Origin of the sequence: Bradyrhizobium sp. GCM10028915 (genome assembly GCF_042666195.1) — a bacterium.
GTDB lineage: Bacteria > Pseudomonadota > Alphaproteobacteria > Rhizobiales > Xanthobacteraceae > Bradyrhizobium > Bradyrhizobium canariense_D.
This window is the reverse complement of record NZ_JBHTFN010000024.1, coordinates 220,446-273,249: the sequence shown is the minus strand read 5'-3', so window position 1 is coordinate 273,249 and position 52,804 is coordinate 220,446. Positions and strand designations below refer to the sequence as shown.

The following is a 52,804-nucleotide window of genomic DNA, read 5'->3' as shown; positions in this document are numbered from 1 at the left end:
GCTCTGAAACGTCTGGGTGTTCAGTCATGCTTCTGTCGTCCTTGCCTTTCGAGCCGGGACAACTGTATTCCAGTCACGATCGTTCCTGTACCGCTTCGCGCGTCGACGCACGGCAGTCGCGGATTTTGCAACCGAGGACGATCCCGGCCAAAGAAGCGCCGACCGCGTTTGCGGCGATGATGACCCAATCGCCGCGCATCGCCCCATAGACGACCCACAAAGCCAACCCCGTGGTCAGCGCTACCAACATTCCCATGGAGAGATCGGCGGTAGATCCGCGGGGCCACGCCTTTCGGACCTGTGGGACGTAGGAGAGCGAAGCAAGGAAGGCAGCAAGTCCGCCCAGATAGGTGGTGAGATCGTGTGACATCTGGTTACCTCTCCGGTGCACCGGCTGAACGGACCTCCGCTGGAAGGGTTCCGGCGCCAAGGAGGGTTAAGCAGCTGAGGTGCGCAGGACGTCAGGGCAAAGGAGTGGTGCTGCGCTTCGCTCTAGCGCGCTTACGCCCCGGCGGTGCTGGATGACCGCGTATCTTTACGAGCTTGCGATACACAGACGTTTACCGCCTGCCGGAGCGAGGTGACGTAGTAATCGGCGCCGATCACAGTCTGAACCTGTCGGTCTCTCAGAACGTCATCTTCGGCTGGCCACAATCCGACGGACGGGTACGCCTGGAGCTCTTCGCTTCAATCGCTGCAGAAGGTAGCGCAGGTGCGAAGGGCTGCCCCGAATATCGAGGTAGGAGATGCAGATCATGACGGTACCTGTCACCTCCAGCGCGTTGATGGCTTCGCGCGAGGCGGCGTCATACCTCGTGACCCGCGCGCCCAGACCATGCTTCCCGAGAAGTTGCGCCAACATCGCAGACGCTGCTTCATCGAGCGGTCCCTTGCCGGCAAGGCATAGAACGGGGGCTGCTCCTTGCCATGGGGCCGAAAGCGCGGATCTGTGCGGGCAATCTTCGGGCGCCGCATTGCTGGGGATGCCCCGTTGATCTCTAGGCGTGCCGGCAGGCTGCGTGTCCAGCGAAGAAGGATCCTGGTCCTCGTGCTCGGCCAGTTCGCGGATGAGCCCCTCTATCGTATTCCGCACACGTTCCAGATGCCTTTGCCCGATCACGCCACGTTCGGCATCGTTGGCAGCCAGCTGCAGGCCTTTTAGAGCGACTTCATCGTAATAGGAAGACAGCGATCGTTCCTTCAGCGGCAGCTCGGCGTGATCCTGGGCCTCGTCCGCGTCTCCCGCCAGGAATCGCTGATAGAAACTCTCGACGGGCGTGAGCGGCGGTCGGTCTCCAAGCAGGATGTCCAGGAACTCTAGCCGATCAACATATCGGCCGAGCACAACCAGGCACAGCGTAAGGGGCATCGAAAGCACCAAGCCAATCGAGCCCCAAAGCCAGCTCCAGAAGATCGCAGATACCACAACCGCTAATGGCGAAAGGCCGGTGCTGTGGCCATAAGTATCGGTTCGATGCCCTGGCTTACTCCAAGTTCGACCACGATATAGAGGATCTCTGTCAGATCGCCATCGACCATCCCGGATCGACGGCTGTCGCGAGCGTGATGGGCAAGCCTGCTGATATGAACGAGCCGATGTAAGGCACGAAGCGCAGCAGCCCGGAAAGAATGCCCCACAGCACAGGATTGGGCACGCCGATGAAGAACAATCCCGCGCCGATGATTACACCGAACGCCGAATTCAATCCGAGTTGAGCCAGAAAGTATCGGCTCAGCCGCTGAGCGGCGTCGTCCAGCGCCACCGTCGTCCGATGGAGGTCCGTGGCACCGAACAACCGGATCATCCGATCGCGCAGATCTTCCTTCTGCAGCAGCACGAAGATCGAGATCACGAGGACAATTCCCAGCGTTGCGAACGGCGACAGGATAGGGGACAGATACTTTTGAAGTAGCTCGAGCGGGCTCGACGTCGCTGGTTTTGAGCCGGGCTGGTCACCCTTGACCGAGGTCTCGGCTCCAGCCGAGCCTTGCGGGACCGTCTGCAGCGGCGTTGCATCGTAACCGATGCGCTCAAGTAGGCCAGAAGCCTTCTCAGCCATGTAGGTGCGGGCGGCCTCGATCTTCCTTTCGATCGTGCCTGCATATTCAGGTGCGCGGGGCGCCAATTGTGCGACCTGCGATCCGATCACCGTCCCAATCGCACCGATGATGGCAATCGCAACAAAAACAGCAATCAGTACAGAAGGTACTCGTCCCAGTCGCCACCTTCGGAGTAGATCGACGAGTGGGGCCAGCACGAACGAAAGAAGTATTGCGGCCGTGATCGGCACAAGCACTTCGCGCGCCAAATAGAGCGTCGCTATTACGACGATCCCGATTTGAAACGACAGAAGTGAGGTGATGGCTGGCGCGTCCGCGGCCGGAACGCTTTCCTGCAATAGATCGTCGGAACTCTCGGACTCTGCCACGAAGCACCTTAACCGCTGACGCGGCACCAGCTTGAAGGTAGTCGGCGAACAGTTCGGCGCACAAATTGTTCCCGGAGCGGCGGACCGCGTCCGGCCCCTCCACCACCGCTTGCGGGAGTCGGCCATGAGCCGCAAACGCCATGAATGACGGACCCTAGTGGGATGTTCGCGATTGCCGCCTAACAGCATCCCGGCATGGAGGCACTCCCGCAGTCGAGCCCACTGCGGTGATCGCTTCGCTGAGGTGAGGAAAGTGCAAACCGGAATGCCTGAAAATTAATTCCCCCACAGCCGTAGCGTGTACAAATGCCAGACCAGGGTTTGTTCTGAATGAGCGCGCTCCCTTCAATAACGAGCGCGGCGCTATGTCTCCCTAGACCCCTCTCTTCAGGCCCGACTTCAGCTTCCGACTCCAGTCAATGCGTCGCGGTTGCTTCTTGCGCGGCTCCTTGACGATCGGCTGACGCTCCTCGGAACCATCGTCGAACGTCTTCACGAGAAAGCGCTCGGTCCCCTCCTCAATGACTTCTATTCCTACCTGCTTCTTTGCCATTCCCGGAAACGTGAGAGAGGGGCCGCAGTTCCACCCGAACCTCTCCGCTTAACGCAGGTTATTCTCGCTCAGCACGAGGAGAGTGGAACATGGATAAAGATCGCGTAGAAGGCGCCGCAACAAACATCAAGGGCAAGATCAAGGAAGGCGTCGGCAAGATGACCGGCGATGCTAAGACAGAAACCGAAGGTCAAGCGGACCAGGTGAAGGGCAAGGCCCAGAACGCCGTCGGCGGAGTGAAAGACAAAGCCCGCGAAGTATTGAACGGCGAGTAGTCTTAACCTCAAGAGCCCTCGCGAAAGCGGGGGCTTTTTGTTGTCTACCAGTAATCTTATGCTCGCTGCCTCGCTGCTCGAGATCTTGGACCTCGACTTACCAACGACTGGCGCGCCCGCGCTCGCCGTCCTGCTCGAGAGCGCACGAAAGAAGACCGGAGTCCTTAGTCAGGCCGCTCCTCGTCTTCCTCGCGCAGCCTGTGGTACGCGGCCTTCAATTTGCCTCGATACGGCCAGCGTTGTTCACGTCGGCCGCCGCCATGATTTCGTTGATCACGCAGTTCTAACGGACAGCTTGAATGTCGACGGCGTGCTGGCAATTGCGCTGGGGTACATCAATTCGATGTGCGTGATGACGGACGGCTTCTCCGACGTCCTTTGCGACCTGTTTGACCAATTCGCGACTCCAACTGAGCTACGCGATCGATTCCCGACGCACCTGAGGCGGGAAGCAGTCAAACAGGTCAGGACGGGGTTGAGCGCCTAATTCGTCGCGCGACGGCTCGGCGTCAGCGCAAAGGCAGTCACCGAATGGGTCGCCTACTTCATCGAGCACGGGGACGTGCCCGCCGCGAGCAAGCTCGAGGGCCATGAGGACTACATCCGCTCAGCGATCGAAGCCAATCCATCGATCAGAGTGCATGCATTCTGGCAGACGTTCAACAAGGAGCGGGCGAAGGTCGGCTATGGCATCATGTCCAAGTTCATCGCGGATCTCGGATACGAACGGGAGGCTGCGGGTCGCCTGACCGCAAAGGCACCGCCCGGAAGCTCCGCTGAGCGGGGCGGAACTGAAAACTAGAGAGTCCGCGGCCGGGGCAACCACGCGCGGGCTCAGGCGACCGAGTTGAGCCTGATCTCGTCGGTGGCGTCGATCCAGCCGAACAGGGCGCGCAGCTCGTCGGCCTTCACCTTGCCCAGCGCTTCGTCTGCTTGGCGGGGATCCCAGGCTTTTCCGAACGTCTCCTCGCCGTAACCGGGATCCGGTTCAGCCCAATTTCGCCGGTGTCGTGATCGAAAGCCGCACCCCCCGGCTGTACGAACTCCTGCATGCCTACGGCGCCGCCAAGTTCAAAGACGGCAGGCATCCGAAGCGTTCGTCGGCTTCGGCAGGTCGCCTGCCTCTGGCGTATGGCGTCCTGCTGGACGAGGATGCCGATTTCTTCGTCTCCGAGATGAGATTTCGCCTAACCAGCTCGTCGATCTCGTCCGGCAGCCGGGTTATAGATTCTCCCCCCAAGGCGACGCTGTGCGACGGCCCGAGGTGGCGGATCGCATGCCGCAGGCGGGTGCCGGGCCCGGGCACCCGCCATGACGACGTCGCCTTGGACCGCGCCCGTGATCGGATGGACGAGTGCGAGCTTGAACCAGCGGCGGGTGCCGGCCGACCTCGCTGTCGCGCCGCTCCGCCCCGAAGTGAGGGGGCACCGATGTCTTCGAGGCACGGTCGGCGAACTCCGCCTGCTCCGGCGTCGTGATCTCGACCCATTCCGGATCATCGTGCTTCCCCGTGATCAGTCGAAATTCAGCCAGTTGAATTCCTGGATGCGCAGCAACGTCGTGGCGTCCATGGCAATCTCCTCTTTGGGAGTCCCCCTAGAAGGCCGTCCAGCAAGCCGGAATGCCCGACGCTGCTGACAGAGGACCCCTGGAGCCGCCGGGGCAAGGAGGCGGATCGGCCGGCTCGGTTCGGGCCAAAAGCCGCCCTACGAAAAGTGCGGGTAAACGAGACGCTTACTAGCCTCGACCCGGTCTTAGCCTTTCGTATCAATCGCCCCGTTCTTATTGTGCCAACCGATCCATTCTTCCGGAACACGGTCGTGCGAAATCAAGTACTTAGTCGACGCGGTCTTGTGGTGCGGGCATATTTGAACGCAAGGTGCGCCTTTTCGCGCCGTGATCAGCATTTTGCCTGTCGCTTGCAACCGCGCGTTTCGGCGCGCGGGCGCAATCGCGAAAAATGAATCGCAATCAATGAGCTAGACTTAACTCCTCCGAGCTCACGTGAGTTCGGATGAGAAACAGCCTTCACTTCAGGTGCGGCAGGTTTTGCGAGTCGCGTCAAGGACATCGACTCGAATGCTGAGGCGCTGATCCAGCAGCTTCACACATTGCTGCAATCAGGCCTGTTGCGACGCTACAAGGCGTGCATCCCCATAAAGCCCGGACCAGCTCAATATTTCCTTAAACGCCGGCGCCGCCCGTGAGGCTTGCCATGATGTGGACGATCAGCGTCCGCAGCTCATCCAGCCTGGGCTGGCATGACGTGCTGCCGCGCGGCGCCCTGCGCTTGTCACGCCCCGGCGGGGATGCTGAAGTGCCGCCCTCGATTGTGGTGTGTAGGAGCCGGCGCCGATGGACAGAATTCTCGCAGCCGCAAAGGCGATCGCGCTGGCGCGCCGCAACCATGCGCCGCTCGCGGCGCTCGAAGTTCCTCCGGCCGATGAAGCCGAGGGCTATCAGGTCCAGCGGGCGCTGCACGATCTGCTGCTGCCGCATGCCGGCCCGCTGGTCGGTTACAAGATCGGCTGCACCAGCCAGGTGATGCAGGATTACATCGGGATTCCACACCCATGCGGCGGCGGCGTGTTCCAGAAAGGCGTGCACGACAGCGGCGTGCAGCTCGCGGCTGCCGACTATGTCCGCGTCGGCGTCGAATGCGAGATCGCGGTGCGGCTGAAGCGCAATCTCGCCGCCGGCGAGGCGCCGTTCACGGCCGAATGGGTCGGCGAAGCCGTCGAGGCCTATCATCCCGCGATGGAGATCGTCGACGACCGCTATGTGAAGTGGGAAACGATGGGCGCGCCGACCTTGATCGCCGACGATTTCTTCGCCGCCGGCTGCGTGCTGGGCGAGATCGTGCCGCGCTCGTCGGTGCCGGACCTGAAGGCCGTCAAAGGCCGCGCCATCGTCAACGGTGAAGAGGTCAGCCACGGCACCGGCGCCGACGTGCTCGGCCATCCCCACAATGCACTCGCCTGGCTCGCCAACCATCTCGCCGCCGAGGGCAAGGGCCTGCACGCGGGACAGCTCGTGCTGACGGGGAGCCTGGTGAAGACGCTGTGGCTGAAGGCCGGCGACAAGGTGCGGATGGAGCTGGACGGCCTGGGGACGGTGGAGGCGGAGTTTACGTAGGCGCCGCGGGCACTGCGTCGTCATTCCCCGCGAAGGCGGAGAATCCAGTACGCCGCGGCTTCTCCGTTCATCGCTGACGTCTCGAAATACTGGATCGCCCGCCTTCGCGGGTGATGACAGTCGAGGGGGCGGAGAGAGGGATAGCGGCGTCGCTACAATCGCGCGTCGCTGAGCGCTGTATGCAGCCATCGCCAAAATACATGCGGCCCTCGCCAGGGGAGCTAGCGAGGGCCGCGTCGTACATCGTCGTCCGCCTAGGTTCGCGAACACGATGTGGGAGCTCGGGAGAAGCTAGAAGGGCAGCAGCACGTCCATGACTTGCTGGCCGTAGCGCGGTTGCTGCACGTCCATGATCTGGCCGCGGCCGCCGTAGGCGATGCGGGCCTGCGCGATCTTGGTGGAATCGATGGTGTTGTCGCTCTGGATGTCTTCGGGACGGACGATGCCGGCGACGATGAGCTCGCGGATTTCGTAGTTGACGCGGATCTCCTGCTTGCCTTCGACCACGAGGTTGCCGTTGGGCAGGACCTGGGTGACGACCGCCGCGACGTTGGTCTGCAACGCTTCCTTGCGGTCCACGCTTCCTTTGCCCTCGCTGGACGCGGTCGAGTCGGCGGTGAGGATACGGCCGGGCAACACTTTCTGCGCTTGGGCCCCCAATGTCTTGGCGCCGATGAAGTCGGTGATCCCGGAATCTTCCTTGTTGGTGCGGCTGCGCTGGGTGTCGTTTTCGATATTGGCCTTGTCGGTGATGTTCACGGCCACCGTCAGGATGTCGCCGACCTGATGGGCACGCTGGTCCTTGAAGAAGGCCCGGCTGCCGCTGCGCCACAGCGAGTTCGGATTGTAGGAGGCGACCTCGGGCTTCGGCATCGGCATCTGCACCGGCTTGTAACCGGGCTGCGTCGTCGGATTGTCGATCGCCGACAATTTCGGCTGCTCGCCGATCTGCGACAGACGGTCGATCGAGGAGCAGCCGCTCGCCAGCGCGCACGTCGCCAGCAGCAGGGCAGAGATCGCGATGCGGCGGGGACGAAAAGCCGAACTGAACGTGGACATGACTTACTCTGACTTGGCTGGAGCTTGCGAGACGCGGACTTGCGGGATCTGGGCTTGTGCGATCTGGGCCGGGGATGCCGGGGTCTGGACCAGGTTCCGGACGAGGGCTGCGGTATCGACGGGGGCGGGCGCCTCGTCGCGCTTGAGCGAGGAGGTCTGCTCGACCGCGGCCGGCATCGGCGCGGCCTGGCTGGCGCCCTGGACCGTCACCTGGCCGCGGCCGGTGACGACGCCGCTCAGCGTGCGCTTGGTCTGCAGGTTGAGCACGCTGATGGTATCGCCCTCGGCGCCGCTCTCGATCGCCTTGCCGCGCGTGGTGAGATAGATTCCGGGAACTTGGTAGATGACGGTGACGTTCTGGTCGCGCTGCACGAAGTCGGGCTTGACGATGTCGGCGACGCGGATCGGCGTCCCCGCCCGCATCGGCCGGCGCAACTGCATGCCGAGCGTGCGATCGCGCGAGGCGGCCTCACCGGTGACCTCGGCCTTCGGCCGCCGCTCCATGGCGACATCGGACGCCTTCAGGAGATCGACGCGGTCGATGTCGCGCGTCAGCACGGCCACTTCCACCGTTTCGGTCGCGGTGCCGGTGAAACGCAGCTTGGTCGGTGCCGGATTGTTGTCGTTGTTGATCTCGAAGGCGATGTCGAAACGACCGCTGCGGGCGTCGTAGCGGGTTGCCACCGGCTGCAGCACGCCGGTGTTGGAGGCATCCAGCCGCATGTCGGCAATGCCGCGGTCGAACGTGACGGTGATGTTGGCGGCATCGCCAAGTCCAAAGCGGCGCTCGAGCGCCGAGGCGACCGCGGTCTCGAGGTCCTTGTTCACGAGCGTGCGGGCGAGACGGGTGACCTGGACCTCCTTGATGTCGCCGGTCATCACGCCGATCACCTGCTTTGCGCGCAACACCGCCAGCACGTGGGCGACCGGCAGCGCACCGGTGGTGCCGAGATCGGGCGAGCGGTAGACCGGGATCAGCGCGGCCGAGCCGGCATTGTCGATGAGATCGCCGACCCGCACCACGTCCGAGGTCACGGTGATGCTCGCGCGCAGCGTCGGCGTCGCGATGAAGTCGTCGGCGGCCCGTGCGGGCAGCGCCAGCACGAGGAGAGCGGAGATCGTGGCGAGGGTGGTGCGGATCATCGTCATCACCTCAGCGGAACAACGCCGTGGTCGACTGCATCATCTGGTCGGCGGCGCTGATCACCTTGGCGTTCATCTCGTAGGCGCGCTGGGCGGCGATCAGGTCGCTCATCTCCGAGACGACGTCGACATTGGCCTGCTCGAGGCTGCTCTGGGTGATGTTGCCGAAGCCCTCGGAGCTCGCGGTACCGTCCTGCGGCGGGCCGGAGGAGGGCGTCTCGGTGAACTGATTGTTGCCGACCGGCTGGAGGCCCGCCTTGTTGATGAATCGGGTCAGGCCGATCTGGCCCTGGACGGCCGAGGTCGACGAACCCGGCAGCGTCACCGAGACCTGGCCCTGCACGTTGATGGTGAGGCCCGAGGCGTTGTTCGGGATCGTAATCGTCGGTTGCACCGGGTTGCCCTGCGCCGTGACGATGCGCCCCTGATTGTCCATCTGGAAGGTGCCGTCGCGGGTGTACTGGTAGCTGCCGTCGGGCATCAGGATCTTGAAGAAACCTTCGCCCGTGATGGCCATGTCGAGGTCGTTGCCGGTCTGCGACAGCGTGCCCTGGGTCATGCTGCGCGGCGTGCCGACGGTCTTGACGCCGCCGCCGATGTCGACGCCGACCGGCAGGATGGTGCCCTGGTCGGACGACTGGGCGCCGACCCGGCGGACGTGTTCGTAGATCAGGTCCTGGAACGCCGCGGTCTGCTTTTTGAAGCCGGTGGTGCGCAGGTTGGCGATGTTGTTGGAGATCACCTGAACGTTGAGTTCCTGTGCCGCCATTCCGGTTGCTGCGGTGTGAAGCGCCTGCATGTCAGTTCTCCCTCAATCAGGCCGGAACGTCGGCGAGCTTCTCGATCGCCGACTTGTGCATGTCACTCTGCTGCTGGAGCAGGTTGGCGATGGCGGTGTAGCTGCGCATGACTTCGACCATGCGGCTCATCTCACCGACCGAGTTCACATTCGACTTCTCGACATAGCCCTGCTGCACGGTCGACTTGGTGTCGGCCTGCGGGACCGCGGAGCCGATGTCATAAAGGTTGGCGCCAAGCTTGGTCAGCTTGGCCGGATCGTCGAACGAGGCCATGCGGATCTTGCCGCGGATCGAATCGTTTTTGGCCGTGCCCTCGAGCACCGTGACGGTGCCGTCCGGCGCGACGTTGATGTCGTGGTCGGTCGGCTGGAAGGTGATCGGGCCGCTGGTGCCCAGCACGAGGTCGCCGTCGGAGGTGACGAGCTGGCCGGTGCTGTTGAGCGAGAATTTTCCGTCGCGGGTGTAGCGCTCGGCGCCATTGGCCTGAACCGCGAAATAGGCGTTGCCGCTGATCGCCATGTCGAGCGGATTCTTGGTCGGCTCCATCGGCCCCTGGCCGACGTCGCGGAAGGTGCCGCGGTCCTGCACATAGGAGACCCGGCGGTCGGAGCCGACGAAATTGTCCTCACGCGCGTTCGAGTTGAGGTACTCCTCGAACAGCGAATGATCGGCCTTGAAGCCGTTGGTGTTGGCGTTGGCGACGTTGTTGGCGATGACATCCATCTGCCGTTCCAACGTCATCTGTCGTGACAAGCCGATCAGAAGCGCGTTCTGCATCGGAAATCTCCCCTGAGTGAGATCTGCCAGCTCGCTCTCCCAAGCGCATTGGCCGATCCCGTGAACGAGACCTCGGGTTCTCCCAAACCCTGGGTCTCGGTCCTTTCTCAGCGAAACTCGTGCCAAGCTGGAAAATTGTGTAATTTCAGGATCTTGATTGTTTTTCGAGGGCGCGGAGAGGCGGCAGAAAGGGTCTGTTAGCCATGTTTGCCCGGCAGATTTTTCCTAGCGAAGGCCCAATCGAAAGGTTCCGTTAACCATTATTACCGTAGCGTTTGCGCGTAAGAGGAGCACTGCGCTGGGGCATTTGTATCGCGTCACTGTCTGCCAGGAGCTTCGCTCTTTCGACCCCTTTGAGAGATGAGCGAGCGCGGCGATCATGGCAGAGAATGAAGCGGAAGGCGGCGCAGCCGCCGACGGCGCGGAAGCCGCTCCGCCCAAGAACAAGTTCAAGCTGATGATCATGGTGGTGGGCCTGCTCGCCGTTCTCGGCGGCGGCGCCGCGACCTGGTTCTTCTTTTTCCGTCACGGCGACGACGAGCATCACGCCGAGGCGGCGCCTCCGCCGAAGCCGCCGTCTTTCGTCGAGGTTCCCGACATCATGGTCAACCTCGCCGGCGCGCCGGGCGAGCGCGTGCAATATCTGAAGCTCAAGATCGTGCTGGAGCTGAAGGAAGAGAAGCAGGTCGAGGCGATCAAGCCGACGATGCCGCGCATCACCGACATCTTCCAGACCTATGCGCGCGAGCTGCGCTCCTCCGACCTCAACGGTTCCGCCGGCATCTTCCGCCTCAAGGAAGAGCTGACCAAGCGCGTCAACGCCGCGGTTGCTCCGGTCCAGGTCAGCGCGGTGCTGTTCAAGGAAGTTGTGATCCAGTGAGCATGACGGGCTAGGGATCATGGCAGGCACCGACCAACCAGACCAGGATGCAATTGCCGCCCAATGGGAGGCCTCGCTCGATTCCGAGGATCCCGCTGAGGCCGCGAAGGCTGCTGCGGAAAACGAACTATCCGAGACCATGGCCCTGCAATGGGCGGCCATGGTCGAGGATGGCAGCCGCGATCTCGGCGCCGGCAAGAATTCCGGCGAACGCGTGCTGTCGCAGGACGAGATCGATAACCTCCTCGGCTTCGCGGTCGGCGACGTCACGCTCGACGATCATTCCGGCATTCGCGCCATCATCGATTCGGCGATGGTCTCCTACGAGCGTCTGCCGATGCTCGAAATCGTCTTCGACCGCCTGGTGCGGTTGCTGACGACGTCCTTACGCAATTTCACCTCCGACAACGTCGAAGTCTCGCTCGACCGCATCACCTCGGTGCGCTTCGGCGACTACATGAACTCGATCCCGCTGCCCGCCGTCCTCACCGTCTTCAAGGCCGAAGAGTGGGACAATTTCGGCATGGCCGTGGTCGACTCCAGCCTGATCTACTCGATGATCGACGTGCTGCTCGGCGGCCGTCGCGGCTCGAGCCAGCTGCGCATCGAGGGACGGCCCTACACCACGATCGAGACAGAGTTGGTCAAGCGATTGGTCGAAGTCGTCATGGCCGATGCCGAACAGGCGTTCCGGCCGCTGTCGCCGGTGACCTTCACCATCGACCGCCTCGAGACCAACCCACGTTTCGCCGCGATCAGCCGTCCTGCCAACGCCGCGATCCTGGTGCGCCTGCGCATCGACATGGAAGATCGCGGCGGCAACATCGAGCTCTTGCTGCCTTACGCGACCATCGAGCCGATCCGGGGCGTCCTGCTCCAGATGTTCATGGGCGAAAAGTTCGGCCGCGACCAGATCTGGGAAGGCCATTTCGCCACCGAGATCGTCCAGGCCGAGATCTCCGTCGACGCCGTGCTCTACGAAGCCGACATTCCGCTCAAGCAGCTGATGCGGTTAAAGGTCGGCGACACGCTGCCGCTGGACATGCGCGCGGATGCCAGCGTCACCGTTCGCTGCGGCGACGTCACCATCACCGAAGGACGCATGGGCCGGGTCGGCGACCGCGTCGCGATACGGGTGACGAAACCCTTGCGCAAGCCAAGTACGACACTTGCGATGTTCGAAAAGGTCGACGAGCAGAACAAGATGATGGAGGCCCCATGAACCACTCCCTGGGAATGGCGATCGAGACGCTGGTGGCTATCCTGCTGATGCTGACCATCGTCTACTGCGTCACGCTCAACAAGCGACTGACGCGGCTGAAGGCGGACGAGCATTCGCTGAAGGCGGTCATCGGCGAGCTGATCACCGCAACCGAGATCGCCGAGCGCGCGATCGGCGGGCTGAAGCTCGCCGTGCGCGACGTCAACGAGAACCTCGGCAGCCAGCTTGCGTCGGCGACCCAGATGTCCGAGCAGCTCTACAAGCAGCTCGGCGAAGCCGACAACGTGGTGCGGCGCCTGTCCAAGATCGCGATCGCCGCGCGCCCCGTGACGAACCCGGAAACGGTCGCCGCGCCCGCAGCCAAGCCTTCGTCGGCGAAGGCGGTGGCGGCTGCGGCCGAAGCCTTCTCCGAACGCCGACGATCCAACGGTCTTGCCGCATAAAGTCAGGGTATGAAGTCTTTTCGCAACATCCGCGTCATTCCGATCGTGCTGGTTGCCGTCGCTGGCCTGGCCACGCTGAAGGTCACGGGTCTTGTGATCAATGGCGGCTATGTCTTCGACTACAAGCCGAGCCAGACCAAGAAGTCGTGGGCGCAGGAGAATCTGAACTTCCCGGCCAGCCGCGAGGATCCCGATATCACGGGCTCGACCCATGGCGCGCCGAAGGAGGCGCCGAAGCCGGCCGCACCGGACACCAAGTCCGAAGGCGCCGCGGTCAAGGAGGAAGCCCAGCCGCAGATCTCCGCCTCGGAGCGCGCGATCCTCGAACGCCTGCAGTCGCGTCGCCAGGAGATCGAGGCCCGCCAGCGCGAAATCGACATCCGGGAGAGCCTGTTGAAATCCGCCGAGAAGCGCATCGAAAACAAGGTCGAGGAGATGAAGGCGGTAGAAACCCGTATCTCCGCGACGCAGGCCGAGCAGAAGGCCGCCGAAGCCCAGCGCATGAAGGGCCTCGTGACCATGTATGAGGGCATGAAGCCCAAGGACGCCGCGCGGGTCTTTGACCGGCTCGAGATGGGCGTGCTGATTGAGATCGCCTCGCAGATCGCGCCGCGAAAAATGTCGGACATCATGGGATTGATGTCCCCGGAGGCCGCCGAGCGGCTGACGGTCGAGATGGCCCGCAGGGCCAATGGCGGCGGCGATCAGTCCGCCTCGGCCGGCGAGCTGCCCAAGATCGACGGCAAGCCGACGCAAAAGCCGAATTGAGGGCTCATACTTAAGAAGTCCTTAATTGCCAAAATCTACAGTCTGGGGCAGGGGCCGGCAGCAATGCCGGCGTGGACCGTCGAACCGGAAGTAATGCCGCCAATGGCGCGAGACGCTGCCGCTGGATTTGTGTCGCGAGCCCGCGCCCTGGCGCGGAGGCTGTCGCGTCATGTCCGCGCGGCGCCGCTGCTGGCAGCCAGCCTGCTGATCGGCTTCACGGCGCCTGTCCGGGCGGCCGACGCGATCAGGGGCGAGGCGACTTTCTCGGCCAGCGGCGGCTTTGCCCGTCTCGTGATCAAGCTCGGGGAGGACGTCCCCTCCGAGGTTACGACGGCCGGCTCCATTCTCGTCATCCGTTTCGACCGGGCGGTCGACGTTCCCGTCGATCGCGTCCCGGAAGGCGCGCCCGACTACGTCAACTCCGCCCGCCGCGATCCCGATGGCGGCGCCATCCGCCTGTCGCTGGCGCGGCGCGTCACCGTGAACACCATGAATGCCGGCGAACGTACCTTCATCGACCTCTTGCCGGAGGGTTGGAAGGGGCCGCCGCCGAGCTTGCCGATGGACGTGGTCAAGGAACTCGCCGAGCGCGCGCGCGTCGCCGAACGCGCGCTGCGCGCCCAGCGCGCCGCGGCGGAGAGTAAGAAACGGCCGCAGATCCGCGTGCGCGCGTCGGTGCAGCCGACCTTCGTCCGCTTCGTGTTCGAGATGCCGGACGGCGTCGGTGTATCCTCCGTGCTCAATGAACAGAAGCTCACGCTCGCCTTCAACGCCAACCTGAATTTCGATCTGGCGGACGCGGTCGTCGCAGCGCCGCCGAACGTCGCCTCGATCAAGCAGAAGGCCGACATCGACCAGACCAGTGTCGAGATCGCGCTGATCGGCGATTCCGACGTGCATTCGTTCCGCGACGAGAAGAACTACGTCGTCGACATCTCCTTCCAGCCGGACAAGGGCAAGATGGCCACGTCGGCGGAAGCTGCGATCGCGCAGGCCAAGCCCGCCGCTCATGGACCGGCGCCTGCGCCTGAAAAGCCGGCGGCCGAGAAGCCGAAGGACGCGCATCGCGAGATCGCGCCGCCGACGTCCGAGACGATCGCGCGCGAAGCCAGGATCGATGCCAAGCCCGAGGTGAAGCCGGAAGCGCCCACCGCGATGCCGCCCGCTGAAGCGCCGAAATCGGTGCCGGCTCCTGCATCCGAAGCCGCGCCCGCCGCGCAAGCGCCCAAGGAAGCGCCCAAGGAAGTTTCGAAGTCTGTCGCGCCAGTTGCAGAAGCTGCGGTCGCGCCTGCCAAGCCGGTCATGGCCGAAGCGCCTCAAGAGGTGGTGAAGGATGCTGCCAAAGAGCCGGTCAAGGAGCCCGTCAAGGCCGCGCCAGCAGAGGCGCCCGCTGCGCCGCAGCCGACTGGTGCCAGCGTCGATGTCCGCCGCGACAGCGACGGCCTGCGCGTAACTTTCCCGCTTCAGGTCGCAACGCCTGCGGCGGCGTTCCGCCGTGGCGACACCGTCTGGCTGGTATTCGATACGGCAAAGCCGATCGACGTCGAGGCGATCCGCACAAAGGGCGGCGCGATGATCGGCGAGGTCGGCCGCGTCCCGCTCGAGAAGGGACAGGCGGTGCGCATCCGTCTCACCCGGCCGCTGGTCTATTCGCTGTCGAGCGACGAGGTCGGCAAGCAGACCAACTGGCTCTTGACCCTCGCCGACAAGATCCAGGCGACGCCGCTGCCGCTGATGATCTCGCGCAACATCACCGACCCGGCGCTCGCCAACATCGCGATCCCCTTCGCCAATCCGGGGCTGCTGCACAAGCTCACCGATCCCGATGCCGGCGACACGCTCTATGTCATCACCGCGCAGCGGCCGGTGCGCGGCTTCATCAAGCGGCAGGACCTCGTCGATCTCGCGCTGCTGGAATCCGCGCATGGCATCGCGATCCGGCCGAATTCCGACGAGGTCGGCGTCGAGGTCGGGGCCGACAAGGTCATCCTCGGCAAAAAGGGCGGGCTGACGCTGTCGCCGGTCGACATCTCGGCCGAGCGCGCGCCGACTGCAGTGCGGCCGGTCTTCAGCCCCGAAGGTTGGCGCAAGGGCCAGTCAGAAAATTTCATAGCGCGCCAGAACGAGCTGATCACGGCGATCTCCAACGTCGAGCCGGCGATGCGTTCGCTGCCGCGGCTCGACCTCGCGCAATTCTACATGTCGCGCGCGATGTATCACGAGGCGAAGGCCGTCACCGAATTGATGCTCGCCGATCCTCTCAACAAGGAGGAGAGCGGTGCGCTGATCATGCATGCGATCGCGAGCATCCTGATCGGCCGGCCGGCGCAGGGCCTAAAGGACCTCGCTAACCCCGTGATCGGCAACAGCCACGATTCCCAGCTCTGGAAAGCGCTCGCCTATGCGCGCCAAGGCAAATGGGCGGACGCGCGCGAGAAGTTCAAGAACGTCGAATTCGCCATCGCCTCGCTGCCGCTCGACATCCAGCGCATCGTGACGATGGAGGCGATGCGCGCTTCGCTCGAGGTGAAGGACTATGCGGGCGCCTCCAAGCGCCGCAGCGAGCTCGAGGTGGTCGGCGTCTCGCCCGAGGCCGCGCCCGGCTTTGCCGTGCTGCGCGGCCGGCTTGCCGAGGCGCTCGGCCACGACAGGGACGCGCTCGACGACTACAAGTTCGCGGTCGGCTCGTCCGACCGGCCGGCCGCGGCCGAGGCCAAGCAGCTCGAGGTCGCGCTGCGGCAGAAGCGCGACGAGATCAGCAAGGAAGACGCGTTGCGCGAGCTCGAAACGCTCTCGATGACCTGGCGCGGCGACTCGATCGAAGTCAAGACGCTGCAGATGCTGTCGCAGATGTTTGCCGAGAATGGGCGCTACCGGGACGCGCTCACCGCGGCGCGTACCGCGACAAAGTTGCAGCCGAACGCGGAAGCCTCGCGCCAGGCGCAGGACCTCGCCTCCGACCTGTTCACGCAGCTCTTCCTGGGACCCAAGGGCGACGAGCTGCCGCCGATCGAATCGCTCGGGATGTTCTACGAGTTCCGTGAGCTGACGCCGATCGGCCGCCGCGGCGACGAACTGATCCGACGCCTCGCCGACCGCCTCGCCTCGATCGATCTGCTCGACCAGGCCGCCGAGCTCCTGCAATACCAGGTCGACCATCGCCTCGAAGGCGCGGCGCGTGCACAGGTCGCCGCGCGCCTGTCCATGATCTATCTCGCCAATCGCAGACCCGACATGGCGATCACGGCGTTGCGCGCGAGCCGTATCAGCGACCTCTCGGGCGAGCTCAGGCAGCAACGCCTGCTGCTGGAGGCGCGTGCGCAGAGCGACGTCGGCCGCCACGATCTCGCGCTCGACATCGTCTCCAACGTTACAGGGCGCGAAGTGCTGCGCTTACGCTCCGACATCTTCTGGGCGGCGCGGCGCTGGCGTGAATCCGCCGAGCAGATCGAGCTTTATTACGGCGAGCGCTTCCGCGACTTCAAGCCGCTCAACGCGGTGGAGAAAAGCGACATCATCCGCGCCGCCGTCGGTTATGCGCTCGCCGACGACTCGATCGGCATGTCGCGCTTCCGCGAGAAATATGCGCCGCTGATGAGCGAGAGCGCCGATCGGCTCGCCTTCGACATCGCGAGCAAACCGACCGGCGCCTCCAGCGCCGAATTTGCCGATATCGCCAAGCTGGCTGCCAGCGTCGACACGCTCGATGGCTTCCTGCGCGAGATGAAGCAGCGCTTCCCCGATGCCACCGCCCGCGCGCCGGCCTCGCCGCAGGCCAAGGACGAGTCCGACCACACCGGCTCGCTGCCCACGATCCCTGTGGTGCGCCAGATCAAGATGAACCGGTAGGATCGCTGCTCCTTCTGGGCCTCGCGAGAGGTGTCCGTGAGCAAGCTCCTCGAAGCGACGGGCAGGGGCCGAAGACGATCGCCCAGGGGGCGCGTACTCATCAACCTGATCAGCCCGCGCGGAGAAACAGCGAAGCAGCTAAGGCCAGCAAGCGACGTTAACGGGCCTGATTGAGCTTTGCCCGGACCTGATAAATTGCCGAGCCCAAGGTCGACGCAAGCACCAGCACAAGACCAAGCCCGATCATGGGGTTCCTTGCAATCACCGCCGCAAGCGATACGCCCAGCGCCGCGGCCAACATCTGCCAGAAACCCAACAGGGCCGAGGCAGCACCGGCGCGATCGCCGAATGGCGAAAGAGCTTGCGCGCTGCAGAGCGGATTGACCATGCCCATGCCCAGCAGGAATACACATGCGCCGACAAGAAATGGCAAAAAGCGCCCGTCGAAAAGCGCGAATAGCAACACCATGCCGCCGCCGACACAGGCCAGCGCGAGACCGATGCAAATCGATCGGTCGAGACCAAGGTGCGGAACAATTCTGGTGGCGATAATGCCAGCACTAAAGACGATCATGACAGTGCCTGCGAAGAACAGGCCGAGTTGCATGGGTGTGAAGTCGAGGCCTTCTATCAAGACACGCGGCAACGCCGAAAACATTGCAAACAGCGCACCTAAGATGAGGCTAACAGTTGCGGCAGGAACCAGGAAACGGCGGTCAGTCGATAGCGACCAGTAATTCTTGGAGATCGTCGAGAAATCGAACTCGGCGCGTGGCGCGTGGTGCGTTTCTCCGAAAGCCGCAAGAAATGCTAAAGCGGCGACGACGGCGAAGATTCCGACGAACACAAAGGCTGAACGCCAGCCAAAAAAATGATCCAGCGCGCCACCGACCAGGGGCGAGAATCCGGGCGCCGCTGCCATCGCAACCATAACAAAGGTGAGCACGCGCGCTAGCTTTTCGCCCTGAAAAAGATCTCTTGCGATAGCTCGCGAAAGGACAGACGTGGCACATGCGCCACCGGCCTGCACAACGCGACCAATCAATAGTGCCGCCAAATCATTGGCTAACGCGCACCATATGCTACCTGCGAAAAATACAGCAAACCCGATCATCACGGGTATGCGCCGGCCGAAACGATCCGACAACGGACCGACAACGAGTTGTCCGACCGCGAACATGGCGAGGAATATGGTGATAGTTGACGTTACCTGAGCGCTGGTGACGCCTACCGCGACGGCGATACTCGGTAGCGAAGGCAACAGAATGTTGGTGGCCAACGTGCCACTCGCAGACAACGCAGCAAGAACGGCGACCTGAAGACCAAGCGGCACGACCCGAGCGAGCAGATGGTTTTCGACGTTGCTGGTCATAAGCCGCTTCGGATCTAGGGATGATGACCATCATATCAATGACCCATTGAATGCGCAACCTGAGCATATTCCGATATGTCACGAGCCGCCGAACGCGCTGACGATGGCAGGCTTCCGCCTTGCGCTGGTAAGCTCAAGTGCACGCCTACAAGCATCGGGCTAGAGAGGATAGGGTCGCTGACCGCTGCCCAGGACCGCTACCCCCCGTAACTCTGCACCAGACTGCCTGCCACCAGCGACCAGCCGTCGACCAGCACGAAGAAGATCAACTTGAACGGCAGCGAGATCGTTGCCGGCGGCAGCATCATCATGCCCATCGACATCAGCACGGACGCGACGACGAGGTCGATGATCAGGAAGGGGAGGAACAGCAGAAAGCCGATCTCGAAGGCACGCTTCAGCTCCGAGATCATGAAGGCGGGGACGAGGATGCGTAAGCCGAGCTCGTCGGGGGTTGCCGGCGGCGGCTCGCCGGAGAGGTCCAGGAACAGCTTGAGGTCCTTCTCGCGCACGTTCTTCTGCATGAAGCCGCGCAGGGGGACGGAGGCGCGCTGAAGCGCGTCCTCGACGCCGAGCTGATTTGCGACGAGCGGACGGATGCCTTCGTCGTAGGATTTTTGCAGGACGGGTCCCATCACGAAGAAGGTGAGGAACATCGCCAGGGCGATGATCACCGAGTTCGGCGGGGCGGTCGCTGTGCCCATCGCGGTGCGCAGCAGCGACAGCACGACCACGATGCGCGTGAACGACGTCATCATGATCAGGATCGACGGTGCGATCGACAGCACCGTCAGCAGCGCGATCAGCTGGATCGCGCGCTCGGTGACGCCGCCACCGCCAGCGCCGCCGCCGCCGAGATTGATGCTGATGTCCTGCGCATGCGCCGGCATCGCGAGCGAAGCCGCGCCGATCAGGACAGAAAGAAGAAAAACTCTACGCGGGAGGGCCGGCAGCCTCACGAAGACGGCTTCGGACGGCCGAGCAACGAGGCCATCTCGTCTTCGAGATTTTCAAAGCTGGTCTTTTCCGGAGCCGGCTTTGCGGCAGGGGCCGGTGGTGCCGGCGGCTCGCTGCGGGCCACACGCGGAGGAGCGGCCGGGGGCTCCGGGGCGACCGGAGGGGCAAGCGTCTCGCCAGCGGGGCGGCGCAGCGCTGCTTCGAGCCGCTGCGCCATCTCGGCGAGATTCTGCTCGGCGCTCGATGGTGCCCCAGGAGCGGGCGCCGGGGGCGGAACGGGCGGACCCTGCGGCACAGGCGGAGGTGGCGCGGTTACGCGCTCGGCGCGCACTTGAGGCGCCTTCGCGGGCTCGCTGTGGCGCGGCGGACGCGGCATCAGTGGGGGTTCGTTGCGCGCAACGCGCGGCGGAATAGGATCGGGACGCAGCTCGCGCTCGGGGCGCGGCGCGATCGGCTCGGAGGTGAAGCCGGCCAGTGGCGGCTCGTTGCGGCGCTCGGCCAGCCCGGGAGCGGGCCGGCGCACTTCGTCGGCGAAGGAGGGGCGCGCGGGCCGCGGTGGCGGCTCGGGCATTTGCGGCTCGGGATGATCGAGCAGCTCGGGCCGCGGTGCTTCGTCGGCCCAGCTGCTGGTATCATGCATCGGCGCAAGACGCGGCGGCTCGGCGGCATTGGAACGCTGCGGGAGCTGGTCGCGGCCGGGTGCTGCGCGCACGATGTTGGGTTCGACGACGATGTCGGTGGGGCCGCCGATCATCAGAAGATGCTCGACATTGTCACGCCGGACCAGCACCAGACGGCGGCGGCCGTCGACCGCGGCGGCATCGATCACGGCGAGCCGGGGCATCCGGCCGCGCTGGGTGTTTGCGCCAAGCCGGCTGGTGGCGAATCGGCGAACCAGCCATGCAGCGACGCCGATCAACGCCAGAACGACGATGAACGCGACGATGAAGGTGATAGGGCTGCCTTGCATACTTGTCCCCGACAAATGGCGGCTTGTCTCGGGCCAGTGGTCAGATGCGCCAACCACCGGCTTACGTTGCCCAAACTGCGATTTCTTAACGTCCCACGGCAAGTTTTGCCGTCCCCAACTCTTAATAACCCATGAATCGCTCGATCCAAAACGACTTCTTGGCCTGTGCATGCCCCGCCAAGCGGTTGGGTTAATGCCGCTTTTGGAGGCGTAGAATCACGGGGCACGCGCAGTGGTGTCCCGCCGGGGGACAACTGCCTGCGACCTCCTTAACCGGCTGTTAACCATACAGGCGGCAAATTCTGCCTAGCTTCGGACCTGGTCCGAGAGGCGGAAGGAGCCGCAACGATGTCCATCAACGATCTTCCGGTGCTATCGGCGCTTCGCACCAAGATGCAATGGCACCAGGAGCGCCAGCGCGTCCTGTCCGAGAACGTCTCCAATTCCGACACGCCCAAATTCCGACCGCGCGACCTGGTCGAGCCGAAGCTGGACAAGAGCGGCGCCGTGACGGGTTCGATGGGTCCCTTGGCGCTCACCCGCACCAGCGGTTCCCACATGGCGCCGTCAGGCGCGGCCTCCGGATTCGACCAGAACAAGAATGCGGGTTTTGAGACCCGCCCCGCGGGCAACGCGGTCAATCTCGAAGAGGAGATGATGAAGGCCGCCAGCAACCAGATGGATTATGCGGCGGCGACCTCGCTCTATTCGAAGAGCCTGCATCTGCTCAAGACCGCGATCGGCAAAGGCTAGAGCTAGAGGAAGCGCATCATGGCGAATGACAGCAGCGACTTTGCCCGTTCGATGGCGATCGCGACCTCCGGTCTGCGGGCGCAGGCCGGGCGCATGCGGGTGATCTCGGAGAATATCGCAAATGCGGATTCGACCTCGCAGACCGCCGGCGGCGATCCTTACCGGCGCAAGGTGCCGACCTTCTCCTCCGCGCTCGACCGTACACTCGACGCGCAGGTCGTCACCCTCGGCAGGATCAAGCCCGACCAGTCCAATTTCCGCACCAAATACGAGCCGAACAATCCGGCGGCGGATGCGACCGGTAACGTCAAATATCCCAACGTGAACTCGGTGGTCGAGATGACCGACATGCGCGACGCGCAGCGGTCGTACGAGGCCAACCTCAACATCATCAGCGCGACGCGCCGGATGATCCAGCGCACCCTCGACATCCTCAAGAGCTGAACAGGACATTTGAATCATGGCAACACCGACAATTGCCGCCAATGCCTATGCAAACCTCGCCCGCGTGCTGGAGAACAGCGGTGCCGGCAAGGGCAGCGAGCCGAGCGGGCAGTCCTTCGCCTCTCTTCTGAAAGACACTGTCGGCAGCGTCCTGGAGTCCGGCCGCAAATCCGATGCGCAGACGGTGGCGATGGCCGCCGGCAAGGCCAACGTGATGGACGTGGTGACGGCGGTCGCAGACACCGACGTCGCCGTGTCCACGCTGGTCTCGGTCCGCGACCGCGTGATCGCGGCCTATGAAGACATCATGAAAATGCCGATCTGATTTTTCTGGTTCGTGTGGTCCTCATCAAGCGGTGGGGATGAGAGTTGAATAAAGGAACTGCGAAATGACCGGACCGGAAACCCTCGACGTCGCGCGTGATGCGATCTGGACGATCGTGATCGTGTCGTCGCCCCTGATGGTGGTCGGCCTCGTGGTCGGCGTCGTCGTGTCGCTGTTCCAAGCGCTGACGCAGATCCAGGAGCAGACGCTGATCTACGTGCCGAAAATCCTGGCCATCTTTGCCACAATGCTGTTGGCCTTGCCATTCATGGCAGACGCACTGCATTCCCACATGCTGCGGATATCGTCGCGAATCATCGGCGGTTGAGGCACTATGCGCCTATCATGCGCATCGACGTCTCGCTGCTGCCGGCGCTTGCCGCCTCCTTCATGCTCGCCTTTGCCCGGGTCGGCGCGATGGTGATGCTGTTGCCGGGCCTGGGCGAGACCAATATCCCGACACGGATCAAATTGTCGATCGCGCTGCTGCTCACGCTGATCATCCTGCCGCTGCATCGCAATGCCTATCAGGTCGACATGGGCTCGATCGCGCCGCTGCTGGTCCTGATGCTGCATGAGATCGTGATCGGCATCGTGCTGGGAGCGACCGCGCGGGTGACGTTGTCGGCGCTGCAGGTTGCCGGTGCCGTGATCGCGCAGCAGATGGGGCTCGGCTTCGTCACTTCGGTCGATCCGACTCAGGGACAGCAGGGCGTGCTGGTCGGCAACTTCCTGACGATACTGGGGGTGACATTGCTGTTCGCCACCGACAGCCATCATCTGGTGATCGCGGCGCTGAACGACAGCTACACGATCTTCGCGCCGGGCGAGACCGTGTCGAGCGGCGATGTCGCCGCACTGGCGACGCGCGCCTTTGCCGCCGCGTTCCGCCTGGGCTTGCAACTTTCCGGACCGTTCCTGGTGTTCGGCCTCGTCTTCAACATCGGGCTCGGCGTGCTGGCGCGGCTGATGCCGCAGATGCAGGTCTATTTCGTCGGCGTGCCGCTGTCGATCTTCGCCGGCTTCCTGGTGCTTGCCGTCGTGCTCACGGCGATGATGGGCACCTTTCTCGACTACTTCATCGGTGTCATGCACCAGATGATGCCTCTCAAGTGACCGGGTGATCGATGGCGGAAGACAACGATCCAGAGAGTCAAACAGAAGACCCGACGCAAAAACGTCTCGAAGAGGCGCTCGAACGCGGTGACGTCGCCAAGAGCCAGGAGATCAACACCTGGTTCATGATCGCGGGCGCCACGCTCGTCGTCTCGAGCTTCTCGGGATCGGTTGGCAGCGGACTGCTGGCGCCGATGCGCAACCTGCTCGCCAATTCCTGGATGATCAAGACCGACGGCAGGGCTCTGCTCGCCCTGATGCAGCAGATCGAAGTCGCGGTGCTGGCGGCGGTGGGCGTGCCGCTACTGATGCTGGTGCTGGCGGCAATTGCCGGCAACGTGCTGCAGCACCGCCTGGTCTGGTCGGCCGAATCCCTCAAGCCCAAGTTCAGCAAGCTGTCGCCTGCCGAAGGCCTCAAGCGCATCTTCGGCAAGCAAGCGGCGGCGAACTTCCTCAAGGGTCTCGGCAAGCTGATCGTGCTCGGCGCGGTCATGACCGTGATCCTGTGGCCGGAGCGGCATCGCATGGAGGCGATGGTCAGGCTCGATCCGGCCTCCCTGCTCGGCGCCTCCACCAGCCTGACCATTCATCTGCTCGCCGCGGTGGTCGCGGCGCTCGCGATCATCGCCATCGGCGACTATTTCTTCCAGTATCGCAGCTGGTTCCAGCGGCAGAAGATGTCGCTCCAGGAGATCAAGGAAGAGTACAAGCAGTCCGAAGGCGACCCGCACATCAAGGGCAAGCTCAGGCAACTGCGCCAGCAGCGCTCCAAGAAGCGCATGATGGCGGCGGTTCCCAAGGCCTCGGTGATCATCACCAACCCGACCCACTATTCGATCGCGTTGTCCTACGAGCGCGGCATGTCGGCGCCGATCTGCGTCGCCAAGGGCGTCGACAACCTCGCTTTCAAGATCCGGGAGATCGCGCGCGAGCACGACATCCCGATCGTCGAGAACGTGCCGCTCGCCCGCGCGCTCTACGCCACCGTCGAGATCGACGAGGAAATCCCGACCGAGCACTACCATGCGGTCGCCGAAGTCATCGGCTACGTCATGCGTCTAAAGAGCGGATTCGGTGCCACCCGGCAATAAAACCCCTGAAAAGTACTGGAAATGGCCGTAATCTGGGAATCAGCGTACCTTTCGCCCCTGCTGCCCTTGCGCCTGCGGGTCCGATTCAGGCAGGGAGGACCCTGCGCGCCCTGTAGCGCGTTGATTCTCTGCCGACAGGCTTGTGCCAGCTTGAGATGACTGCCGAGACCGACCACGACCTCACACGCGAGCCCGTTGCGGCGCACGAGCCGTCGCCGCGCTCGGGCAGCATTGCGCTGGTGCTGCTGGTGGCCGCCGGCCTCGTCGCCGTTGCCGTCGGGTTGATGACGCTCGGGCGCGCGCAGGCCCAGCCCTATATCCTCGGTATCCTCGCCGTGCTGGCGATGGTCGGCCTGTTCAACCTGTTCGCCTTCGCCGCCGGCATCATCCGCTTCGTCGACCGCAATCTCGACGATCCCGTGATGGGGCGCATCGCCGACCACGCCTTCGATGGCCTCGCCGTGACCGACCCGCGCGGCCATGTGGTCTATTCCAATGCGGCCTATCTGACGCTGACCGGCGCCGCCGGGCCACAGGACGTGCGCCCCGTGGAACGCGTTTTCATCGGCAACCCCGACGTCTCCGAAGCGGTGTTCCGCCTGTTGAAAGCCGCGCGCGAAGGCAAGCGGCAGCAGGAAGAGGTGCGCATCTCCGGCCATGACGGCAGCCAGGGCCGCTGGCTGCGCATGCGGGTGCGGCCCCTCGGCACCGGCAAGCGCGAGACGAGATACGCGGTGTGGTCGATCGCCGACATTACCCGCGATCGCGAGCGCCAGGAGGACGTGTTCCAGGAACTCCAGCACGCGATCGAATATCTCGATCACGCGCCCTGCGGTTTCTTCTCGGTCAATCCGGCCGGCGAACTCGCTTACGTCAACGCGACGCTGGCGAATTGGCTCGACTACGACCTCGCCGAGATCGGCTCGGGCGGGCTGAAGCTCACCGACATCGTCTCCGGCGATGGTGCTTCGCTGCTCACCGCGATCGTGGCGGTGCCGGGCGAGGTCAAGACGGAAGTCTTTGATATCGACCTGCGCATGCGCACCGGCAAGACCATGCCGGTGCGGCTCTATCACAAGCTCGCCTTCGGCGCCGACGGCGCGCCGGGGCCGTCGCGCACGCTGGTGATCAGCCGTGCTCGCGACGAGCGCAGCGATCCGGACCGCGCCGCCGAAGTGCGGTTCATGCGCTTCTTCGATCATACCCCGATGGCGATCGCGACGGTAGACCGTGGCGGCAATGTCGTGCGCGCCAATGCGCGCTACGCCAAGCTCGGGCAGGCGCTGGGGCTCGACAGCGCCAGCAAGTCGATCTTCCGCGCGGTCAATTCGCGCGACCGGCATCTCTTGATCGCGGCTATCAACCAGGCCGCGGAGGGCCAGGCCGACGTCGCGCCGGTCGAAGTGGCGCTCGAAGGAACCAAAGAGCGCTGGGGCCAGTTCTTCGTCACGCCGGTGGACGCGGCCGAGAACGACGCGGAAGCCGCCATCGTGCACATGCTCGAGACCACCGAGCGGCGCGCGCTGGAGAACCAGATCAACCAGTCGCAGAAGATGGAGACTGTCGGCCAGCTCGCCGGCGGCATCGCCCACGACTTCAACAACGTGCTCTCCGCCATCATGATGGCGAACGACTTCCTGCTGAACGCGCACAAGCCGACCGACCCGTCGTTCCAGGACATCATGCAGATCAAGCAGAATGCGACGCGGGCAGCCACGCTGGTGCGGCAATTGCTGGCGTTCTCGCGCCGGCAGACGCTGCGGCCGCAGGTGCTCGACCTCGGCGATGCGCTCTCCGATCTCGCCATGCTGCTGCGCCGCCTGATCGGCGAGAAGGTCAAGCACGAGACCATCCACGGCCGCGATCTCTGGCCGGTCAAGGTCGACGTCTCCCAGTTCGAGCAGGTCATCGTCAACCTCGCGGTCAACGCGCGCGACGCCATGCCCGACGGCGGCAAGCTGATCATCCGCACCGCCAACGTCACCACCGAAGAAGCGGCCAGGCTGGCCTACAAAGGCATGCCGGCAGCGGACTACGTGCGGATCGAGGTCGCCGACACCGGTACCGGCATCCCCGCCGATATCCGCGACAAGATCTTCGAGCCGTTTTTCTCGACCAAGGAAGTCGGCAAGGGCACCGGCCTCGGGCTCTCCACCGTCTACGGCATCGTAAAGCAGACCGGTGGCTTCATTTACGTGGACTCCGAGCCGGGGCAGGGCACCTCGTTCCAGATATTCCTGCCGCGCCATCATGCCGAGGCGGAGGTGCAGGTCGAGCAGCAGGCGCCGGTCGTGGGCGCCAGCAATGGTGCCGCGAAGGACGCCGGGTCCGCGGCGGACGCCAAGCCCCGCACCGATCTCACCGGACAAGGCACCATCCTCCTGGTCGAGGACGAGGAGGGTCTGCGCGCGCTCAACGCACGCGGCCTGCGCTCGCGCGGCTACACCGTGGTCGAGGCCGAGAACGGCGTCGAGGCGCTGGAGGTGCTGGAAGAGCAGAGTGGCGGAATCGATCTCGTCGTGTCCGACGTCGTGATGCCGGAGATGGACGGCCCGACGCTGCTCAAGGCGATGCGCGAGAAGAACCCCGACATCAAGTTCATCTTCGTCTCCGGCTACGCGGAAGACGCATTCGAGAAGAGCCTGCCCGAAGGTCAGCAGTTCGACTTCCTGCCCAAGCCGTTCACGCTGAGCCAGCTCGTGGCGGCCGTGAAGGAGACGATGGCGAAGGCGGGGTGAGGGCCTCAACGCAATGACGACGGAAAAGCGGAATTCCCGTCGCAAAAGCCACCGGTAACCCGCGACCGCGGCGCCTTCGCATACCCGGCCAAGCTGCCGCCAAAGATGGGCTTTTGCCACATCCCCGCGACTGAGGGCCGCAGTCACAAGTTCCGATAGTGGCTTCCTTTTTACGGAAGGCCGCCCATCTTAGGGGCACGTCCCCATGCCGGGGATCTGGGAAACCAACATGAATTTCTCGCAACGCTCCCGCAGTCTCTTCAAGACGATTGCCGTCGTGCTGGCGCTTGCGCTGCCGACTGCGCTGGCGATCTCGTCCGCCGACGCGCGCGTCGGTGGCGGCATGTCGTCGGGTTCGCGCGGTTCGCGCACCTATTCGGCCCCGCCGTCAACCACGACCGCGCCAGGCTCGACCTCGCAGTTCAACCGCACCTACACCCAGCCGGGTGCAGGCATGAATTCGGCCGCAGCTGCGCCCGCGCGCGGCGGCCTGTTCGGCCGGGCCGGCGGCTTCATGGGCGGCCTTGCGGCCGGCTTCCTCGGCGCGGGCCTGCTCGGCATGCTGTTCGGCGGTGGCCTGTTCGGCGGCCTCGGCGGCCTGTCGTCGATCATCGGCCTGATCATCCAGATCGTGCTCGTGGTGGTCGTGGTTCGGCTGGCGATGTCCTGGTGGCAGCGCCGCCACAGCCCGCAGGCGGCCTATGCCAATGCTGACGCCAGTGCCGGTCCGGGACCGCAGGCGAACAACCGTAGTGGTCTTGGTGGTGGTCTTGGCGGCGGCTTCGGCTTCGGCGCCAACAACAACGCGCCGCTCGAGATCAAGCCGGACGACTATGAGGCGTTCGAGCGCCTGCTCGGCGACGTCCAGTCCGCCTGGTCCAACGAGGACGTGGCCAAGCTGCACACGCTCGCGACGCCGGAAATGGTCTCCTATTTCGAGCAGGACCTCGGCCAGAACCGCGCACGCAACGTCGTCAACAAGGTCAGCGACGTCACGCTGTTGCAGGGCGACCTCGCGGAATCCTGGCGCGAAGGCGAGACCGATTACGCGACGGTGGCGCTGCGCTTCGCGCTGACTGACAAGACGCTCGACCGCAATACCGGCGCAATTGTCGCCGGCAGCGAGCAGCCGGGCGAGGCCACCGAAGTCTGGACCTTTGCCCGACGGCCGGGCGGCGCCTGGGAACTGTCGGCGATCCAGCAGACCAACTGACCGCAGACGACATGAGAACAAGGCGTCGTGCTTCTTGCACGGCGCCTTTTTCTTTTGGGCGTCTCGCATCGCGGCATCGGAATAAGCGGGCCTGCGTCGGGTTGAAATCTGGCGGCCAACGACACCACAAAATGGAGGACAGGATGATCCGCATTGAGAGATCCGTGACGATTTTAGGCCTCGCGCTCGCTGCGGCCTTGCTTGCGGCGCCATCGGCGCAGGCGCAGTCGGCCGACATGACGTTCTTCGTGACTTCCAACGGTCCTGGCAAAGGCGCCGATCTCGGCGGCCTGGAGGGCGCCGATGCGCAGTGCCAGAAGCTAGCCCAGGCCGGCGGCGCCGGCAGTAAGACCTGGCGCGCTTATCTCTCCACGCAGGCCGCCGACGGCAAGCCGGCCGTCAACGCGCGCGACCGCATCGGCAAGGGACCGTGGCAGAACGCCAAGGGCGTGGAAATCGCCAAGGACGTGGCCGATTTGCACAGCGCCAACAAGATCAGCAAGGAGACAGCGCTGACCGAGAAGGGCGAGATTGTAAACGGCTATGGCGACCAGCCTAACCGGCACGACATTCTCACGGGATCGCAGTCCGACGGCACCGCGTTTGCGGGTCCCGACGACCGCACCTGCAAAAACTGGACGTCGAGTACGCAAGGCGCGGCGATGCTCGGCCACTCCGACATCAACGGCCCTGCGACCAACCCGACGGTCAAATCCTGGAACACCGCACACCCCTCGCGCGGACCCGACGGCGGCTGCTCGCAGGCCGATCTGAAGAGCACCGGCGGCGACGGCCTGCTGTATTGCTTCGCGTCGAATTGAGGCTTCCGTCATTGCGAGGAGCGCAGCGACGAAGCAATCCAGAGTCCCTCCAGGGTGACAGTCTGGATTGCTTCGCTGCGCTCGCAATGACGGAGCGTGTGGTGCCGCCCTTCCGCCCGATCCTGACGGAACCTTGTCGCGCGTGATAGATTGGTCCTGTCGCTTCCACGCTCACGGACCCTTCCATGAAATACGAGCTCTATTATTGGCCCGAGATCCAGGGCCGCGGTGAATATGTGCGGCTCGCGCTCGAGGAGGCTGGCGCGGCTTACATCGACGTGGCGCGTGGCCCACGCGGTACAGCTGCGATGATGAAGATGATGGACGCACACAAGGGCACGCCGCCCTTTGCGCCGCCGTTCCTCAAAGCCGGCAAGCTCGTCATCGGCCAGACCGCGAACATCCTGCTCTATCTCGGCGCCCGCCACGCCCTCGCCCCGAAGTCGGAAGCGGGTCAACTCTGGGTGCATCAGCTCCAGCTGACGATCACCGATTTCGTGGTCGAGATTCACGACACCCATCACCCGCTCGGGCCCTCGCTCTACTACGAAGATCAGAAACCGCCGGCAAAGAAGCGCACCGCCGACTTCTGGGGCGAGCGCGTGCCGAAATATCTCGGCTATTTCGAGCACCTCCTTCAGGACAATGGCGGCGCCTATGTCACCGGCCGCAAGCTGACCTATGTCGATCTCTCGCTGTTCCAGCTCGTCGCGGGACTACGCTATGCGTTTCCGAAGCGGATGAAGGCGTTCGAGACAGATATCCCGGCCCTCGTCGGCATGCACGACCGCGTGTCGGCGCGCCCGAACATCAAGGCTTATCTCGAAAGCGAGCGCCGTATTCCCTTCAACGAGCAGGGCATCTTCCGCCGCTACCGCGAATTGGATGGCTAGAGCGCCTGCGAACGCTTCGGCCGACGTCAGTCGATCGGAGGGAACACTTTTCTGCGATTTACAGAGTGATGCGCGCGCTCACCAGACGCCAGGCAGCAGGCGATAGCGCACGCGCGTCACATAGTCGGCATAGCCCGGCAGGCCCTCGCGCAGCGTGCGCTCCTCGATGCGAATGCGGACCGCAAACAAGACGAGGAACAAGGGCGCCATCAGAAGTCCCCACCATGAGCCCAGAAGCAGCGGCACGCCGGCGAAGAACAGCATCATGCCGCTGTACATGGGATGGCGTACATGGGCATAAGGCCCCGTCGAGATCACGCGCTGCGCGCGCTCGGCTTGCAGCTTCACCACGGGCGCCGCGAACGAGTTCTCGCGGAAAACCCAGAGGATGAACAGCGTCGAAAGCAGGAACAGGGCGAGGCCGAGCATCTGCAGCGCCATCGGCATGTCGGAGGACAGCGTACGCCGGTCAAGCCCCATCGCCGCCAGCCAGACCAGCATCGCGACGACGAAGACGGCCATGAACGCCTTGTCGGCAGCGGGCTGGTCCTTTTGCAGGACCGGCCGCAGGCGTTCGGCGAGCAGTGCGGGGTCGACCCGGTAAAGCCACCAGCCGCAGAGCGGGCCGAGCAGGGCGGAGGTCGCGAGGAACACCCAAGCCGACGGCCAGTGCAGGGTTCCGGCGCACGCGAACAGCAGCGCGCCCATGGCGGCGGTGGTGATCGTGCTCTGCAACAGCAGTCTTGCGATCATGCGCAGGTCTCAGGGTAGCCGCGCACGATATTGGTCCCGCTATCCGGCGAAGATGCGGCCGGACACGCGAAAAGCCCGATCGACCGGATCGGGCATTTCATCTTCGACGCGGCTGATCAGGCGAGCTGATCGATCCGCGTACCCTGACCCGGCGGCAGCGGCGCAGGCGGCGGCGGCTTGTAGGTCGGGTCGTTGTCCTTGGTCTTGGTCTGATCGTCCTGCTGCTTGGTCGTGTCGTAGCTCGGCACCACGATCGCGATCGGCGGCGGCGAAACGGTAGAAACGCTCATCCACAAATCCTCACGTATGGAACAATTGACCCTGCGCCGCGAGACGCGAAATTTCCTTCAAGCCAATCGTTAAAATGCGAGGGATCTGGTGCGGCAAAGGAGGCCGCTTTCGTGCCGCCACAAGCGCTGTTTCCGCGAGAGGACAGACCTCTCCTCGTCATTGCGAGCGCAGCGAAGCAATCCAGTCTGTCTCCGCGGAGGGATTCTGGATTGCTTCGCTACGCTCGCAATGACGGAGTCCGAAATGGGCGGTGTGCTGTCAGACGCACACCGCGCGGGAGCCGCCTATTCGTCCTTGCCGCGCGTGATCGCGATCGACGCATCCGTCTTGGTGCGGGTGCATTCCATGTTGAGACGCCGGTAGCGCATGCTGATCTTGTCGCCGCGCAAGAGCCCCATCCGCTTCAGGCAGCGTGTCGCGCCCGTCGTCGTATCGTCCTTGGTCACGGTGAAGACGATCGCGGCCATCGACCCCACCAGCGCAAAGAACTCCGGCTTGGGCTTGCGATCGCCCTTGGCATAGAGCTCGATCGAATATTTGTCGCCACGGCAAGCCACGGACAATTCCTTGGCCGCGGGATGAGTCAAGTAGACCACATTGGCGGCGCGGAAATTCACCTTGAGGCGATCGACCTGGTTCGCCAGCTCCTTGGCGCTGTCATCGCAGCGGTCCGCGCGGGCGGGCGAGGCGATGGTCACAAGGCCGGTGATGGCGGCGGCGACCAGGATCGCGCCGCGGACGTGTAAGTTCAATGTCATGATGAAAGCCCCTTAGCGGGCGCATTCAACCGTCGTCTCGCGCGTAGCGCAAGGGGTGCACCCAGGGTCTTCACTGGCGTCATGAGGGCCTGGTGTCCGCCGACAGCCGCCGAAAATAGGTCGCCGTGTCGCCGAATCGGGATGCCCCGACCGCACCAGAGCGCCTTCCCTTTGCAGCAAAAAAGCTTAGAACGCTTCTATGAACGGGGCCCATGCGAGGGCTCCAAAACCCCGAGATTCCCGCCCATGAACGCTCCTACCGCCTTTCCCGATCCCGCAAAGCCCGTTCCGCCCTACAAGCACACGCCGCTGTTTCCGCTGGGCAAGGACGAGACGCCCTACAAGAAGGTCTCGTCCGAGGGCGTCAGGGTCGAGAAGGTTTTGGGGAAGGACATGCTGGTGGTGTCCCGCGACGCGCTGCGGGCCCTGTCGGAAGCGGCCTTTGGCGACATCAACCACTATCTGCGACCGGGTCATCTGAAGCAGCTCCGCGCGATCCTGGAGGATGGCGAGGCGAGCCCGAACGACAAGTTCGTCGCGCTGGACTTCCTCAAGAACGCCAACATCGCTGCAGGCGGCGTGCTGCCGATGTGCCAGGACACCGGCACCGCGATCATCATGGGCAAGAAGGGTTGCAACGTCATCACCGATGGTGACGACGAGGCGGCACTGTCGGAAGGCGCGCGCGATGCTTACCTGCGCCGCAATCTGCGCTACTCGCAGGTCGCGCCGCTGTCGATGTACGAGGAGAAGAACACCGCCAACAACATGCCGGCGCAGTGCGAGATCTACGCGGAAGGCGATGACGCCTACAAGTTTATGTTCATGGCGAAGGGCGGTGGCTCCGCCAACAAGAGCTTCCTGTTCCAGGCGACGCCCTCGGTGCTGACCAAGGACCGGCTGCTCGCCTTCCTGAAGGAGAAGGTGTTGACGCTGGGCACCGCGGCGTGCCCGCCCTATCACCTCGCGATCGTCATCGGCGGCACCTCGGCCGAGCTCTGCATGAAGACGGTGAAGCTGGCGTCGGCTCGCTATCTCGACGCGCTGCCGACCCACGGCTCGCCCGACGGCAACGCGTTTCGCGATCTCGAGATGGAGCAGGAAATTCTGAAGATGACGCAGTCGCTCGGCGTCGGCGCGCAGTTCGGTGGAAAATATTTCTGCCACGACGTCCGCGTGATCCGCATGCCGCGTCATGGCGCCTCGCTCCCGATCGGGCTCGGCGTGTCCTGCTCGGCCGATCGCCAGGTGCTCGGCAAGATCACCAGGGAGGGCGTCTATCTCGAGGAGCTCGAGCACAACCCGGCGCAGTATCTGCCTGAGGTCGAGCAGTCGCTCGGCGGCGAGGTCGTCAAGATCGACCTCAACCAGCCGATGAAGGATATCCTTGCCACGTTCTCGAAGTACCCGACCAAGACGCGGGTATCGATGACCGGCACCATGATCGTCGCGCGCGATTCCGCGCATGCCAAGCTGCGCGAGCTTCTCGACAAGGGCGAGCCGCTGCCGGACTATTTCAAGAACCATCCGGTCTATTACGCGGGCCCCGCCAAGACGCCCGAGGGCTATGCCTCCGGTGCGTTCGGCCCGACCACTGCGGGCCGTATGGATTCTTTTGTCGATCAGTTCCAGGCCGCCGGCGGCTCGATGGTGATGGTCGCCAAGGGCAACCGCGCGCCGGCCGTGCGTGAGGCCTGCAAGAAGTATGGCGGCTTCTATCTCGGCTCGATCGGCGGTGCCGCGGCGAATCTTGCCGAGCACTGCATCAAGAAGGTCGAGGTGCTCGAATATCCCGAGCTCGGCATGGAAGCGATTTGGCGCATCGAGGTCGTCGACTTCCCGGCGTTCATCATCATCGACGACAAGGGGAACGACTTCTTCAAGGAGTTGAATCTGGGCTGAGGCCGCGTTCGCCGGACGCTGCGCAGCATGAAATGATGCGCTGCTGATCCGGGGTCCCCATGGCGGGCTGGGTCCCGGCTCTGCGATGCACCGCTTCGCGCTGCGTCGCGTCCGGGACACGAGACTTACTCGCTCAACTACAATTTGTGACCTGGTTGGAGCACAGCCCGCGCCACCAGCCGCGGACGCCGTCCTGGCTCTCGACCAAGCCCCAGAGGCCGCTGCAGGCAAAGATGTGCTTCGGTCCGCCGTCGGTGTCGATCGGACCGCCGAGCTCGCGCTGGGCGGGCATCCATTTCGCATCGACGAAGGGTGCTTGGAACAGGCCGCCCATGCGTGTCGCGCCATTGGCGTAGGACGCGCCGACCTTGTTGGAGGCGACCCAGCCGCGTCCGGCATAGGGCTTTGGCGCGCTGCGCGGATATTTCTTGTCGTCCTCGTAGTCCTTGCCCGGCGGCTTGGCGCCTTCGATCAGAAACCAGCCGTTCTTGAAACCGATGATGCGGAATTCGGTAAGCCAGCCGCCATCCGGCGTGTTCTCGCTGCCGCCGAGCTTGAGCCGGTAGGGCGGCGGAAGCGTGCCGAGCACACGCGCCTTGATCGATGGTTCGGCACGCACGTTGAGGCCATCAGGATCCTTGTCGACGGACCATGCGCCGAAATCGCAGGGCTCGGTACCGTCGGGAAGCGTTGAGCGCCTGGCGGCGAGATCGGCATGCAGCTTTGCGAAGTCGGTGTCGTCGTTGTCAGAATCGGGCCCGCTACGCGGCTTCAATTCGGCTGAGATTGCGCGCGTCGCATCCGGCGTCAGCGCGACCACGAGAGCCTGGCGCGTGGCGAACACGCTTGCAGGTGACTTCGGATCGTTCGACGAGATCGGATAGACGGCGAGGTAGCCCGTCAACCCTTCGGTTCGATAGGCCGTGCCGGCGACATAGCCTGCCGGTAGCATGGCGAGCGCGCTTGCCCGCCACGCCGGTTCGGCGTCGTCCGCGCTAGCCGCTTGTGTCGCGACACACAGGATCGTCGCCGCGATGAGACCGAGCGCGCGCACCGTTGCCGCGCCGCTTAGGCGCGCGTGCCGGTGAACGGGAAGCTGCCCATCGGGCCGATGCCCATCTCACCGCTCATGCTGTCGCCGGAGACGGTTCCGATGAATTCGAGCGTCAAGGGCATCGGATTGGTGATCGAGACCTTCCAGTTGACGGCATCGCCGCTGACGGTGCCATCGAAAATCTCGGCTGTATCGCCTTCCGCGCCCTGCGTCCCCGTGAGCGTGCCGCCGGCAGCCGTCAGGCTCAGCGTCGCCTTGCGCTCGCCCATGGGGGTCGTCAGGGTCAGAGTCCAGTTGCCGTCGACGGCCATTCGCGTCTCCCAAGATCCCGGCGGACCGCGACGATCCGCGGGCCAGTCCCGGCCGAGCGTATAGCGCAACTCGCCGCTCGCGCCTAACGCTCCGTTGGAGGCATTTAGGCGCGGGCGGCGGCGCGTCGTCGGCTGGTGACGATGAGGCGAAGCACGACGTATTGCACGGCGAAGGCGAGGATCTTGGCGCCGCCCGCGACCACCGTGATGTAGAACGCCCACAGCTTCAGATCGCCTGTGGAGGCGACGGCGATCATGCCGGCGCCGATTACGAACATCAGCGCGGCCCAGGCATAACCTGCAGCCGTCACATATTCCGGAACGGTCTCGACGACGATCGGCGGCATGTAGCGCAGCATCCAGCCCCGCTTGAGCATGATGGCGCCGATCGCGAAATGCGCGATCGAGGGCTTTGCGAGCATGAAGCGGGGATCGTTGGTCAGCAGCGTGACCGTGCCGAGCACGACGACGAGCGCGACGCTCGCATAGGTCATGTAATTGAGCTGCTGCCCCTTGACGCGCGCGTAGATCACCTGCGCGATCGCTCCGGCAATCGCCACCGACGTTGCCAGGACGACGTTGTCGGTGATGATGTAGATGACCAGGAAGACGATGGCAGAGAAGAGGTCGGAGGCGAGGCGGGCGAATACGTCCTTCATCGTCGATCCTGTTCAGCGGGAGTTGGACATTGGGCTGGCCGGCGCACCGTACTTGATCTGCCGATATTCGGGATACCATTTTGTGAAATAGATCGCGCTGTTGCGGGCGGCGAAGGCGACCGCAAGGCTCGACCAGAGCGGCAGGCCGGGGACATAGAGCAGCACGAGATTGGCGGCCGCCATCAGCAGCGCAGCCGCGGTCCAAGCGCCCGTGATGACGTAATTGGCATAGAGAAAGCCGGGCATTGCCGCGGTCTCGGCCGGCACGGATTCGACCGCGTATTGCAGCGTGAAGGGACGCCGGACCAGCATCGAGCCGAGCGAGATGACGAAGATGCCGATGTCGACCGACAGCTTGACACCGAGCGTGCCAAGCGCCGGGTCGAACAGCGCGAGGTGGAGGCCGATTGCGGCGAATAGCAGCGCCGAGCCCATAGCCAGGATCTTCAGCGAGCGACCGCGCACGACATCGATCGCCACGGTGGCCAGACAGGTTGCCGAGGCTACGAATACGCTGATCGTGGCAGACGTCATCAGCATCAGGAAAGTGAAGGCGCCGTAGGGCGCGAGGATCAGGAAAATCGCCATGGTTCGCCTCGGTCCGGCTTTATCTTTACGGTGTAAAGATCAATATGTCAGCAGCGAGGCGTGGTCAAGTCAAATCTTTACAGTGTCAAAATGACGTAAGCGACTTCCAAAAATTGGATTGCTGCAACGGCTTGGTCGGCCATCTCATCAATGAAGCCGGCCCAGGACAGGTGCGGCAGCACAGGTAACGCGCAGGCGATCGAGAGGACGAAGGCGAGCAAGATACCGCCGTTGAAGATGGTTTGGCCGCTCCGCCGCGGCCGGATCATCGGGAGCGTGATCCCGGCGCAGATCAGGAACAGGATCAGGACAGCGAGGCGGTCCGCGGTGATCGAGGGCATATGCATGAGAGACCTTATTGGTGACATCAGCGATGTCGAGAGGAGAGCTACCGCGCGCCGACCCAATTGCCGTGAAAACCGTCGGGCACGCGATGGCCGAGCTGCACCAGCGCGACGGGGCCGGCCTCGACATCCTTGGCATTGAACACGGCGAGGTCGCTGCGGTTTTCCCGCGCGCGCCAGACCACCGCCAGCAGCCAGCCGTCGCCTTCCGCCGCATCTTTCGACCGCTCGACGAAGACCGGCTCGGAGATGGTGTCGCCGGCCGGCAGCAGATAATGGCCGAGGCGCGTTCCATTGCCATCGACATGGACGACGCCGGACAGCGCGCCGAACATCGGCAGCTTCGGATTGGCGCAGGCGTACCAGCCGTGACGGCTCTTCAATCCGGCGCGGCGGTCGTCGATGCGCGGGAATTCGCCGGTGAGATCGTCGAGATAGGTCTGCTGGAAGCGGTCGGTCTTCCCGGCAAGATTGAAGGTCCAGCGGCAGTGGCGAGCGAAGGATTTCTCGGGATTGGTGGGCGTGCCGTCGGGATGCGTAAATAGTGGTGCTTCCTCGAACTGCATGACGTCCGCGATGATGCGGTCACCGTCCTCCCAAGCATTCATGACGTGGAAGACGTAGCAGGCTTCAGCACGAAACCAGACGATGTCCTTCGCGCTGCCCTTGCGCTTGATCACGCCGACATAGGCGCCCTTGTCCGGCTCCCAGGCATAGGGCGGCCGCCCGCTGATCGCGCGCTCCATGCTGCCGGTGATGGGCAGGATCGGAAACAGCACGTGGTTCTCGGTAACGATGAAGTCGTGCACCATGCTGGGATAGGGCGCCTCGAATCGTTCGAAGCGCGTCGCCTTGCCGGACGCGTCGATCGAGCCGTAGGAGAGGGCAGGCGTCAGCGGTCCCGCGGCGTTGTAGCCGAAGAACACCAGCTCGCCGGTGAGGGGATCGATCTTCGGGTGCGCGGTGAAGCTGCCGGCGACACGGCCCTGATAATTGTGATAGCCGCGGGTTGCGAGCGTGCCCGGCTCGATCTCGGTCGGCAGATGGGCTTCTTCCAGCGCAAGCAGCTTGCCGGCATGGAAGATGATGTTGGTGTTGGCGACGCCGCCGTCGGTGAGCTCTTGCGGCGCATCCGGCAGCTTGCGGCCGAAGCCCCCGAACAACGCGCGGCCGGCATCGTGCTCGGCCAGCCATTTCGGCGTGCGGATCCAGCGGTTGCGATAACTGGCGCGGCCGTTCTCGAGGTGAAAGGCGTGCAGCATGCCGTCGCCGACGAACCAGTGCGCGCCGGGCGAGTCGAACTGCGGATTGGGGCCGTTACGATAGAGCGTGCCGTTCAGCTCGCGCGGCAATTCACCGATGATTTTCAAGAAGGGCGCGTCGGCCTCGAAGGGAATTGGACCGAGGTTGTGGCGGCGTTCGGCAACGGCGTCCTGCTGCACGGCGTATCCCTTCCTTATCTTTACATCGTAAAGATCAAATAGCCGTACGAGGGGTCTGGTCAAGTGAAATCTTTACACTGTCAATATTGCGTCCTATAGCTGGCCCATGGGCAAGAGTGAGATCAGGACAGAAACCGCGCGCGGTGGGCGCATTTTGAAGAAGGCGAGCGCGCCGGCGCGTTCCGCGCGACGACCGGCGAGCGTCAAGTCCGAGGCGCCCTATCACCACGGCGCGCTGCGCGAGGCGCTGCTCCAGGCCGCCGAACGGGTGCTGGAGCGTGACGGGCTCGCCGGCCTGACATTGCGCGCGGTGGCGCGCGAGGCGGGCGTCTCGCATGCCGCGCCCACCCATCATTTCGGCGACCTCACCGGGCTTCTCAGTGAGCTCGCGGCCGTCGGCTTCCGCCAGTTCAATGCGGCGATGGCGTCGTCCTCTGACACCGCCACCACCCCGCTCGAGCACGCGCTGGCGCGGCCGAAAGCCTATGTTGCCTATGCCCAGGCTCATCCTGGCATGTACGGCATCATGTTCCGCACCGAGCGCCTCGACTATTCCAGGCCGTCGCTGCACGAGGCCGCCGAGGCGTCCTTTGCCGGGCTCGCCAATGCCGTCGGCATGATGCGGCAGGAGCAGATCCGCGGCGACGCGCTGACGCTCAATCAGGGCGCTGCGATCGCGCGCGCCTGGTCGATGGTGCACGGTTTTACGATGCTGCTGCTCGATGGACGGCTGGAGGATATTCTGGGGCGTCTGCCCGAGGGCACGACTCCCGAACGCCTGCTCGAGGCCATGCTGATGTCGCCCGTGACGGGGAAGCCGCCGGGCCCCTGATCGATTGCCGGCGAGCGCCTAGCGCATCGTCGCGAGCTCGACCGCGCGGCCGCGTGCGCCTATGATCTTCACCTCGTCCTTGCCGCAGGTAAAGCTGCGGGCGAACTCGTCCGCGGCCTTGCGCGCGAGCTCATTGGCGTTCGGGTTGGCGATCGCGTCGACATAGGCGACGTGGCAGACGGGGCCGGGTGGCAGCCGGGTCACGATGAGCATGGCCTTGGTGTTCGGCCGCCCCTGCTTGTCGGGATCGGTGCCATCGGCGATGTGCCAGCGCTGGATCATCGCAAACGGCTTGGCCCCAGCGGTGCGCCATTCGACGGTGGTTTCGGACGAGTTGAACGGAGCGAACCAGACTTTAGCCGCCGGTTCCTCGGCCGCGGCCTCGCGATTGCGGCCGACGGAGACGATTTCGCGAAGATCGTCTTCGGCGATCAGGACCACGAGGCCATCCTTGCCCTTGCAGACCCGCGTGGTGCTGCCGTCGAGCTCGCTGGGCTTTCCGATCTGGCGGCAATCCTTCGTGGCCGTCGAGGTATATTGGCTGCCCACGGATCGGGCGTCGGCGCGGTCGAGACCATTGCACATCAGCAACATGGCCAAGAGCAATAAGGCCAAGCCTGCGGTGGTGATTCGGAACATGACGACGCCTTTGATCGAGTGGGAACTCCGTACCATCAGACGTCTTGATTGTGGGCAAGGTTCAAACGGGGTCAACAGACACCTGACAGCGGCGCGGAATCGTTCTAGAAGAGCGGCTTCGCTTGGGCTCTTTCAGCCTCGTTCGCGTCCTCGTTTTTCGTGATCATGCCAGCCACCTCGTCGAACAAACCTTATCGCGTCGGCCGCTCGAAGACCGGGCTCGGCCTCTTCGCCACCAAGCCGATCAAGAAGGGCACCCGGATCATCCGTTATTACGGACCGATCCTGGACTCCCGGATTCCCGAGCACGACGACATCGAGAACAAATACCTGTTCGAGCTCAACGGCCGCTGGACCATCGACGGCTCGGTGCGCAAGAACCTCGCGCGCTATATCAACCATTCGTGCCGGCCCAACGCCGAATCCGACGTGCGGCCGCGCGAGCGCAAGGTTTTCATCCGCGCCATCAGGAACATCGAGCCGGGCGACGAGATCAATTACGACTACGGCACCGATTATTTCAAAGCCTACCTGAAGCCGATCGGCTGCAAGTGCGAATCTTGCGAGAAGAAGCGCAAGAAGCTGCGCGCCGAGGCGCGGGCCGAACGCGCCAAGGTGAAGGCGCGCGCGGAGCGCAAAGCCGAGAAGGCGAGCGTGAAGTTCGCCAAAAAGAAGAAGCTTAATGGTCATGCCGTCGGCAAGGCGAAGGGCCGCGCGCGGGCCTAGCCTGAGTTCGAGCTTCTGGCATAACTGTCATGCCCCGCGAAAGCGGGGCATTCAGTACGCCGCAGCTCCGTATGCGACGACTACCTCTGGAATACTGGGTCGCCCGGTCAAGCCGGGCAACGACAGCGAGTGATGTGGCCTCAGGCAGCCAGCACACTCCCGCTCCTGCGCAATCCCACATATTGCAGTTCGGCAAACACGCCGGTCGCGATCGCCTGCGCCACGACCATGAGCTCGCCGGCAAGGTTCGGCGACACCGCGCCCGAGAGCAGCAGCGCAATGCTGCCGACGGTCCAGGCCGCGTTGCCGACCACGACCAGCAGCACGAGCGGCTTTGCCACGGAGGCGCGTGAGGCGAGCCAGCCGACCAGCGCCGTGTAGGCGATCAGGAACAGGCCGGTCTCGCGCAGCAGCGCTTCGGGTAGGTTGAACAGCGAGGCGAACGCGCTGGCGCCGAACGTGAAACCGAGAGCGGCCACGCCGCTGAAGATCGCGTCGGCAAGAAGCGCGCGGCGAAGGAAGGTGGATGCGTCGATCATCGTGGGTCTCCATGGTTGGGGTGGGCTCGAGGTGAAACTCAGTGCAATCCACGCCACCAGGCGCGGAGCAGGCGGGCGAGGCGGAACGGGCAGAGGCTCCTGCCGACGCTGTGCTCGAAGGCCGTGACCTGCGCGACGACGTAGTCGCCGGTCGAATGCACCAGCGGCTCCGGCATGTTGAGGCTGCGCGCCAGCATCCGGGTTGCGAGCGCCATGGCCCAGGGAACTAGCTGGTCTGTGACGGTCCGGTAGAGCAGCAATGCGATCATGGTCGTCTCCTGTTGCGACCCAAGATGCGCCGGCCCGAGCCCCAATTCGATTACCTCCGACGTAATGGAAGGGCCGAAATCTGCGTGCTAGGTTTTCGACCATGAACGCACATGCATCCACCGCACAGGCCGAACGCAGCCAGCCGGTCCATATCGGCGACCATTTGCGCGAATGGCGGCAGCGCCGCCGCATGAGCCAGCTCGATCTCGCCGGTGAGGCCGAAATCTCGGCGCGGCATTTGAGCTTCGTCGAGACCGGCCGCGCCGCGCCCTCGCGCGACATGGTGCTCAGACTCGCCGAGCGTCTCGACGTGCCACTGCGCGAACGCAACGTGCTGCTGGTCGCCGCCGGCTATGCCCCGGCCTTTCCGCAACGCACGCTGGAGGATCCCGCCTTGAAATCAGCCCGCCAGGCGATCGACCTCGTCCTCAGGGCGCATGAGCCGAATCCGGCGCTGGCCTATGACCGGCACTGGAATCTGGTCTCCGCCAACCGCATGCTGGCGCCGCTGCTCGCCGGCATCCCGCAGCGGCTGCTCGGTCAGCCCTTCAACGTGCTGAGGCTTGCCTTCCATCCCGAGGCGCTGGCGCCGCGCACGGTCAATCTCGCGGAATGGTGCGGACATCTCCTGGAGCGGCTGCACCGGCAATGCGAGGCCACGGCCGATCCCGAGCTGATCAAGCTGTATAACGACTTGAAGAGTTATCCGATCCCGGCGCGCGCGGCGCCGCTGTCGAGCGACAATGTCGCGATCCCCTTCAAGCTGCGCCACGAGGGGGAGATACTAAGTTTCTTCTCCACCACCATGGTATTCGGTACGCCCGTCGACATCACGCTGTCGGAGCTGGCTCTGGAAACCTTCTTCCCGGCCGACGAGCGCACTGCCGAGCGGCTGAAGCAGATGGCGGCTGGCTTGCAGTAGTGCCGTTTACAGGAGGCGGTGGCGCTCGCATAATCCCCGGATGGACACACGCTCGTCCCGGCCATTACGGTCGGCCAATCCGGTCGGCGACCTTTTGCGCGGCTGGCGCATGCGGCGTGCATTGAGCCAGGCGGAGCTGGCGTTCGAGGCCGGCATTTCGATCAAGCATCTGAGCTATGTCGAGACCGGCAAGGCGGCGGCAAGCCGGGAGATCCTCCTGCAGCTCGCGACCGCCCTCGGTTTGTCGCTGCGTGATCGCAATGCGCTGCTGGAGGCCGGGGGTTTCGCGCGACTATACGGCGAGCGCGATCTTTCAGCGCCGGAGCTTGCCGACGCGCGGCGCGCGATCGATCTTCTGCTCCGGCGGCACGAACCGTTTCCCGCGATCGTGACCGATCGGCGCTGGAACGTGATGGAGGCCAACTGCGCCGCGTCGCGGCTGATGACGATGCTGCTTGGGCAAGAACGCATGCAGCGGCCGCTCAATCACATGCGCATGTTCCTCGCGCCGAACGAGCTCACGCCGTTCGTCGAGAATTGGCCCATCGTCGCGACCGCGTTGTTGTCGCGTGCGCGGCAGCTGACGCTCGGGACCCCGCAAGACGTGACGCTTCAGGAGCTTCGCGTTGAAATGTTCATGCCGGCGGATGCCGTGTCCGAGGCCACTCTGATCGCGCTTGCGGCTCAGGAGGCCTGAGCTCGCTCGGCGTCGCGGCGCTCAAAGCTCATGGCTTGCATCACCTCCGCAAACGGACCTTTGAGATCGTTCAGTGTCGCCATGGTCAGGCCCGCGCCGTTGGTGCCGACGCGCGTGGCGGCGCGGATCAGGATCCATTCGCTCTCCGGCGGTCGGAAGAAGTAGAGGCTGATCTCGGGATTGATAAAGGTCCAGTTGCGCATGTCGACGATCTGCGCAACGCCGCTCGAAAAGTCCGCGGCCTGCACCGCTTGGAGCAGTGGTGTGTTCGGTTCGCCCTCGACCAGGGGTGCATCAAGTCGCATCCAGGCGGCGGCCGGGCCGGGCTTCTCCAGCGCGCCCTCGATCAGCCGCACCGACACGTTCTGGAAATACCGGCTCCATTTCTGCGCGAAGGCCGGCGGTGCTGCGCCTGTCTCAGGCGTCTTGTCGATAGTCGCGGGCCTGGCGAAGGGATCGACGGGCGATTCTCCGCTCGGCGCCGTCAAGAGCGCCGTGCAACGGCCGATCTCGGTCTCTCCGTCCATCAGCCGCACCTGGGCGGTCTTGGCCTTGCGGCCGTCGCGCAACAATTCGGTGGTGGTCTGGAAGACGCGCAGGCCCGCCGGTCGCCACAGGTCGAAGGTCAGGCGCCGCACCGCAAAGCCGGATTCGGTGGCGAGACGGTCGATGTCGCGGGTCATCAGGGCGGTGGTGGCGCTTCCCTGCAACATGTCAGGCGACCACGGGCCGCCGGCATGCTCCATAGCCCGGAACTGCTGGCCTTCCGGCTTGAAAATAGCGGTCATCGCGGTTTCCCCTCGTGCTTGATCGTGGCCGCGAGTATCGGGTCGGGTGAGGCCTGTCACAATAACCGCAGAGGTGAAGTCGTGAGTCATGCAGGACCGGTGCCTTGCGCCGCCTCCGGTTCGGTTTATCTTCCGACGAACCCGTACCGTCCGAAGGAGACGTCCGACATGAGCACGTTGAAACCGCTTCAGATCGACGTCGTTTCCGACGTGGTATGCCCCTGGTGCTATATCGGCAAGCACCGGATCGAGAGTGCGCTGGCGCTGGTGCCCGATGTTCCGGTCAAGCTCAATTTCCGTCCCTTCTTCCTCAATCCCTGGGTGCCGTCCGAGGGCATCAGCCGGGAGGAGTATCTCACCAAGAAGTTCGGCTCGGTCGAGGCCTACAAGGGCATTGCGGGACGCGTCGTTGCGGCCGCGGGCGAAGAGGGGCTCGTCTATCGGCCCGAGCTTGTCGCGCGTCAGCCCAACACCACCGACTGCCACCGCCTGATCCTCTGGGCCGAGGCGATCGGCAAGGCGCCCGAGATGAAGCAGCGCCTGATGGAGCTCTACTTCCGCGACGGCGGCGACCTCACCGATTTGAACGTGCTTGTGCAGGCGGCTGCCGATGTCGGCCTCGATGCCGACGACGTGCGCCGGCGCCTCGCCACCGACGAGGACGTCGCGCGCGTATCGGCGGACGCGCAGGAAGCCGCCGAGAAAGGCATCTCCGGCGTGCCGACCTACGTGTTCGCGCAAAAATACGCCGTCTCCGGCGCGCAGGATCCCAACATGCTCGCGCGCGCCATCCGCGAGGTCTCGGCGGAGATCAACGCCCAGGCGGCGGAGTAGGAGCTATCCTATTTACGAAGCAGGCGGACTGCGCGACGCGCCGCCGCGTAGGCGATGCCGTACGCCGCGAGCGCTCCGTGAACCAGCGCCACGATGGGGTCGTTCCGCCGCAACGGTATCAACACGTCGCCGACGGCGAAGCGCCCGCGCCAGATCGGATTGATCATGGGGTGATCGGCGCTCGCCGTGGAATCCGCGCTGGCGATGGCTGGATCGGCGCAGAGGCGGCGGGTGAGCTCGAGCGTGAGCTGCACGCCCGGCGAATATCTTGCAAAGCGCTCGTCGATGCCGAGCTTGAAGAAGAAAGCGCGATCCTGATGTCGCAGCACGATGCCCGCGGCCACCGGCGTCGCGCCGGCGCGAAGGGTGACGATCTCGCATTGCGCGGTTTCCGCCAGCGCGGAAACGGCGCGGCGGATGAAGGTTGCATCGCCCGCGTGCTGGACCAGCGCGGTTCCGCGCTTCCCCTTCCAGCCGCTGGCTTCGAGCTGCAAAAATGTCTCGAGCGCCGGCCCGATCTCGTCGGGGCTGCGCGCGACGTCGAACACGATTGCGCCATGTTCTTCGAGGCGATGCCGTTGGCGGCGTAGCTCCTTGAGCTTTTTGGTGCCGAGCGCGTCGCGCAGCAGCGTCTCACCGTCCTGGGTCGCGTCGAGGCTGGCGCGGATGTAGGAGTTGAGGAGGCGCGGCTTCAGGCCGTCGCGATTCAGAACTTGGCTGAGGGCGGTCATTGCCGTCCCATCGAGCGCGACATCGTTCAGCACGAGCGCATGCGCCCCGGTTGCGCGGGCCTGCTGCAACAGGCGCGCCGCTGCCTCGATCGGGGCATGGCGGTCGATCAGCGGGCTGCACAGCGTACCATAGGGATGCGCGCTCACCAGCGCGGGCAGGGGGATCTTCCATGCCCGCCAGAGCGAGATCACCGGCATCAGCCCGATCAGCCGCGATCCATCGTATGCGGAAAGCGCCGAGGCATCGGTGCGGCCGCGCGCGGTTGCACTGACAGCGAGCTCCCAGCCCGGCAGGTAATATCCGTTCGGCTCGATCGCGCGCTGCGCGAGTGCGCGCCACTGGCCGGGTTCGATCGCGGTGAGCGGGACGCGCGCGCGCGCCGTCGCGGCATGCTTTGCCGATGCCGGATTGATCGCAGCCTGGTGCGCGATATCGACCACGTCCCGTCGTCCCCGTTCAGGAGGCCATGCTTAGCGCAAAGATTGGAAAATACAGTTGGGACACCGCTTCAATTCGAGTGGTAATATTAACGTCTCGTTGAGCATCCGGCCGCGAGCCGGCCGAATGCGCCGACGGACGCCAGAATTGCTCTCGAGCCGGAGGATCATCATGGTCGCCACACCTTTTACGCCGATTGAGTCGCTCCTTGGCGGCGCGTTGATCGGCCTGTCCGCCGTGCTGCTGATGTGGACGACGGGACGGATCGCCGGGGTCAGCGGTATCGCGGCGCGGCTGTTTCCGCCTTACCAGGATCGGCAATTCGCCGGCCGGCTCGCCTTCGTCGCGGGCCTTATCGTCGCGCCCGTTCTGGTGCGCCTTGTCACGGGAGGCCTGCCGGCGCAAACGATCGGCGCCGGAACGCCGCTTCTGATCGTCGCGGGATTGCTCACCGGCTTCGGCGCGGTGTGGGGCAGCGGCTGCACCTCTGGCCACGGCGTCTGTGGCTTGTCGCGGTTGTCGGTGCGATCGCTAGTCGCGACCATGACGTTCATGGCGGCGGGCATGGCGACCGTCTTCGTGATGCGGCACTGGAGCTGACCGCGATGACGATCCTCATTCAGTTCGCGATCGGTGTGGTCTTTGGCCTTGGTCTCATCGTCTCAGGCATGTCGAACCCGGCAAAGGTCCTGAATTTCCTGGACATTGGCGGCATCCCGGCAGGAACGTGGGACGCGAGCCTGGCCTTGGTGATGGCTGGCGCGGTCGCGGTGACCTTCATTGGCTTCAGCCGCGTCTTGAAACTCGCAAGGCCTGTCTTCGCCGACCGCTTCTATGTCCCAACGCGAAACGATATCGATCCGAGAATTATCGCCGGTCCCGCCATCTTCGGTATCGGCTGGGGCCTCGTAGGCTTTTGTCCAGGCCCGGCATTGACCGCGCTCGGATTTGGCTCGGCCTCCGCCTTCATCTTCGTCGTCGCGATGTGTGCCGGCATGGTGCTCGCCCGCTTCATCGCGCAGCTCCCGTCGGCAACGCGTATTGTCACGCCGGGAAAACCGCTCGAGATCTGACATGGACAGGACCGGGCGAGTTATCTCGTCCGGTCCTGCATTTCATGGCTTCATCGACTACCAGCGATCGCCGACACCAACGCCAACACTGACGCCGGGTGCGCGGATGCCGACGCCGCCGCGCGGACCATCGTCCCAGTCGCGATAGGTGCGGCGCTCATAGTAGCGGTCACGCGGCATCGTCGCGTAGGAGTCGCGCACGATCACACGCGAGCCGCCGCGGGTGCGATAGCAATTGCCGGAATCGTCGCAGACCAGCCGCACTTGCTGGACGAGATCGGGGCTGGTGTATTCGCTGGTCGTATAGACGTCGGCGGCCTTCGCGCCGCTCACCGCTGCCAAGGCTCCGACGCCAGCCAGCAACGCAATCGTGAATGTCCTCATCATGTCCTCCTCGAAACTGCCCTCGGCGGTAACAAGAAGGGGAGGCCATGATCGTTCCGGCAAAATTACAGGTTTTTCCCGGAACCGGATCGGACGTCGGCTTGATCCGTTTCCTAGATCGGCTCGTAGCTTTCCGATCCGCAGATATCGTCCGCTTCGGCGCGGCGGCGATCGACCACTTTTCCGCCTGATATGGTCACGATGTAGGTCTGTGGCCCGAGCGGCGATCCGGTCGCCGAGGTGAGCTGGGCGCGGACGCAAGCTGTCCAGCCCGGTCCTCGTACCTCACGATGGGGTGTGGCGACATGCACCTCACGCGGATAGGACGTGCTGAGGAAGACGACTTCGATCTGCTCGCGCACGACGCGTTTGACGTCGGGGGGCGATTCGGGCGGCGGCTGCTCGGCCTCCTTCATGCGCATGAACTCGGGCACCGGTGCGCGGCTGTCGGCAAACCCGCAGGCCCCGAGCGCGAGCGCGCTGGCCAGCAGCGCGGCATGAGCAATAATCCGTAACATCCGTGAAGGTCCCCTGCGGGCCAAAACATAGGCACGAATGCGATCCGACGAAGACCCGGCCGATCAAAATTTGCTGAAGCCAGAATTCCTTGGAGCCAGGATTCTTGGAGCCAAGATTTCCTGAAGCCAAGATTTCCTGAAGCCAAGATTTTCTGAAGCCCTGGAGCCCGCGGCATTGGCTATTCCATAATTGCCGGCTAGTTTGTACCCCAGACGAGGGGGATTGCGCCCATGAGGATTTTGGTCATAGCGGCCGCCGTGCTTGCGCTGGCGGTTGCCTCCGCGCAGGCGCAGATGGGCGGTGGCAGGCGTCAGCCTAACGAGGGCGGCCAGAAGGCGGACAACAAGCCCAAGGTCGACGAGAAGGCCTACAAGGCCGCACTCGAGCGCATTCCCGAGTCCAAGGAGAAGTACGATCCGTGGAGCGGGGCGCGTCCGCCTGAACCTGGCAAGAAGCCGAAATAGGTGAGGCGGGCCTTGGCGACCCGCTCCTGCTATTTGGCCGCTCTCATCACGCTCCTCTTGTTTTCGTCGCGGCCAGGCATCGCCTGGGAGAGCTGGGGTGGCGATCCCGGTGGCTCGCGCTTCTCGCCATTGCGAGAGATCACGCCCGACAATGTCGGCAACCTGGTTCGGGCCTTCGAATTCCACACGGGCGATCTCGCGGCGCGGCCGCCCGGGGTGATGCGGCGAACCAAATTCCAGGCGACGCCGCTGTTCGTCGAGGACAGCCTGGTCTTCTGCTCGCCTTTCAACGAGGTGATCGCGCTCGATCCCGGTACGGGCGCGCAGAAATGGCGCTACGATCCCAGGATCGCGATGAACCAGCGTCCCGCCAACCGCTACGTCTGCCGCGGCGTCACTTACTGGATCGACGATGAGGCGCCTGTAGATGCCGCATGTCGATCGCGTATCTTCATGGGCACCAACGATGTTCGCCTGATCGCGCTCGATGCGAAGACAGGAATCCCCTGTGCCGGCTTCGGCGAGGGCGGTGAGGTCAGGCCCGACATTGGCATGAAGCTGGAGTGGCCCGGCGAATTCCAGATCACCTCGCCGCCGGCGGTCGGCCGCGGGGTCGTCGTGGTCGGCTCCGCGATTGGCGACAACCGCCGCGTCGACGCGCCGAGCGGTGTGGTGCGTGCGTTCGATGCGCGTAGCGGTCAGCCGCGCTGGACGTTCGAGCCGCTCAAGCGCGACGGCATCGAAGCCGGTCACGCCAATGTCTGGGCGCCGATGTCGGTCGACGCGGCGCGCGGACTGGTATTCCTGCCGACGTCCTCGCCGTCGCCGGATTTCTGGGGCGGCAAGCGGCCGGGCAACAACGAGCATGCCAATTCGGTGGTCGCGCTGCGCATCGAGACGGGCGAGCTCGTATGGGCATTCCAAACCGTGCATCACGACGTCTGGGATTACGATCTGCCGGCGCAACCGACGCTCACGCGCATCGACATCGGCGAAGGTCAGCGCGATGTCGTGATCCAGCCGACCAAGCAAGGCTTTGTCTTCGTGCTCGATCGCGACACCGGCAAGCCGGTGTGGGCGGTCGAGGAGCGCAGCGTCCCGCAGGGGGCCGCGGAAGGCGAACGGCTGTCGCCCACGCAGCCATTCCCGACGCATGTGCCGCCTCTGATGTCACAAAAAATCTCGACTGAGGATGCGCTCTCGCTCGTTCCTAGCCTGCGTCGCTCAGCTTGCGAGAAGCAGTTTGCGGAGGCACGCAACGAGGGCCTGTACACGCCACCCTCAACGCAAGGCACGCTGGAGTTTCCCTTCACCGGCGGCGGAGTGAACTGGGGCAGTGCGGCCTTCGATCCCGTCAACCAGGTCCTCTATGCCAACACCAGCCGGGCTGTTCATCTCATCAAGCTGATTCCGCGGGCGGAGGCGGCCGGATTCGATCCTCCGCCCGGTCATGATTTCGGCCAGCAGACGGGTGCGCCGTTTGCGATGTCGCGTGCGGTGGCAATGTCGCCGCTCGGGCTTCTTTGCAACAAGCCGCCCTGGGGCGAGATGGTCGCGGTCGATCTGAAGGCCGGCAAGATCCTCTGGCGTTCGACGGTCGGCACCACCGAGGATCTCGCCCCGCTCGGCGTGCCGCTGCCGTGGGGTGCGCCGCTCGTCAACGGGCTCGCGGTCACGGCAGGCGGGCTCGTCTTCACCGGAGCGATGGACGCCTATTTGCGCGCCTTCGATGCGCGCAGCGGCAGGGAGCTGTGGCAGGGTCGGCTGCCCGTGCCCGGCGTCGCCAATCCCATGACCTATCTCTGGAAGGGCGAGCAGTATGTCGCGATCGGCGCCGGCGGCCACTCCGAGGCAGGCACCTCGATCGGCGACAGCGTCGTTGCGTTTCGCCTGGCACGGCCGGGCGAGGGGCCGTCGCTGTGGTCGCGTACGATCGATCGCCCCGGTGGACGATTTTTTGCGGCATCATCGGCGATCGCGGTCGCGATCGTCGCGCTCGTGGTTGCAAGCCTGCGCTGGCGTCGCCGACGTCGTGTCGCGCGAACATGACGCAGCATCGCGCGCGCGATGCGAATGATCGTTCACATCGTATGCACTACTGTACGAAAGCGAGGCCGATGCGCCTATCGCTACGCCAGACAGGGCGGCATTTGCGCACGAAATTGTCGCGCGCGATTGCGAGCGTGAACGATTGCGGCAATGTGACGAGGGCATCGAGGTCGATTGCGGCGCCGTCCGCCGACATGTTTCGCACCGTGCACGTGATTCCGCTGTTTTCAAAGGTGATCTTTCCACCCTTGAAAACACGGTAACGCTGCGCTGCACGCTTCTCGATCATCCGCGTCAATCCATAATGATCTTTGTGAAGTAGTGCATAGAAATTACGTTGAACTAAACTCAATACTGGCGCTACTTGCACAGCGCTTCAGATTTCGTTTACGACGTCGAAGCGGAAGTCACTCCGCGGATTTTTCCCCAAGCCGTTCCTTTGTGGCGCTACGCGCCGATGGAGATATTGATGAAGACCACGTTTTCGCTTCTGTTCGCCGCAGCGCTCTCGCTCTCGTCCATGCCCGCCCACGCCGCCAAGCTCGATCTCGCGACCATGAGCTGCAAGCAGTTCCTGGAGAGCGGCGACGACACCATCAAGATGGTGCTGACCTGGATGGACGGCTGGTACAAGGGCGACGAAGAGAACGCGATCATCGACACCGACGTATTCGTCGAGAACGCCAAGCAGTTCGGCAGCTATTGCGGAAAAAATCCCAACGTCAGCATTGTCACCGCGGCTGACGAAGTGCTCGGCAAGTAATTTCTGCCGCGTGTCGGCACGACGCGCGATCACAACCGCGCTACCCGTCTCGACATGACGCCATTGAGAGCCGCGGTGCGCTTTGCGCTCACGCGGCTTTCTTCTTTCGGATGATGCTCACCCCGGCAGCATCGCGAACGCACTCGACACCATTGCCACCGGCTTGTTGTCGGTGGCCGAGAGCAGCATGACCCGGCCAAAGCTCATGGTGCGTCCGAGTCGCACCACGCGGGCGTCGGCCAGCACGTCCGACGAGGAGACGGAGCGCATGAAATGCGTGGTCTGGTCGACCGTCGTCATCGGACGATAGCCGCGGTTGGCGGCGAGGTTCGCGATCACCATCGCGGTGTCGGCGAGCGCCATCAGCGCCTGGCCGCAGACCACACCACCGTTGCGGCACAGCCGCTCCGAGAACGGCATGCGCAGGAGCGCTGCCGGCTGCCAGTCCGGCACGTCCGGCGGCGGCAGGTGATCGATGCGCTCGACCGACAGGTTGAGATCCTGGACCCAGGGCGCAAAGACTTCGCCGAGGATGCGTCGGGCCTCACTGATGCCGAACTCGGCTTCTGGCTGCGATGGCATTGCTGTCGTTCCCTCCTGTATTGCCGGATGTTCGGCATTTCGAGCGGACCGGCGCGGCAAAGTCGCCGGTCTGCCGCGGGTCCCGTCGGCTTGAAAATGCCTGACTTCGCCCGGTATGATGCCATGGAGTGGGTATGGGTGGGTGATGTTGCGTAGGTATGTCCTCGTGTTTTGTCTGGCCGGGCTCGGCCTGTTGCTGAACGGGTGCACCAAGTGCGGCCCGATCTGGGACGACTGGCTCCACGCGCCGAAATCGTGCAGATCGGACCGGCTCTAGCGGGCCGAGCGGCCCCTGCGGTTGTGGCAGGGGTGACAAGGCGCGGGCGACCCGCGCCGCCATGGATGATCAAGGAGTCAATGATGAAGCTTTTCCGTATGGCCGCGGTGCTGGCTGTTCTGGCGGGACCGACCGTGCTGGCGGGACCGGCTTATGCGCAAATGCCCAATCTCAATTTGCTGCAGGAGGGGCCTGGCAAGACCCCCGAGGAGAAGGCCGCTGAGGCCGAGCGTGACAGGGCTTACAAGGAAACGCTGAAGAAGATTCCAGACTCCAAGGCGTCCAACGATCCCTGGGGTGGCATGCGCTCCGACCCGCCGAAGCCGTCGGCGGCGCCAAAGGCGTCGGCCGCAACCGGTGCGCCGAAGAAGAAGTCCGGCACGACTGCCAATTGACCTTCCGCCCGAGCGGCGGCGGTTGAATGCCTCCGGCCGGGACTCCTCTTTGATCGGCCTGCTTCCTACATTGCGCGGGAGTGTATCGCGTCGAGGAGAGCAGAACATGGCCGATCGTCCGCGGGATCTCGCCGAGCGGATGGCGCGCCGGCGAAAAATGGGCGGCAAGCCCGGCCCGACGGCCGGCGACGGCTATCTGCGCGAGACCTTCACGCTGCCGCGCGCGGCGGCACGGGAGAGGGCGCAGGCTTTCTTCGCCCGCTACCCCAAGGCCGGCTATATGAGCGCGGTCGAGACCTGGCGCGAGCTGCCCGGCGGCGACATCGAATTCACGATGCGGCGGCTGCCCAGCGCGGATTAGGGCCGGCCCCTATTCGAAGGTTTCGGATGTGATGCGGATCCGGAATACGGGCTCCTTGGCCTCGTCCAGCAGCTCCATATTCCATTCGGAATTTTCCTGGAGCTTGCGGGCGATGCCGGCGGCCATGTCGGCGCAGACGCTTGTCATCTCCTTCCAGGCCAAATCGCGATCGGCAAATTCCGACGCCTGGTCGGCACAGCCGGAATAGCGGCCGTTCCGGATTCGAAAGAAGTAGAGCGGCATGGTTCGCACCGATCGCGCCTGATGGCTCCGTCCCCTCGGCCATAATCGCGGGCAGTCCAATCCCAAACCAGCGGCAGATCAATTCCGGGCGGCTACGGAATAGCCCCATGGACGCGGCTTGCGCCCTGCAAGCCATGCTGCGCTCAAGT

63 protein-coding genes (1 of these 63 running past the window's edge) are annotated in these 52,804 nt (G+C 64.2%); 32 read left to right on the top strand and 31 right to left on the bottom strand.

The window, feature by feature from the left end; all coding sequences use genetic code 11:
* From ACFQX9_RS16145 to ACFQX9_RS16125, 5 genes are all read right to left on the bottom strand, one after another.
* Window positions 1-28, bottom strand: the beginning of a protein-coding gene (locus ACFQX9_RS16145; RefSeq protein WP_377789415.1) for a YihY/virulence factor BrkB family protein. It extends 1,088 nt beyond the left edge of the window; only the first 28 of its 1,116 coding nucleotides appear in the window; it begins with the start codon at window positions 26-28; the stop codon falls past the left edge of the window.
* 45 nt (window positions 29-73) lie between these two features.
* Window positions 74-370, bottom strand: a complete 297-nt coding sequence (locus ACFQX9_RS16140; RefSeq protein WP_204511694.1) for a SemiSWEET family sugar transporter — start codon at window positions 368-370, stop codon at window positions 74-76.
* A gap of 264 nt (window positions 371-634) precedes the next feature.
* Complete coding sequence (locus ACFQX9_RS16135; protein WP_377789413.1) at window positions 635-1,369, bottom strand: hypothetical protein; 735 nt, start codon at window positions 1,367-1,369, stop codon at window positions 635-637.
* A 151-nt stretch (window positions 1,370-1,520) separates the two neighbouring features.
* The gene (locus ACFQX9_RS16130) at window positions 1,521-2,429 is read right to left on the bottom strand and encodes an AI-2E family transporter (RefSeq protein ID WP_377789411.1); all 909 of its coding nucleotides are present in this window, start codon (window positions 2,427-2,429) and stop codon (window positions 1,521-1,523) included.
* 373 nt (window positions 2,430-2,802) lie between these two features.
* Window positions 2,803-2,982 (bottom strand): hypothetical protein, encoded by a 180-nt coding sequence (locus ACFQX9_RS16125; RefSeq protein WP_204511691.1) that lies wholly within the window; start codon window positions 2,980-2,982, stop codon window positions 2,803-2,805.
* 89 nt (window positions 2,983-3,071) lie between these two features.
* Here ACFQX9_RS16125 and ACFQX9_RS16120 point away from each other — a divergent pair, with 89 nt between their 5' ends.
* The 4 genes from ACFQX9_RS16120 (at window position 3,072) to ACFQX9_RS16105 (ending at window position 6,392) form a co-directional block, all read left to right on the top strand.
* Window positions 3,072-3,257, top strand: coding sequence for a CsbD family protein (locus ACFQX9_RS16120; protein ID WP_063994501.1), 186 nt, complete (start codon window positions 3,072-3,074; stop codon window positions 3,255-3,257).
* Between the two features lie 58 nt (window positions 3,258-3,315).
* Window positions 3,316-3,744 (top strand): hypothetical protein, encoded by a 429-nt coding sequence (locus ACFQX9_RS16115; protein WP_377789406.1) that lies wholly within the window; start codon window positions 3,316-3,318, stop codon window positions 3,742-3,744.
* Window positions 3,745-3,819: 75 nt separating this feature from the next.
* Window positions 3,820-4,059 carry a hypothetical protein gene (locus ACFQX9_RS16110; protein WP_377789404.1) on the top strand — a complete coding sequence of 80 codons (240 nt, stop codon included), beginning with the start codon at window positions 3,820-3,822 and terminating at the stop codon, window positions 4,057-4,059.
* A gap of 1,553 nt (window positions 4,060-5,612) precedes the next feature.
* Window positions 5,613-6,392, top strand: coding sequence for a 2-keto-4-pentenoate hydratase (locus tag ACFQX9_RS16105; RefSeq protein WP_377789402.1), 780 nt, complete (start codon window positions 5,613-5,615; stop codon window positions 6,390-6,392).
* Between the two features lie 291 nt (window positions 6,393-6,683).
* On the opposite strand, the gene flgH is transcribed toward ACFQX9_RS16105, so the two are convergent.
* Genes flgH through flgF form a run of 4 tightly spaced genes read right to left on the bottom strand, consistent with a single transcriptional unit; the run spans window position 6,684 to window position 10,171 of the window.
* Window positions 6,684-7,451 (bottom strand): flagellar basal body L-ring protein FlgH, encoded by a 768-nt coding sequence (gene flgH, locus ACFQX9_RS16100; protein ID WP_018456424.1) that lies wholly within the window; start codon window positions 7,449-7,451, stop codon window positions 6,684-6,686.
* 3 nt (window positions 7,452-7,454) lie between these two features.
* Window positions 7,455-8,594 carry a flagellar basal body P-ring formation chaperone FlgA gene (gene flgA, locus ACFQX9_RS16095; protein ID WP_377789399.1) on the bottom strand — a complete coding sequence of 380 codons (1,140 nt, stop codon included), beginning with the start codon at window positions 8,592-8,594 and terminating at the stop codon, window positions 7,455-7,457.
* 10 nt (window positions 8,595-8,604) lie between these two features.
* Window positions 8,605-9,393: a flagellar basal-body rod protein FlgG gene (gene flgG, locus ACFQX9_RS16090; RefSeq protein WP_007602131.1), complete on the bottom strand. Its 789-nt coding sequence runs from the start codon at window positions 9,391-9,393 to the stop codon at window positions 8,605-8,607.
* A gap of 16 nt (window positions 9,394-9,409) precedes the next feature.
* On the bottom strand, window positions 9,410-10,171 hold the full coding sequence (gene flgF / locus ACFQX9_RS16085) for a flagellar basal-body rod protein FlgF (protein WP_377789397.1): 762 nt from the start codon (window positions 10,169-10,171) through the stop codon (window positions 9,410-9,412).
* Window positions 10,172-10,550: 379 nt separating this feature from the next.
* On the opposite strand from flgF, the gene fliL reads away from it, so the two are divergent.
* From fliL to ACFQX9_RS16060, 5 genes are all read left to right on the top strand, one after another.
* The gene (fliL, locus tag ACFQX9_RS16080; protein ID WP_018456421.1) at window positions 10,551-11,051 is read left to right on the top strand and encodes a flagellar basal body-associated protein FliL; all 501 of its coding nucleotides are present in this window, start codon (window positions 10,551-10,553) and stop codon (window positions 11,049-11,051) included.
* A 19-nt stretch (window positions 11,052-11,070) separates the two neighbouring features.
* Window positions 11,071-12,273: a flagellar motor switch protein FliM gene (gene fliM / locus ACFQX9_RS16075; RefSeq protein WP_377789394.1), complete on the top strand. Its 1,203-nt coding sequence runs from the start codon at window positions 11,071-11,073 to the stop codon at window positions 12,271-12,273.
* Window positions 12,270-12,716: a DUF6468 domain-containing protein gene (locus tag ACFQX9_RS16070; protein ID WP_007612299.1), complete on the top strand. Its 447-nt coding sequence runs from the start codon at window positions 12,270-12,272 to the stop codon at window positions 12,714-12,716. Before fliM ends, ACFQX9_RS16070 begins: the two co-directional genes overlap by 4 nt.
* A gap of 9 nt (window positions 12,717-12,725) precedes the next feature.
* Window positions 12,726-13,484 (top strand): MotE family protein, encoded by a 759-nt coding sequence (locus ACFQX9_RS16065; protein ID WP_018456418.1) that lies wholly within the window; start codon window positions 12,726-12,728, stop codon window positions 13,482-13,484.
* A 102-nt stretch (window positions 13,485-13,586) separates the two neighbouring features.
* Window positions 13,587-17,333: a tetratricopeptide repeat protein gene (locus ACFQX9_RS16060; protein ID WP_377789391.1), complete on the top strand. Its 3,747-nt coding sequence runs from the start codon at window positions 13,587-13,589 to the stop codon at window positions 17,331-17,333.
* Window positions 17,334-17,490: 157 nt separating this feature from the next.
* On the opposite strand, the gene ACFQX9_RS16055 is transcribed toward ACFQX9_RS16060, so the two are convergent.
* The 3 genes from ACFQX9_RS16055 to ACFQX9_RS16045 form a co-directional block, all read right to left on the bottom strand.
* Window positions 17,491-18,705, bottom strand: coding sequence for a multidrug effflux MFS transporter (locus tag ACFQX9_RS16055; protein ID WP_377789390.1), 1,215 nt, complete (start codon window positions 18,703-18,705; stop codon window positions 17,491-17,493).
* Between the two features lie 197 nt (window positions 18,706-18,902).
* Window positions 18,903-19,664 carry a flagellar type III secretion system pore protein FliP gene (gene fliP / locus ACFQX9_RS16050; RefSeq protein ID WP_035994574.1) on the bottom strand — a complete coding sequence of 254 codons (762 nt, stop codon included), beginning with the start codon at window positions 19,662-19,664 and terminating at the stop codon, window positions 18,903-18,905.
* Window positions 19,661-20,632 carry a flagellar biosynthetic protein FliO gene (locus tag ACFQX9_RS16045; RefSeq protein ID WP_377789387.1) on the bottom strand — a complete coding sequence of 324 codons (972 nt, stop codon included), beginning with the start codon at window positions 20,630-20,632 and terminating at the stop codon, window positions 19,661-19,663. Before ACFQX9_RS16045 ends, fliP begins: the two co-directional genes overlap by 4 nt.
* Before the next feature lie 348 nt (window positions 20,633-20,980).
* Here ACFQX9_RS16045 and flgB point away from each other — a divergent pair, with 348 nt between their 5' ends.
* The 10 genes from flgB to ACFQX9_RS15995 all read left to right on the top strand — a co-directional run bounded on the left by flgB (window position 20,981) and on the right by ACFQX9_RS15995 (window position 30,026).
* Window positions 20,981-21,385: a flagellar basal body rod protein FlgB gene (gene flgB, locus ACFQX9_RS16040; protein ID WP_204511683.1), complete on the top strand. Its 405-nt coding sequence runs from the start codon at window positions 20,981-20,983 to the stop codon at window positions 21,383-21,385.
* 18 nt (window positions 21,386-21,403) lie between these two features.
* Window positions 21,404-21,829 (top strand): flagellar basal body rod protein FlgC, encoded by a 426-nt coding sequence (gene flgC, locus ACFQX9_RS16035; RefSeq protein ID WP_007602149.1) that lies wholly within the window; start codon window positions 21,404-21,406, stop codon window positions 21,827-21,829.
* Window positions 21,830-21,845: 16 nt separating this feature from the next.
* Window positions 21,846-22,154, top strand: coding sequence for a flagellar hook-basal body complex protein FliE (fliE, locus tag ACFQX9_RS16030; RefSeq protein WP_007612285.1), 309 nt, complete (start codon window positions 21,846-21,848; stop codon window positions 22,152-22,154).
* 64 nt (window positions 22,155-22,218) lie between these two features.
* A complete protein-coding gene (fliQ, locus tag ACFQX9_RS16025; RefSeq protein WP_007612284.1) occupies window positions 22,219-22,482 on the top strand; it encodes a flagellar biosynthesis protein FliQ in 264 nt (87 codons plus the stop codon).
* Between the two features lie 17 nt (window positions 22,483-22,499).
* Entirely contained in the window at window positions 22,500-23,270 is a 771-nt protein-coding gene (fliR, locus tag ACFQX9_RS16020) for a flagellar biosynthetic protein FliR (protein ID WP_007612283.1), read from the top strand.
* An 11-nt stretch (window positions 23,271-23,281) separates the two neighbouring features.
* On the top strand, window positions 23,282-24,361 hold the full coding sequence (gene flhB, locus ACFQX9_RS16015) for a flagellar biosynthesis protein FlhB (protein WP_204511681.1): 1,080 nt from the start codon (window positions 23,282-23,284) through the stop codon (window positions 24,359-24,361).
* A gap of 155 nt (window positions 24,362-24,516) precedes the next feature.
* Window positions 24,517-27,099 (top strand): cell cycle histidine kinase CckA, encoded by a 2,583-nt coding sequence (gene cckA, locus ACFQX9_RS16010; RefSeq protein ID WP_377789383.1) that lies wholly within the window; start codon window positions 24,517-24,519, stop codon window positions 27,097-27,099.
* 205 nt (window positions 27,100-27,304) lie between these two features.
* Window positions 27,305-28,312 (top strand): Tim44 domain-containing protein, encoded by a 1,008-nt coding sequence (locus ACFQX9_RS16005; RefSeq protein WP_377789381.1) that lies wholly within the window; start codon window positions 27,305-27,307, stop codon window positions 28,310-28,312.
* Window positions 28,313-28,455: 143 nt separating this feature from the next.
* Entirely contained in the window at window positions 28,456-29,133 is a 678-nt protein-coding gene (locus ACFQX9_RS16000) for a lectin (RefSeq protein ID WP_204511679.1), read from the top strand.
* 185 nt (window positions 29,134-29,318) lie between these two features.
* Window positions 29,319-30,026: a glutathione S-transferase gene (locus ACFQX9_RS15995; RefSeq protein WP_377789379.1), complete on the top strand. Its 708-nt coding sequence runs from the start codon at window positions 29,319-29,321 to the stop codon at window positions 30,024-30,026.
* A gap of 78 nt (window positions 30,027-30,104) precedes the next feature.
* Here the strand turns inward: ACFQX9_RS15995 and ACFQX9_RS15990 are convergent, their stop codons facing one another.
* The 3 genes from ACFQX9_RS15990 to ACFQX9_RS15980 form a co-directional block, all read right to left on the bottom strand.
* Window positions 30,105-30,779, bottom strand: coding sequence for a methyltransferase family protein (locus tag ACFQX9_RS15990; protein ID WP_377789376.1), 675 nt, complete (start codon window positions 30,777-30,779; stop codon window positions 30,105-30,107).
* Window positions 30,780-30,895: 116 nt separating this feature from the next.
* Window positions 30,896-31,069 carry a hypothetical protein gene (locus ACFQX9_RS15985; protein ID WP_018456406.1) on the bottom strand — a complete coding sequence of 58 codons (174 nt, stop codon included), beginning with the start codon at window positions 31,067-31,069 and terminating at the stop codon, window positions 30,896-30,898.
* Window positions 31,070-31,354: 285 nt separating this feature from the next.
* Window positions 31,355-31,828: a hypothetical protein gene (locus ACFQX9_RS15980; protein ID WP_035975114.1), complete on the bottom strand. Its 474-nt coding sequence runs from the start codon at window positions 31,826-31,828 to the stop codon at window positions 31,355-31,357.
* A 246-nt stretch (window positions 31,829-32,074) separates the two neighbouring features.
* On the opposite strand from ACFQX9_RS15980, the gene ACFQX9_RS15975 reads away from it, so the two are divergent.
* Entirely contained in the window at window positions 32,075-33,730 is a 1,656-nt protein-coding gene (locus ACFQX9_RS15975) for a fumarate hydratase (RefSeq protein ID WP_377789373.1), read from the top strand.
* Between the two features lie 133 nt (window positions 33,731-33,863).
* On the opposite strand, the gene ACFQX9_RS15970 is transcribed toward ACFQX9_RS15975, so the two are convergent.
* From ACFQX9_RS15970 to ACFQX9_RS15945, 6 genes are all read right to left on the bottom strand, one after another.
* Complete coding sequence (locus tag ACFQX9_RS15970) at window positions 33,864-34,784, bottom strand: SH3 domain-containing protein (protein ID WP_377789370.1); 921 nt, start codon at window positions 34,782-34,784, stop codon at window positions 33,864-33,866.
* Window positions 34,785-34,798: 14 nt separating this feature from the next.
* Entirely contained in the window at window positions 34,799-35,095 is a 297-nt protein-coding gene (locus ACFQX9_RS15965) for a hypothetical protein (protein ID WP_007602176.1), read from the bottom strand.
* A gap of 104 nt (window positions 35,096-35,199) precedes the next feature.
* Complete coding sequence (locus ACFQX9_RS15960) at window positions 35,200-35,754, bottom strand: inner membrane-spanning protein YciB (protein WP_085349396.1); 555 nt, start codon at window positions 35,752-35,754, stop codon at window positions 35,200-35,202.
* 12 nt (window positions 35,755-35,766) lie between these two features.
* Entirely contained in the window at window positions 35,767-36,342 is a 576-nt protein-coding gene (locus ACFQX9_RS15955; protein WP_085396039.1) for a hypothetical protein, read from the bottom strand.
* A gap of 77 nt (window positions 36,343-36,419) precedes the next feature.
* Window positions 36,420-36,689, bottom strand: a complete 270-nt coding sequence (locus ACFQX9_RS15950) for a hypothetical protein (protein ID WP_166517616.1) — start codon at window positions 36,687-36,689, stop codon at window positions 36,420-36,422.
* 41 nt (window positions 36,690-36,730) lie between these two features.
* Window positions 36,731-38,128 (bottom strand): carotenoid oxygenase family protein, encoded by a 1,398-nt coding sequence (locus tag ACFQX9_RS15945; protein WP_377789367.1) that lies wholly within the window; start codon window positions 38,126-38,128, stop codon window positions 36,731-36,733.
* Window positions 38,129-38,234: 106 nt separating this feature from the next.
* Here ACFQX9_RS15945 and ACFQX9_RS15940 point away from each other — a divergent pair, with 106 nt between their 5' ends.
* Window positions 38,235-38,960, top strand: a complete 726-nt coding sequence (locus ACFQX9_RS15940) for a TetR/AcrR family transcriptional regulator (protein ID WP_377789365.1) — start codon at window positions 38,235-38,237, stop codon at window positions 38,958-38,960.
* An 18-nt stretch (window positions 38,961-38,978) separates the two neighbouring features.
* Here the strand turns inward: ACFQX9_RS15940 and ACFQX9_RS15935 are convergent, their stop codons facing one another.
* Window positions 38,979-39,599, bottom strand: coding sequence for a hypothetical protein (locus ACFQX9_RS15935; RefSeq protein ID WP_377789363.1), 621 nt, complete (start codon window positions 39,597-39,599; stop codon window positions 38,979-38,981).
* 165 nt (window positions 39,600-39,764) lie between these two features.
* On the opposite strand from ACFQX9_RS15935, the gene ACFQX9_RS15930 reads away from it, so the two are divergent.
* The gene (locus ACFQX9_RS15930; protein WP_377789361.1) at window positions 39,765-40,325 is read left to right on the top strand and encodes an SET domain-containing protein; all 561 of its coding nucleotides are present in this window, start codon (window positions 39,765-39,767) and stop codon (window positions 40,323-40,325) included.
* Window positions 40,326-40,465: 140 nt separating this feature from the next.
* Here the strand turns inward: ACFQX9_RS15930 and ACFQX9_RS15925 are convergent, their stop codons facing one another.
* Window positions 40,466-40,864: a hypothetical protein gene (locus ACFQX9_RS15925; RefSeq protein WP_018456396.1), complete on the bottom strand. Its 399-nt coding sequence runs from the start codon at window positions 40,862-40,864 to the stop codon at window positions 40,466-40,468.
* Window positions 40,865-40,902: 38 nt separating this feature from the next.
* A complete protein-coding gene (locus ACFQX9_RS15920) occupies window positions 40,903-41,133 on the bottom strand; it encodes a hypothetical protein (RefSeq protein WP_026233166.1) in 231 nt (76 codons plus the stop codon).
* 101 nt (window positions 41,134-41,234) lie between these two features.
* Between ACFQX9_RS15920 and ACFQX9_RS15915 the strand changes: the two genes are divergently transcribed.
* Together ACFQX9_RS15915 and ACFQX9_RS15910 are read left to right on the top strand one after the other, a co-directional pair.
* Entirely contained in the window at window positions 41,235-42,056 is an 822-nt protein-coding gene (locus ACFQX9_RS15915; protein ID WP_204511671.1) for a helix-turn-helix domain-containing protein, read from the top strand.
* Between the two features lie 40 nt (window positions 42,057-42,096).
* Window positions 42,097-42,753 (top strand): helix-turn-helix domain-containing protein, encoded by a 657-nt coding sequence (locus ACFQX9_RS15910; RefSeq protein ID WP_377789358.1) that lies wholly within the window; start codon window positions 42,097-42,099, stop codon window positions 42,751-42,753.
* Here the strand turns inward: ACFQX9_RS15910 and ACFQX9_RS15905 are convergent.
* Window positions 42,741-43,541: a thioesterase family protein gene (locus ACFQX9_RS15905; RefSeq protein ID WP_377789356.1), complete on the bottom strand. Its 801-nt coding sequence runs from the start codon at window positions 43,539-43,541 to the stop codon at window positions 42,741-42,743. The genes ACFQX9_RS15910 and ACFQX9_RS15905 overlap by 13 nt on opposite strands.
* Before the next feature lie 168 nt (window positions 43,542-43,709).
* Between ACFQX9_RS15905 and ACFQX9_RS15900 the strand changes: the two genes are divergently transcribed.
* Window positions 43,710-44,375 carry a DsbA family oxidoreductase gene (locus ACFQX9_RS15900; protein WP_085349430.1) on the top strand — a complete coding sequence of 222 codons (666 nt, stop codon included), beginning with the start codon at window positions 43,710-43,712 and terminating at the stop codon, window positions 44,373-44,375.
* A gap of 8 nt (window positions 44,376-44,383) precedes the next feature.
* Here ACFQX9_RS15900 and ACFQX9_RS15895 read toward each other — a convergent pair whose 3' ends face one another.
* Window positions 44,384-45,547, bottom strand: a complete 1,164-nt coding sequence (locus ACFQX9_RS15895) for a GNAT family N-acetyltransferase (protein WP_377789354.1) — start codon at window positions 45,545-45,547, stop codon at window positions 44,384-44,386.
* A 169-nt stretch (window positions 45,548-45,716) separates the two neighbouring features.
* Between ACFQX9_RS15895 and ACFQX9_RS15890 the strand changes: the two genes are divergently transcribed.
* Entirely contained in the window at window positions 45,717-46,145 is a 429-nt protein-coding gene (locus ACFQX9_RS15890; RefSeq protein ID WP_377789352.1) for a YeeE/YedE family protein, read from the top strand.
* 5 nt (window positions 46,146-46,150) lie between these two features.
* Entirely contained in the window at window positions 46,151-46,618 is a 468-nt protein-coding gene (locus tag ACFQX9_RS15885) for a DUF6691 family protein (RefSeq protein WP_377789349.1), read from the top strand.
* 57 nt (window positions 46,619-46,675) lie between these two features.
* Here the strand turns inward: ACFQX9_RS15885 and ACFQX9_RS15880 are convergent, their stop codons facing one another.
* Together ACFQX9_RS15880 and ACFQX9_RS15875 are read right to left on the bottom strand one after the other, a co-directional pair.
* Complete coding sequence (locus ACFQX9_RS15880; RefSeq protein ID WP_018456387.1) at window positions 46,676-47,005, bottom strand: hypothetical protein; 330 nt, start codon at window positions 47,003-47,005, stop codon at window positions 46,676-46,678.
* A gap of 110 nt (window positions 47,006-47,115) precedes the next feature.
* Window positions 47,116-47,520 (bottom strand): hypothetical protein, encoded by a 405-nt coding sequence (locus ACFQX9_RS15875; RefSeq protein WP_018456386.1) that lies wholly within the window; start codon window positions 47,518-47,520, stop codon window positions 47,116-47,118.
* A gap of 231 nt (window positions 47,521-47,751) precedes the next feature.
* Here ACFQX9_RS15875 and ACFQX9_RS15870 point away from each other — a divergent pair, with 231 nt between their 5' ends.
* On the top strand, window positions 47,752-47,985 hold the full coding sequence (locus ACFQX9_RS15870) for a hypothetical protein (protein WP_018456385.1): 234 nt from the start codon (window positions 47,752-47,754) through the stop codon (window positions 47,983-47,985).
* A 33-nt stretch (window positions 47,986-48,018) separates the two neighbouring features.
* On the top strand, window positions 48,019-50,034 hold the full coding sequence (locus ACFQX9_RS15865) for a pyrroloquinoline quinone-dependent dehydrogenase (RefSeq protein WP_377789535.1): 2,016 nt from the start codon (window positions 48,019-48,021) through the stop codon (window positions 50,032-50,034).
* A gap of 46 nt (window positions 50,035-50,080) precedes the next feature.
* Here the strand turns inward: ACFQX9_RS15865 and ACFQX9_RS15860 are convergent, their stop codons facing one another.
* Entirely contained in the window at window positions 50,081-50,323 is a 243-nt protein-coding gene (locus ACFQX9_RS15860; protein WP_247297240.1) for a PilZ domain-containing protein, read from the bottom strand.
* 180 nt (window positions 50,324-50,503) lie between these two features.
* Between ACFQX9_RS15860 and ACFQX9_RS15855 the strand changes: the two genes are divergently transcribed.
* On the top strand, window positions 50,504-50,797 hold the full coding sequence (locus ACFQX9_RS15855; protein ID WP_377789346.1) for an HdeA/HdeB family chaperone: 294 nt from the start codon (window positions 50,504-50,506) through the stop codon (window positions 50,795-50,797).
* Between the two features lie 117 nt (window positions 50,798-50,914).
* On the opposite strand, the gene ACFQX9_RS15850 is transcribed toward ACFQX9_RS15855, so the two are convergent.
* Window positions 50,915-51,379 carry a PaaI family thioesterase gene (locus ACFQX9_RS15850; RefSeq protein ID WP_377789344.1) on the bottom strand — a complete coding sequence of 155 codons (465 nt, stop codon included), beginning with the start codon at window positions 51,377-51,379 and terminating at the stop codon, window positions 50,915-50,917.
* Between the two features lie 360 nt (window positions 51,380-51,739).
* On the opposite strand from ACFQX9_RS15850, the gene ACFQX9_RS15845 reads away from it, so the two are divergent.
* Together ACFQX9_RS15845 and ACFQX9_RS15840 are read left to right on the top strand one after the other, a co-directional pair.
* Complete coding sequence (locus ACFQX9_RS15845; protein ID WP_026233159.1) at window positions 51,740-52,051, top strand: hypothetical protein; 312 nt, start codon at window positions 51,740-51,742, stop codon at window positions 52,049-52,051.
* A 106-nt stretch (window positions 52,052-52,157) separates the two neighbouring features.
* Complete coding sequence (locus ACFQX9_RS15840) at window positions 52,158-52,412, top strand: hypothetical protein (RefSeq protein ID WP_007612182.1); 255 nt, start codon at window positions 52,158-52,160, stop codon at window positions 52,410-52,412.
* 9 nt (window positions 52,413-52,421) lie between these two features.
* Here ACFQX9_RS15840 and ACFQX9_RS15835 read toward each other — a convergent pair whose 3' ends face one another.
* Window positions 52,422-52,655, bottom strand: coding sequence for a DUF6894 family protein (locus ACFQX9_RS15835; protein ID WP_018456379.1), 234 nt, complete (start codon window positions 52,653-52,655; stop codon window positions 52,422-52,424).
* Window positions 52,656-52,804 lie beyond the last annotated feature (149 nt).

What these genes read in the sequence shown, in the direction of transcription:
- ACFQX9_RS16140 (WP_204511694.1), bottom strand. Translation starts at nt 370, where the DNA reads ATGTCACACGATCTCACCACCTATCTGGGCGGACTTGCTGCCTTCCTT.
- ACFQX9_RS16135 (WP_377789413.1), bottom strand. Translation starts at nt 1,369, where the DNA reads ATGCCCCTTACGCTGTGCCTGGTTGTGCTCGGCCGATATGTTGATCGG.
- ACFQX9_RS16125 (WP_204511691.1), bottom strand. Translation starts at nt 2,982, where the DNA reads ATGGCAAAGAAGCAGGTAGGAATAGAAGTCATTGAGGAGGGGACCGAG.
- ACFQX9_RS16120 (WP_063994501.1), top strand. Translation starts at nt 3,072, where the DNA reads ATGGATAAAGATCGCGTAGAAGGCGCCGCAACAAACATCAAGGGCAAG.
- ACFQX9_RS16115 (WP_377789406.1), top strand. Translation starts at nt 3,316, where the DNA reads ATGCTCGCTGCCTCGCTGCTCGAGATCTTGGACCTCGACTTACCAACG.
- ACFQX9_RS16105 (WP_377789402.1), top strand. Translation starts at nt 5,613, where the DNA reads ATGGACAGAATTCTCGCAGCCGCAAAGGCGATCGCGCTGGCGCGCCGC.
- flgH (WP_018456424.1), bottom strand. Translation starts at nt 7,451, where the DNA reads ATGTCCACGTTCAGTTCGGCTTTTCGTCCCCGCCGCATCGCGATCTCT.
- flgA (WP_377789399.1), bottom strand. Translation starts at nt 8,594, where the DNA reads ATGATCCGCACCACCCTCGCCACGATCTCCGCTCTCCTCGTGCTGGCG.
- flgG (WP_007602131.1), bottom strand. Translation starts at nt 9,393, where the DNA reads ATGCAGGCGCTTCACACCGCAGCAACCGGAATGGCGGCACAGGAACTC.
- flgF (WP_377789397.1), bottom strand. Translation starts at nt 10,171, where the DNA reads ATGCAGAACGCGCTTCTGATCGGCTTGTCACGACAGATGACGTTGGAA.
- fliL (WP_018456421.1), top strand. Translation starts at nt 10,551, where the DNA reads ATGGCAGAGAATGAAGCGGAAGGCGGCGCAGCCGCCGACGGCGCGGAA.
- fliM (WP_377789394.1), top strand. Translation starts at nt 11,071, where the DNA reads ATGGCAGGCACCGACCAACCAGACCAGGATGCAATTGCCGCCCAATGG.
- ACFQX9_RS16070 (WP_007612299.1), top strand. Translation starts at nt 12,270, where the DNA reads ATGAACCACTCCCTGGGAATGGCGATCGAGACGCTGGTGGCTATCCTG.
- ACFQX9_RS16065 (WP_018456418.1), top strand. Translation starts at nt 12,726, where the DNA reads ATGAAGTCTTTTCGCAACATCCGCGTCATTCCGATCGTGCTGGTTGCC.
- ACFQX9_RS16060 (WP_377789391.1), top strand. Translation starts at nt 13,587, where the DNA reads ATGGCGCGAGACGCTGCCGCTGGATTTGTGTCGCGAGCCCGCGCCCTG.
- ACFQX9_RS16055 (WP_377789390.1), bottom strand. Translation starts at nt 18,705, where the DNA reads ATGACCAGCAACGTCGAAAACCATCTGCTCGCTCGGGTCGTGCCGCTT.
- ACFQX9_RS16045 (WP_377789387.1), bottom strand. Translation starts at nt 20,632, where the DNA reads ATGCAAGGCAGCCCTATCACCTTCATCGTCGCGTTCATCGTCGTTCTG.
- flgB (WP_204511683.1), top strand. Translation starts at nt 20,981, where the DNA reads ATGTCCATCAACGATCTTCCGGTGCTATCGGCGCTTCGCACCAAGATG.
- flgC (WP_007602149.1), top strand. Translation starts at nt 21,404, where the DNA reads ATGGCGAATGACAGCAGCGACTTTGCCCGTTCGATGGCGATCGCGACC.
- fliE (WP_007612285.1), top strand. Translation starts at nt 21,846, where the DNA reads ATGGCAACACCGACAATTGCCGCCAATGCCTATGCAAACCTCGCCCGC.
- fliQ (WP_007612284.1), top strand. Translation starts at nt 22,219, where the DNA reads ATGACCGGACCGGAAACCCTCGACGTCGCGCGTGATGCGATCTGGACG.
- fliR (WP_007612283.1), top strand. Translation starts at nt 22,500, where the DNA reads ATGCGCATCGACGTCTCGCTGCTGCCGGCGCTTGCCGCCTCCTTCATG.
- flhB (WP_204511681.1), top strand. Translation starts at nt 23,282, where the DNA reads ATGGCGGAAGACAACGATCCAGAGAGTCAAACAGAAGACCCGACGCAA.
- cckA (WP_377789383.1), top strand. Translation starts at nt 24,517, where the DNA reads ATGACTGCCGAGACCGACCACGACCTCACACGCGAGCCCGTTGCGGCG.
- ACFQX9_RS16005 (WP_377789381.1), top strand. Translation starts at nt 27,305, where the DNA reads ATGCCGGGGATCTGGGAAACCAACATGAATTTCTCGCAACGCTCCCGC.
- ACFQX9_RS16000 (WP_204511679.1), top strand. Translation starts at nt 28,456, where the DNA reads ATGATCCGCATTGAGAGATCCGTGACGATTTTAGGCCTCGCGCTCGCT.
- ACFQX9_RS15995 (WP_377789379.1), top strand. Translation starts at nt 29,319, where the DNA reads ATGAAATACGAGCTCTATTATTGGCCCGAGATCCAGGGCCGCGGTGAA.
- ACFQX9_RS15990 (WP_377789376.1), bottom strand. Translation starts at nt 30,779, where the DNA reads ATGATCGCAAGACTGCTGTTGCAGAGCACGATCACCACCGCCGCCATG.
- ACFQX9_RS15985 (WP_018456406.1), bottom strand. Translation starts at nt 31,069, where the DNA reads ATGAGCGTTTCTACCGTTTCGCCGCCGCCGATCGCGATCGTGGTGCCG.
- ACFQX9_RS15980 (WP_035975114.1), bottom strand. Translation starts at nt 31,828, where the DNA reads ATGACATTGAACTTACACGTCCGCGGCGCGATCCTGGTCGCCGCCGCC.
- ACFQX9_RS15975 (WP_377789373.1), top strand. Translation starts at nt 32,075, where the DNA reads ATGAACGCTCCTACCGCCTTTCCCGATCCCGCAAAGCCCGTTCCGCCC.
- ACFQX9_RS15965 (WP_007602176.1), bottom strand. Translation starts at nt 35,095, where the DNA reads ATGGCCGTCGACGGCAACTGGACTCTGACCCTGACGACCCCCATGGGC.
- ACFQX9_RS15960 (WP_085349396.1), bottom strand. Translation starts at nt 35,754, where the DNA reads ATGAAGGACGTATTCGCCCGCCTCGCCTCCGACCTCTTCTCTGCCATC.
- ACFQX9_RS15955 (WP_085396039.1), bottom strand. Translation starts at nt 36,342, where the DNA reads ATGGCGATTTTCCTGATCCTCGCGCCCTACGGCGCCTTCACTTTCCTG.
- ACFQX9_RS15950 (WP_166517616.1), bottom strand. Translation starts at nt 36,689, where the DNA reads ATGCATATGCCCTCGATCACCGCGGACCGCCTCGCTGTCCTGATCCTG.
- ACFQX9_RS15940 (WP_377789365.1), top strand. Translation starts at nt 38,235, where the DNA reads ATGGGCAAGAGTGAGATCAGGACAGAAACCGCGCGCGGTGGGCGCATT.
- ACFQX9_RS15935 (WP_377789363.1), bottom strand. Translation starts at nt 39,599, where the DNA reads ATGTTCCGAATCACCACCGCAGGCTTGGCCTTATTGCTCTTGGCCATG.
- ACFQX9_RS15930 (WP_377789361.1), top strand. Translation starts at nt 39,765, where the DNA reads ATGCCAGCCACCTCGTCGAACAAACCTTATCGCGTCGGCCGCTCGAAG.
- ACFQX9_RS15925 (WP_018456396.1), bottom strand. Translation starts at nt 40,864, where the DNA reads ATGATCGACGCATCCACCTTCCTTCGCCGCGCGCTTCTTGCCGACGCG.
- ACFQX9_RS15920 (WP_026233166.1), bottom strand. Translation starts at nt 41,133, where the DNA reads ATGATCGCATTGCTGCTCTACCGGACCGTCACAGACCAGCTAGTTCCC.
- ACFQX9_RS15915 (WP_204511671.1), top strand. Translation starts at nt 41,235, where the DNA reads ATGAACGCACATGCATCCACCGCACAGGCCGAACGCAGCCAGCCGGTC.
- ACFQX9_RS15910 (WP_377789358.1), top strand. Translation starts at nt 42,097, where the DNA reads ATGGACACACGCTCGTCCCGGCCATTACGGTCGGCCAATCCGGTCGGC.
- ACFQX9_RS15905 (WP_377789356.1), bottom strand. Translation starts at nt 43,541, where the DNA reads ATGACCGCTATTTTCAAGCCGGAAGGCCAGCAGTTCCGGGCTATGGAG.
- ACFQX9_RS15900 (WP_085349430.1), top strand. Translation starts at nt 43,710, where the DNA reads ATGAGCACGTTGAAACCGCTTCAGATCGACGTCGTTTCCGACGTGGTA.
- ACFQX9_RS15890 (WP_377789352.1), top strand. Translation starts at nt 45,717, where the DNA reads ATGGTCGCCACACCTTTTACGCCGATTGAGTCGCTCCTTGGCGGCGCG.
- ACFQX9_RS15885 (WP_377789349.1), top strand. Translation starts at nt 46,151, where the DNA reads ATGACGATCCTCATTCAGTTCGCGATCGGTGTGGTCTTTGGCCTTGGT.
- ACFQX9_RS15880 (WP_018456387.1), bottom strand. Translation starts at nt 47,005, where the DNA reads ATGATGAGGACATTCACGATTGCGTTGCTGGCTGGCGTCGGAGCCTTG.
- ACFQX9_RS15875 (WP_018456386.1), bottom strand. Translation starts at nt 47,520, where the DNA reads ATGTTACGGATTATTGCTCATGCCGCGCTGCTGGCCAGCGCGCTCGCG.
- ACFQX9_RS15870 (WP_018456385.1), top strand. Translation starts at nt 47,752, where the DNA reads ATGAGGATTTTGGTCATAGCGGCCGCCGTGCTTGCGCTGGCGGTTGCC.
- ACFQX9_RS15860 (WP_247297240.1), bottom strand. Translation starts at nt 50,323, where the DNA reads ATGATCGAGAAGCGTGCAGCGCAGCGTTACCGTGTTTTCAAGGGTGGA.
- ACFQX9_RS15855 (WP_377789346.1), top strand. Translation starts at nt 50,504, where the DNA reads ATGAAGACCACGTTTTCGCTTCTGTTCGCCGCAGCGCTCTCGCTCTCG.
- ACFQX9_RS15850 (WP_377789344.1), bottom strand. Translation starts at nt 51,379, where the DNA reads ATGCCATCGCAGCCAGAAGCCGAGTTCGGCATCAGTGAGGCCCGACGC.
- ACFQX9_RS15845 (WP_026233159.1), top strand. Translation starts at nt 51,740, where the DNA reads ATGAAGCTTTTCCGTATGGCCGCGGTGCTGGCTGTTCTGGCGGGACCG.
- ACFQX9_RS15840 (WP_007612182.1), top strand. Translation starts at nt 52,158, where the DNA reads ATGGCCGATCGTCCGCGGGATCTCGCCGAGCGGATGGCGCGCCGGCGA.
- ACFQX9_RS15835 (WP_018456379.1), bottom strand. Translation starts at nt 52,655, where the DNA reads ATGCCGCTCTACTTCTTTCGAATCCGGAACGGCCGCTATTCCGGCTGT.